Below are 57,671 nucleotides of genomic sequence, written 5' to 3'. Positions count from 1 at the left end.
ATTCAATGGTATTCCCCCAACCCAATACGATGCGGTCTCCCTTTTGTAATCGCAATGTTGAACTCAACCAGCGCATTGTTTGATTTACTTTTTTCAATAATTGGTCATAACGCCAACTTTGATCTTCAAAAACAATCGCAATCGCATCTGGCTGCAATTTTGCTCTATTTAATAAGCTTTGATAAATATTTGAATTTGGCTGTAGCACAGGCACTCTCCAACACTGCTGATACCACTCATATGCTTTCAATGTATAAAATGAAGTCGATGAAATAAGTGCCAACGTTCACAAATCATTCACATTGTTTGTTTATTTGAATTAGCTATATGCACAACTCTATTGTTAAAATTTCCTCGATAAAAACGCTTTTTTTTATTTATATTCATCATGACCTAAATTATTTACCTTTAGTTACTCCCTAATAGCCACATTTGACTTTGTTCTGCACTATAGTACTTGTGCGCATTAACAACCCATCACTTAAATATAAGGGGAATGAAAATCAGTGGCTAATTTATCTCCTCTTGCTAAAGTACCAAGAGCGGTATTATTTACCGAATAAGGTGTTTCATCTCACATTTGCAAATTTAAGGGAATCCTCATGGCAGACTCAACATATGTTCCACCCAAAGTGTGGAAGTGGGATCAAAGCAGTGGTGGTAAATTTGCCAATATTAACCGCCCAATTTCTGGCGCTACCCATGAAAAAGCGTTACCCATTGGTAAGCATCCACTCCAACTTTATTCTCTCGGCACACCGAACGGGCAAAAAGTCACTATCATGCTTGAAGAGCTGCTAGCCCTTGGTATTAAAGAAGCAGAGTACGATGCATGGCTAATTAATATTGGTGAAGGAGACCAGTTTGGTTCTGGATTTGTCGATATTAATCCTAATTCAAAGATACCTGCGCTCGTGGATAGAAGTGGAACGAAACCCATCAGCATATTTGAATCTGGCGCGATCCTCACCTACTTAGCTGAGAAATTTTCGGTTCTTTTACCCACCGCACAACCAGAGCGAGCCGAAACATTATCATGGCTATTTTGGCAAATGGGTTCAGCCCCATTTGTTGGCGGCGGTTTTGGTCATTTTTATGCTTATGCCCCAGAAAAATACGAATATCCCATCAACCGCTTTGCCATGGAAGCCAAGCGCCAGCTAGATGTCCTAGATCGCCGTTTAGCCACACACAAATATATCGCAGGTGAAAATTATACTATTGCCGATATTGCAATTTGGCCATGGTACGGGGCATTAGTAAAAGGTTGGCTATATAATGCTGCTGAATTTTTATCTGTCCATGAATACAAAAATGTTATTCGCTGGGCTGATGAAGTTTATGCTCGTCCTGCGGTACAACGGGGTCGTAAAGTGAATAACTCTGAGTATATTAGAGAACGTCATGATGCTAGTGATATTGTTTAATTGATTATTTCAATAAAATATCTTGTATAGGCTGGGGTTTAGCCTCAGCCTATCAGCTATATTCAAACTATATTATTCGATAATGATGTTTATCTAAGCCGTACTTTTTCATACGTAAATACAATTTCTTACGCGGCATTTGCAAGTACTCTGATACATCATTAATACGTCCTTGATGAATATTCAACGCTTCCGTAATAATTTGCCGCTCATAATTTTCAATCTGCTGATCCAATGCTGTCGGTGTAACAGAAGCTAATAACGGATTTGCAGTTTCTCCCATCGGCATGATCCCGACTGCATAAAGTTCCGCAGCATTCGCCAACTCCCCAACATTTCCTGGCCAATGACGGCGCGTTAGTTTTTTAATAAAAGACTCATCCAATATTGAAAAAGAATGATTTAAGCGCGTACAGGCTAACTCCAGATAATAATGAAAAAGAGGGGAAATATCGGCTTTGCGTTGTGATAGCGGTAAACAAACAACTTGGGTCATTGAAAATAGATAATAAAGCTCTGCGACCAATTTTTGCTGTTTGGTCAACATAATCAGAGGGGTTTCTGAAATACCCACTAAACGAAATGAACGATGTTCCTGCTGAATATGCTGTACTAAATATCGTTGCTGGCTTAATGGCATAAATTCAATATTTTTAAGCACTAATGTACCATCAGCGACTTCACTCAACCATGTATCAAGAGGAACATCTTGCTCATTGATTAATGTTTTGATCACTAATGGTGACTGCTTATTATTACTAATTTGGTGCAAATAACGGGATAAATACGTTCTTCCACTGCCAAACTCACCTTGAAAAAATACCGCAGCATGCGTTTCAGCAAGACTCTGTAATTGCAGGCTCACTTGTTGCGTCCATTCACTTTGCCCGACAAAATTCAACGTAAGCTGCTTTTTCCCCCAATGCCGTTGCTTCACACGTTGCTTACGCGCGGTTAAGGCTTTTTCAACTTGCAATAGAAGATACTCAGGATTAATTGGCTTTTGTAAGAAATCCCATGCGCCCAATTTAACGGCCTCAACAGCCATCGGGACATCACCATGCCCAGTAATCAGCACAACGGGTAAATATTTATCTTTTTCAAGAAATAATGCCATCAAATCAATACCCGAACAGTCGGGCATACACACATCGCTTAAGACAATACCACACCAATCACGATGAACTAATTCTTTAGCAATCAATGGATTATCACAACTAAAAACCCGATACCCTGCTTGTGATAATAATAAGCAGTAAGCTTCAAGTACATCTTTATCGTCATCAATTAACAATATATCGTAGTTGTCATCAAGCATGTTTACTGACCTTCTTAAAGCTTAAAATTGCACATCCGTTTTGAGTGAGCGTCGATGCTATACGCAACTGCCCCCCTAACTGCTGCATAATCGAATGACTAATAGATAAACCAACACCAAGCCCGATTTCTTTACTTGTGGTAAATGGCTTCATCAACGAATCTGCAAGTTCTAGCGGCCAACCACTTCCATTATCAACAATATATAACGTGAGCTCGTCATCTGTTTCAGTGTAATCGACGGAAATCACCGCTTTGGTTGGACTGGCATCTAAGGCATTCGCTAATAAATTCACGAGGACTTGTTGAATTCCGATTTCATCACCAAATACCCGCGGCAAAGCATCAGGGTACAATAAGCTAACGTCACGCGTTTTGTGTTGTAATAGCAAAACATCCCAAGCACTTTGAATACTTTGATTTAAGCAAATAGGTTGAAGCTGTTCATCGCTATCACGTTTGCGCGCAAATTGGCGTAGTGCACGAATGATCCCATCCATACGAGTCACCAGTTTTTCAGATTTATTCAATGCCTGTTGTGCTGTGTCAATTTCTTCAGATATCAACGCTTTTTTAGCCATATAGAGGTGCATTGACAGTGCATTCAGTGGTTGGTTTATTTCATGAGCAAGTGTTGTCATTGTCTGACCCACTACTGCTAATTTAGCGGTTTGAATTAACTCATTTTGTGTCGTTCTTAAATTTTCTTCAATCGCTTTACGGTCTTTAATCTCTTGTTCAAGCTGATTTTTTTGCTGATTAATTTGCTCAATTGTCCGTTGTAACAACATCGCGATACGACCCAATTCGTCTCGCCCACCCACCGGAATTGGCGTCGTCAAATCACCAAAACTAATTTTTGCAACTGCTTGATTTAAAGTATTAAAACGTTTTACTAACCGAGATTGAATAAAAAAGTAATTAAATAGCACCGCTAGAAGTAAAGCAAGAACGGCGGTAATAATAATAATGGTACCACTCAGCGACATAATATCCGTTAAGTGATGATTTAGTGTTTGTAGCTGTGAATGGCTATTTCCTAATTGCAATTCCAGTTGTGAACGGAATCGAGCTAAAATTCGCTCTTTTTCAGTCGTCATCGCAGCAAGCTTGGTTTTCGCTTGTTGATAATTTTGCAGCACACTTAGCATTTTACTATCAGATAAACCAATATCTAACAGCTCATCAATCGTTTGGCGTAACGTAACTGCACTTGGGTAAAGGTCAAATACTGCTTCATTTGCGTCGAAATTAGCCTTTAAGTAGCGTAAATAGCGAACATAGCTCTCATTTTCATCCATATCAGCCAGTTCTGATCCATTTTGTAAATTTTTCAAACGCCCTGAAAGTACGCTACTAATTTGTTCCTCCAATCTCGACAACATATAAATGAGCTGTAACTCCCCTTGAACATTACGCAACCTACCCTGTAGGGCGACCGTTTGATTTGGTTCTTGCTCAATTTTATCCAGTAAAGAGCCTTGCTGAAGACTAATATCTTGGGATAGCGAACTTAATTCCGTATTAAAATCATCATGCAACCAGTTAATTCGCGATGAAAGGGTATTCACCTGCTCATTAGCTAGAAATAATGTATACAAGGCCTTATCTAACCGATGCAATAAATCTTGGCTTTGCGAAACAATATCCGCAATTTGTTGATGATCGCGCCCAGTTAGATTTTGATTAATCGCAGTAACTTGCGTTAAATGAGTGGTTATCTGATTGCGTAATTGCAGCCGAGTCGCCGTATTAGGTGCTTTTAAAAACTCGTTTAATTCATCGACTAAGGTATTTAGTTGTCCTTCAATTAAGAAAGAGGATTGGATACGCGGAAAATAGTCACCAAGGGCATAACGAATTTGCTGGTTTTGCGCTTTCCATGCATACAGGCTGACACAACTCACAATTAGCGTCATTAAAGTCCCTGCAACAAATGCGGCTCGCAAAATTGAGCTAATACTAAACAAACCAATGTAATTAATAATCCGTTGTTTCATTTGATCATTTCCAAGTAAGCGATCGCTTTACGCTGCTGTTCTTGGAAGAAACTTTGCCAACGCATATATTCTTCTTCAGCTTTACGACTGTCTTCAAACCGTGAGTAATATGCAGGATCGATACTTTCTTGAGCACTAACAGGCATAGCGGTTAATAATTGGCGCACTTCCGGTAGCGTTTTTTTTAATTTAGCCTCTGCCATATACACGGCTCGCCATGCATCTTTCGATTCAGTTAAACGAAAAGTAATCGCCATATCAAAAAGTTGTTGTATTAATTTCTGACGCTTCAAGACGAGATGCTCATCTAGCGGTATGGGAGAATTTAATAACTGGCTCTGTTGTGCTTCTCGAGGATGCCCTTTGGGAAGCGGAGTCACCGGATACTTTCCGGTGTTGGTATCCGCTAATACCCGCTGCCCTTGTTCACTGAGTAAAAATGAAATAAATTGCCGTGCTTTTTCTTTATTTAAACTATAACGCGTAATAGCAATAAATGTCGGTGATGTTCCCGAATCCGGCAAATAATGAAACTCTAAATCAGCATTACCTAAAAGCAAATTGGCATAATTATCAATAATAGGTGCAGCGCCCCCTAGACCTGTTTTAATTTTATCCGCAACACCAAAGCTTCGTGATGAAACTGTCGCTAAATTACCTGAAATACTGAGTAAAATTCGCCAACCTTCATCCCATCCGCGCTGCTGTAGCAGCGATTCAATCATAAGATGATACGTATCTGAACGGGATGGGCTGCTCATCAGTAACATGCCTTGATAGCGACTATCAGCAAGTTCATCCCACGTTTTAGGAATAGGTAACTGATTCTCTCGCATCCAATTTCGATTCACTAAAATACCGTAACCAGAAAAAGCAACTGCCGCGACGGTTTCTTTTAATGATGAGGGCACAATACGTTGAGAAAACTCAGGTATCCCCTGCAACGCAGCTAAGCGCTCATGCTGTTGTAAATGCTGCATTAACATAGGAGAAGAGGTGAGAACTAAATCGACATTCTCGAGTGCTTGGGTATCTAATAAACGTTCTAAAGATGCGCTTGTACGATTTATGGTACGAATAGGAACCGCTTCAGGCTGCACCTTCCAACTGTTCATAATATAAGTTGTAGCCTCGGGGGAAAATGTCGTTGCCACTACTAATTCATCATTTTTCGCTATAGTTGCATGGCCCAGTTGGCCAAAACTAACGCCAATAATAACCAGCATGATGGACGTAATAACAGTCTGGAGCCGCTTTATTTTTATCATCGATTTCTCTCTCCTGCTGACAGATGTGATTCACATCAAAAAAGTGACAATCTTTTTATTTTGTCCAAAAGTCTATTTGGGGCAAATCTTACCCTTTTCAGGATAGAGACAAATTTAAGTTAAATAACCAGCCCATAAACAATGGATTATTTATTTTTATTCTTAAGGTCATTAGTGATAAATACCTCCGCTGCGCGACTAAAAGTCTGCCAAACTTTCAACAAAACAAAATCAGCCCACTAATCACCAAACCTTTAATCTCACTCTTCAATCATTAAAGCAACCATTAAATCGTCATAAATAAAAAATCATTTATAGCCTTGATTGTTATGAGTCAATTTGACCGTTACCTTTCCAAAATTGAGTCAAAAGTGACACAAAAACAGGATGTTGAGATATTTTTTAAAGCAGAACATGATGGCCTCGTCAGAAAAAAAAACGACAAAAAACTCAACGATTTTATTTTTATATCTATTTCACAGGTGAATCTATGCTGTCATTTTTAAAACCAGCTGTGGCAAAAAAACAAGTTCCAGCAGGACAAGTTCCAGCAACTTACAAACGTTACCGCGTTCAAGCACTTCTCAGCGTATTTCTCGGCTACCTAGCCTATTATATTGTGCGTAATAACTTCACACTTTCGACTCCTTACTTAAAAGAAAATTTAGATTTAAGTACAACACAAATTGGCTTATTAACTAGTTGCATGCTTATTGCATATGGCATCAGTAAAGGGATCATGAGTACCCTTGCAGATAAAGCCAGCCCGAAAGCTTTCATGGCCTTCGGTTTGATCCTCTGTGCCGTCGTAAACTTTGGTATGGGTTTCAGTAACGCTTTCTGGTTATTTGCCGGATTTGTAGTACTTAATGGTTTATTCCAAGGAATGGGCGTTGGCCCTTCATTTATTACTATCGCCAACTGGTTCCCACGCAGAGAACGTGGCCGTATCGGTGCATTTTGGAATATTTCACATAATGTTGGCGGTGGTATTGTAGCCCCTATCGTTGGCGCTGCTTTTGCCGTACTTGGGACTGCTCATTGGCAAAGTGCCAGCTACATGGTTCCTGCTGTTATTGCAATTTTATTCGCCATCATTGTCTTAGTGCTCGGTAAAGGCTCCCCTGTTCAAGAAGGTTTACCCGCTCTTGACCAAATGATGCCTGAAGAAAAAGTGGTGTTAACCACCGCTCAGCAGGAGCAATCACCCGAGAACATGACCGCATTTCAGATTTTTTGTACTTATGTATTAAAAAATAAAAATGCTTGGTATATCTCATTCGTTGACGTTTTCGTCTATATGGTTCGTTTTGGCGTGATTAGCTGGTTACCCATTTATTTGCTAACAGAAAAGAACTTCTCTAAAGATCAAATGAGTGTGGCATTTTTATTCTTCGAATGGGCCGCTATTCCTTCGACTTTACTTGCAGGTTGGTTAACAGATAAGTTGTTCAAAGGTCGTAGAATGCCATTAGCTATTATGTGTATGGTATTGATCTTCTTCTGCTTAATTGGTTACTGGCAGAGCCAGTCTCTTGCGATGGTTACTTTCTTCGCTGCCGTTGTCGGTTGTCTAATATACGTGCCACAATTCCTAGCATCCGTACAAACAATGGAGATCGTTCCGAGCTTTGCTGTCGGTTCAGCCGTTGGCCTACGTGGTTTCTTAAGTTACATTCTCGGTGCAACACTCGGAACAAGTTTATTCGGATTCATTGTCGACCGTATGGGGTGGCATGCAGGTTTCTATCTGTTACTAGGTGGTATTGTTTGTTGCATTGTCTTCTGCATTTTATCTCACTTCGGGGCATTAGAACTCGAACGTAATCGCCAAGAAAAAATGCCAAGTGAAGCTCAACTTGCCAATGCGTAATAGCAATATAAATTAAATCGATAGTTTATAAATAGCAAAAAACCCGCCTTCTATTCATTGCGGGTTTTATTTTATTTAACAAATAAATTATTCTCGATGATATCGCTGTTGAACCCATTGGGCACATAGCATTAATGTCAGACTTATCAAAACAGCCAGACAAGCCATCGCCATTCCACTGCCAATGGACCCTTGCTCAAATTGTCGCCAAACAAAAATAGACACGGTTTGCATTCCAGCAGGCGCTAATAATAACGAAGACACTAATTCACGGGATGCTACTGCGAAAACAAGCATCATCGCTGCAATTAAACTCGGGAAAACCAATGGAAATAAAATTAATCGTAATGTGGTTATCGCTCCAGCGCCATGAACCCTAGCTGCATCAGCTAAACTACCGCCAATTTGGGTCAACGCAGCACTGCAATAACGAACAGGATAAGGCAATAATAAACAACTATAGGCGAGCACTAAAATACCCCATGTGTGATAAGGCGTCACTGGCCAAAAAGGCTGATTCCATGCCAATATCAAACCCACGGCAATAACAATACCGGGGATAGCAATAGGTAATAAAGAGAGCGCATCAATAATAACAGCGCCACGTATTCGCTGTGAAACTACCAACCATGCAGATAAAAAGCCGAGTAACCCCGTTAAGATTGCCGTTGCTGTTGCCAATGAAATACTGGTAAATAATGCGTCTAATGCTTCCGCTTGAGTATCTATTAGCCCCGAAAAATGCCGCCAGGTTAAGTTATCAAATGAAAGTCCACCCGACACCGTAGAAGAAAAAGCAGTACCAAACATGGCTAATAACGGCATTCCCACTGCAAAAAAAGTGACAAAAGCAAACAACCCCATTACAGGCCAACGCCAAACACCAAGGGAACGAGTCACCAATACCGCCGCCTTACCTGTTGTTGTCGCGACATTGCGCCCTGAAACCAACGTGCGTTGTAGCGTATAAGCAAAAATGGCCACGCTTACCAATAATAGTGACAAAGAAGCTGCGCCCGGTAAATCAATAGGCCAATCAGCTAGTCGCTGTTCGATATCTGTCGTCAGTACCCGTATGCCATTAGGCGAACCAATTGCCGCAGGTATACCATATTCTTCAATAGCTAACGTGAAAATCAATAATAATCCAGCCGCCATTGATGGTAATGATAATGGTATGGTGACTTTAAAGAAGGCTTGCCAAGCCGAAGCGCCATGTACACGTGCTACATCAGCTAGGCGATTACCATTAGCTGCCATGCTGCGAGATACCGCAAAATAAAGCACAGGAAATAAATTTAGCGCCATAATACACATCATGCCGCCCAATGAAAAAATGGCACTCCCGGGGCTGACACCAAATAATTGTTGTGAATAACCATTCGGTTGCAAGGTTAGCATCCATGAAAGCCCTGCAATATAAGGCGGGATCAAAAATGGAATTAAAAATAATAGATCCCAGCCCCGTGCGAATGGAAGATTAAATAAACCTCTTAATGCCCCTAATGGAATAGCAATAGCCCCACTAATCACCGCAACACCAATGCCTAAAAATAAGGTGTTCTGCAATAACAACGGCAGTTCCGGTTCATTAAACAAATCAATAATAGGTTCAAACGGTCGACTAAATACCCCCTGACTTAACAGGGGAAAAAACGCTTGAAGAACAATAAAGCACAGCGGGATCACCACTAAAATAATTAATGCGGTGACCACAACCAAAGGCAAAAAACGAATTTTTCTCATCAATACATATCTTAATAAAAAAGAAACTTAACGAAACAGTGCGCTAAAGCGAGATAAAACATCGCTACGTTCAGCGCTATTTGCAGTAGGTTCCGGTAATAATGTCAGCGCTGAAAAATCAGGTCGTTTGCCTGCTATATCGGTTCTCGCTGGCATTAACCATGCATTCGCAACAATAGTTTGCCCTTCTGGTGATAATACGTAATCAATAAAGGCTTTGGCGTCATCCGGTTGCTTACTGCTTTTTAAAATCATCATTGGACGCGGGGCAATCGCCGTTCCACTAGTTGGAAAAATCACTTCGATAGACTCGCCGTTAGCAATACTGCCATAAGCCACATAATCCACCGCACCGAATACGGCCGCTTTTGCGCCTTGTAGTACAGGTGTCAATGCTTGGGCATTCGGTCCAGAAATCACCATACCATTGGCTTTTAATTCAGAAAAAAGTGCCCATGCGGCATCTTGTTTGGCATTTTGTAGCCCTAAGACTAAATCCAGTGAGGCACCGGAAAGCGCAGGATCGGGCATCGTCACTTTATCTTTAAACGCTGGCTGAGCAAGGTCGCTCCAATCAGTCGGCTTTGGTGTGCCACTTTTGCTATTCCACACAATACCTAATGCTGAAATACCTTGCGCGACATAATAGGGCGTTTTAAAACGTTCAGGCACCTGAGTCGCATTAGCACTTTCATAAGGCAGTAACCAGCCTTTTTGTTGTAGATCGACAGCAGTATCCCAAGAGGCTGAAATCAGCACATCAGCCCGTGGATTAGCTTGTTCCGCTTCTAAACGTGCCATCACCTTACCGGTAGTAGCTTGAAAAATATCGACTTTGGTACCCGTTTGTTTTTCGAAACCTGCGGCAAGTTGTTTCGCCATCGCCCCAGGACCTGCGGTATAAACTGTAATTGCTTGAGAAGATACCGAAAACATCGCACAGGAAAGCCCAATACTCATCGCTACACCTTTTAGTGAAAAACCAGCCAACGAACTATTTTTGAATGTTGAAAATACGTTTTTTTGAGTTAACTTTTGCATCACAGAACCTCTTTTCATAATGTTGTCAGGCTTTCAATTGTTCCATTTTGCATATGCGCAATTTGGTGAGCCAGTGTGGTTGCTTCTTTTGGATCATGGGTGACATAAATCGCGGTAATTTCTAATGTTCTCAATAGCTGAGCCATTTCTTCGCACAGTGATTGGCGTAATGCGATATCGAGATTGGAAAGCGGTTCGTCAAACAACAAAATTTCAGGCTCTGCAATAATGGCACGGGCTAAAGCAACCCGTTGTTGCTGACCACCAGACAAATCTGCGGGTTTTCGTTTTGCAAAATCAATTAACCCTACCCGCTCTAACGCGACATCTACACGTTCCTGTACCACATGACGCGCAACACCTCGCATCCGCAAAGGAAAGGCAACATTTTGGAAAACGGTCATATGAGGCCACAGTGCATAATCTTGGAATACCATACCCAGATTACGTTGTTCAGGGGGCGTCAGATGGTGAGCATTGGCGACAAGCCTATCTGCGAAATAAATTGCACCATCAGTCGGTTGTAATAAACCCGCCAGCAATTTGAGTAATGTACTTTTACCGCAACCCGATGGTCCCAATAACGCTAAAACGGTGCCTTTAGTCACCGTTAAATCGATACCTTTGAGCACATATTGATTGGCGAAAGCTTGAGATAGATTTTGAATTGAAATCATAGAGGTATTGCCCGTTAACGTTGCATTAGGCAAAACATCACGACTCTCATTCGATGAAAAGAGAGTAGATCGCATAATAAATTGTATCCTCTTTGGGATTTAATCGTTATAGACGATGCTACGAAAGAAATACGTCAACTTGATGACAGTTTTATGATTGAAAGATGACAGACTAGTGTAAGTTGACTCGCGAGTGAGTCGATGACGCCATATAAATTCCCCCCTCGGCTCTACTACACTAAGTGACGCTTAATACACTGATAATAAAATGAAAATAAAACTCACCTCTCGCATTTACTGAGATTATTCCCTACGAATAATGTTAGATTTTTTTGTTCTAACTCATTTAAATCATTTATTTGACATTCCTCACATTTCATATTAATTTGGCGGTATAGACGTCTAAACATCCATTTTGTCTTAGTGATGTTTCTAGTTCATCAAAGGTATAAGAAGATTGTGATAACACTGAAAAATGTCAGCAAAATATATAGCCAGAGCAAAAAGCAAACTATTGCTGTTGATAATATTAATCTCAATATTGCAGCAGGTGATATTTTTGGCATTATTGGCTATAGCGGCGCAGGAAAAAGTAGCCTAATACGCTTATTGAATCGCTTAGAAGAAACAACTGATGGTGAAATTATTGTTGGTCAGCATAATATTACACACAGCGATGAAACATCGATTCTAAAAATTCGTCACTCTATTGGCATGATATTTCAGCACTTTAATTTATTATGGTCACGAACCGTCAGAGAAAATATTGAATTCCCATTACAAATTTCAGGGTTCAATAAAAAGAAACGCAAAGCACGGGTCGAAGAGTTGATGGACTTAGTAGGTTTAACGGAAAAAGCCGATGAATATCCATCCAGACTCAGCGGCGGCCAAAAACAACGCGTCGGTATTGCGAGAGCATTGGCAAATAATCCAAGTGTATTACTGTGCGATGAAGCAACATCCGCATTAGATCCAAAAACAACACAAAACATTCTTGCGTTATTGGCACGTATTAATCGTGAACTCAATATAACGATTGTTCTGATTACACATGAAATGCAAGTCGTTCGAAGCATTTGCAATAAAGTTGCCGTAATAGATAAAGGCAAAATTGTGGAGGAAGGATTAGTCACTTCTGTATTTCATAATCCACAACATACGATTACACGCCAATTTCTTTCACAAAGTGAAATAGCGACAGATACTCAGGATGATTTGCAAATTAATTTAAAGCAAGGCGCTATTATCAGAGTCGTATTAGATGACGATAAAAACAGTGATTATTTGCTTTATGACTTAATTTCAAAATTTAATGAACCTATTAAATTAATTAAAGGTGTCTTTAACAAAGGCAGTGGATTTTTATACTTACAATTCAAACTGGATACAGAAATATTATTTGATGCAGTTAAGTATCTTCAAAATGAAAAAAATGTAGTGGTTGAGGTAATTTAAAATGGACGAAATACAGCATTGGACTAGCATTTATTTACCTAATTTAAAAATCAATGTACTTGGCGTAGAAACAGTCAATACATTATATATGACCATAATGTCAGGAGCGCTATCATGTATTTTGGGTATTCTTATTGGTATTTTTCTATTTTTAACAGCCAAAGACGGTGAAAAAGAAAATATTCCCGTTTATCGCATTTTATCATTTGTGGTAAATATCTTTCGGGCCGTTCCCTTTATTATTTTAATTATTTTATTATTTCCATTTACTAAGTGGTTAATTGGCACCATTCTCGGTGTCAATGCTGCTTTACCCGCATTGGTGATCTCAGCAAGCGCATTCTATGCGCGGTTAGTTGAAATCGCATTACGGGAAGTTGATAAAGGCGTGATAGAAGCTAGCCAATCGATGGGCTCAAAACTACACACTTTAATCTTTAATGTCCTGATACCTGAATCATCACCCGCATTAATATCCGGTTTAACTGTAACCTTAATTTCATTAGTCGGGGGGACTGCGATTGCAGGGGCAATAGGTGCAGGTGGTTTAGGCAACTTAGCTTATTTAGAAGGTTTTCAGCGTAGTCATATGGATGTGGTTTGGGCGGCAACTTTAGTTATCCTAGCTATTGTCCTTTGTATTCAAGTGATAGGAGACACCTTAGTCCGGTGCATTGATAAACGTTAATCAGATTAAGTGGCAAGTAAAATAAATAATTTTTAATTCGAATAAAATGGCAATATAGGAAATAATAAAATGAAAAATTTAGCGATATTTAAGCGCCTAGGGGCACTGCTTTTTATCAGTTTAGCGCTAACAGCATGCCAGCCCGATCAAAAAGAAAAAAGTAATAAACTTATTATTGGCGCATCTTCAACGCCTCATGCTGAAATATTAGAATTCATTAAACCTCAATTAGAAAAAGAGGGAATAATATTAGACGTGCGTGTTTTTAATGATTACATCATTCCAAACCAAGCCTTAGCTGAAAAAGAATTAGATGCGAATTTTTTTCAACATGTTCCTTATTTAAATAAAACTTTGGCAGACCATCCAGACTGGAAATTAGTTTCTGCGGGCGCAGTACATATGCATCCCTATCGCTTTTTCTCACAAAAATATAAAAGCCTACAAGATTTACCCAAGGGTGCAAAAGTCATGAGCAGTAATAATATTGCTCAGCATGGCCATATATTAAAACTGTATCAAGATGAAGGTTTAATAAAAATTCGTAGTGGTATAGATCCTGATGATGCGACTATTGACGATATTGTCGAAAACCCGCGTAATTTGCAGTTCTTATTTACCTACGATGCCCCATTGATGCCTCAGATTTATAAAAATGGCGAAGCTGACGTTGCCTCTATTGACGGACACTTTGCTCTCAATGCAGGTCTTGATCTAAGCAAAGATGTTATTTACACCGAGCCAGCAGCAAACAGCAAATTTGCTAACGTTGTGGTGGTTCGTGAAGACAATAAAGATGATCCTCGTATTGCTAAATTAATGGCCGCATTAAAAACAGCAGAAACCAAAAAGTATATTTTAGATAATTTTAAAGGCGAAGCGGTTCCCGTACCTTAATTAAAGAAATACAAACAAGGAAGGCGATCGCAGCCTTCCTTGTTTTTAATCTAAAAATAAATCGTTAAGCCTGCTGCCTTGTTGCCGCCAATACGATTTCACGAATACAAACATTCTGTGGTTGCAAATAAGCAAAACGAATAGTATTAGCAATATCTTCAGCCGAAAGTACAGTACCGCCCATATCCTGTTTCCACGCTTGATATCCTGTTTTTATATTTTCATCCGTTGTATGACTCAACAATTCCGTTTCCACGGCGCCTGGTGCAATAGTGATAACACGAACACCATGTGGTGACAGCTCTTCACGTAAATTCTCAGAAATACCATGCACCGCAAATTTGGTGCCGACATACACCACATGGTTCGGGAATGTCTTACGACCCGCCACAGAACTAATATTAATAATAGTACCCTGCTTACGCGAGATCATGCCCTCAGTCACCGCATGAACACCATTTAAAACACCTTTGATATTCACATTCAACATTTGGTCCCATTCTTCTGGACTCTGGGTTTCAATATTGCCCAACAGCATAACACCCGCATTATTAATTAATGCATCAACGGGGCCAAAACGCTCTTCCGCTTCTTTAACCGCCGAAATAAAAGCAGTACGATCAGTCACATCGACCGATTTACACAGTGTATTTGGTAAATTTAACGCAATCATAGGTTCAGTGCGACGCGCTAACAATAATAATGAATAGCCTTCACTTGAAAGAAGTTTGGCTGTTGCGAGACCGATACCTGAACTCGCCCCCGTGATAACAACTAGCGGTTTATTTGAATTTGGCATTTTGCTCTCCACATAATTAAAATTGATATCAAAATCGATGGATGGACTATATTTCATCCCGACACTGCATTAAAATGGTTTATTTCTCTCACAGGCATAAAAAAAATCTATGGATAATCGTCAACTTCATGCTTTTATTGCTGTTTTTGAAGAAAGAAACATTACTGCCGCAGCCAAACGGCTTTTCCTCACGCAGCCTGCATTATCAACAACCATCAAAATGCTAGAAGACAGCCTTGGAACCCCGCTATTTATACGGCAACCTCGCGGTGTCGAAGTCACTGAAGATGCGAGGATACTCTATCCCCACGCACGTAGAATGGTGGCTGAGATGGAAGCATTAACGCAAAGTTTTAAGCGTGAAAGAAACCGACAACCATTGGAAATCGGTATCGAAAATGATATTGCAAATAGCCAGATAGCCGATTTTCTACGCCATATTCATGATCCAGAATTCAATCTATTAGTTAACCTTGAATCAGGCTGTGAAGGCGATATTCGATTTGGCTGTGAAGAGCTTCGCTGTGAAGATGAATTATTTTTGCCCCTAAATACTGAGCCGTTTATTCTCGCTATGCCCAGTCATCATCCGCTTGCAGAAAAAGCCACTCTCACCCTTTCCGATTTACACGGCTTGTGTTGGATCATGTGCCCTAAACTTTCATCCCATCAACGTCTGCTACCCATTTATGGTGCTACAGCCAATTCTCCTGCGGCAAATGCTGGCACATTTTCTCTCGCTCTTTGCCTCGTCACACAAGGATTAGGCGTTGCCATCGTGCCTGAATCCCTTGCCCAAGAACATCCACAAATTATCACTCGCTCACTCCCCGGACACACATTATCTAGACGAACTGGAGTTTGCTATGCCATTCAATCACTCACCCAGCCTGCTGTGAGCCAATTAATACAACACTTAAGCCAATGAGTTTAGCTACGCAATAATGTAATTAAAGGCACTTAGCCTAGGATCATGATGACTAATCACAAATAAAACAATTATGCTGAGCGAATTTGTTATGCTTTCGTCACATTATTATTACGTAGTGTTAATAAACCTCACGCGATGTGAGTTAAATCACAATTAACCCCTCTTTTTTAGCTTATAAATCGCTCACCTTTATGTTGTTTTCATCAAAAGGAGAGCATCCTGATGATATTTTCTGTTCGAGACACTCTTTTCTCTTTATTAACTTTAGACGCTATTTCAGGTCATGAGTTACCTATCGCGAATATTATGCAAAAACACTTTAAACACACAGCAAAAGAAGTCTGGCAAGACAGATTAGGCAATGTTGTTGCTCGTTATGGTAGCGATGAACCTAACGCATTGCGTTTAATGGTATTTGCTCATATGGACGAAGTGGGTTTCATGGTTCGAAAAATAGAAGCGTCAGGTTTTATTCGTTTCGAGCGTGTTGGTGGGCCTGCACAAGTAACAATGTCAGGTTCAGTGGTACGACTCGCCGGTGAACACGGCTCAGTCCCCGGATGCATTGGCATTAAATCTTACCATTTTGCAAAAGGCGATGAACGCACACAGTCCCCTTCGGTTGATCAACTCTGGATTGATATTGGCGCAAAAGACAAAGCTGACGCGGAAAAAATGGGTATTAAAGTTGGCACACCAATCACGCTATATAATCCACCACAAGAACTCGGTAATGATATGGTTTGCAGTAAAGCCCTCGATGACCGACTTGGCTGTACGGCTTTATTAGGTTTGGCCGATGCCGTCAAAGATAAAAAACTCGATATCGCTTTATTTATTGTCGCATCGGTCCAAGAGGAATTTAATATTCGAGGGATACTGCCTGTATTACGCCGTGTTAAGCCCGATCTTGCCATCGGGATCGACATAACACCATCTTGTGATACACCTGACTTAAAAGATTATTCAGATTTAGTGATCAACGCAGGCGTTGGGATCACCTGCCTAAACTACCATGGCAGAGGCACGCTTGCAGGGCTAGTCACCCCCGTCCGCTTAATTAACATGTTAGAAAAAACAGCAGCAAAAAATCATATTCCTGTGCAAAGAGAAGTCGCACCAGGCGTCATTACAGAAACAGGTTATATCCAAGTTGAACAAGATGGCATTCCTTGCGCCAGCCTATCTATTCCTTGTCGTTATACGCATTCACCGGCTGAAGTTGCCAGCTTACGTGATCTTAGTGACTGCATCCGGTTACTGACTGCATTAGCAACACTTCCTGCTAATCAGTTTCCTATTGAGTCTGACTCAGAAACTTATCAAGAGGTTATATCAAAATGAAAAAAATCCTCGTTGCTTGTGGAACCGGGATGTCGACATCCACAATTATTGCTCAAAAACTACAGAACTACTTAAATGATGAAGGCATTTTTGTTTCTACCTCACAGTGCTGCCTAAATGAAATTCCACTTAATTGCCATGGTGTCGATTTAATCATTACGGCAATGAAAACGGATACCGACTATGGCATACCGGCACTAAATGGAGCGGCTTTACTCACAGGGATTAACGATGAGGTATTGAAACAAAAAATTAAAACGCTGTTATCACAATAAACCTAAAAGGTGGCGTTATGTTTGATTATATACTTTCTCTAGGCGGTACTGTATTTGTCCCAATCGTCATGATAGTGATTGGATTAATATTTCGCATCCCATTGCTACAAGCTATTAAAGCAGGCGTTACAGTGGGGATTGGTTTTGTCGGTATGGGGCTGGTGATTGTCATGGCAATCGATAGCCTAAGCCCCCCTATCAAAATCATGATTGAACGTTTCGGTTTAACATTACACGTCTTAGATGTTGGTGCAGGCCCCGCATCAGGGGTGGGATATGCAACAGCAATTGGCGCGATGATTATTCCAATCATCTTTCTACTGAATATCGGCTTATTGTTCACTCGTCTAACGAAAACAATGAACGTCGATATCTACAACTACTGGCATTACGCAATCACCGGTACAGTAGTACAACTTGCAACAGGAAGCTTGAGCTACGGTATCATTGCAGCAATGTGCCACGCGATGCTGTCCTTAAAAATGGCAGACTGGACAGCAAAACGTGTCCAAGCCATCGTCGGTTTAGAAGGTATTTCGATTCCGCAAGGGTATGGCTCTAGCTCTGTCCCACTCTTTGTTCTACTTGATTCAATCTATGAAAAAATTCCTTTCTTAAAAGGTAGGAACGTCGACGCGCAATCAATCCAAAAACGCTACGGCATGGTAGGCGACCCCGTCATTATTGGGGTGGTACTAGGCTTACTATTTGGACTTGCTGCCGGAGAAGACTTTAAAGGTTGTGCGACTCTCGTGATTACAGTGGCCGCGATTATGGTTCTCTTTCCTCGAATGATCCGCTTAATCGTTGAAGGATTAATCCCTATCTCAGAAGGCGCTCGTAAATTTTTTCAAAAGCACTTTCATGACCGTGAAGTTTATATTGGTTTAGACACCGCCGTCACACTTGGACACCCGACGACCATTGCGGTTGGCCTTATTCTTATTCCTATTATGTTGATATTAGCCAGCATTTTACCGCTGAATAATGTCCTCCCTCTTGCTGATTTACCTGTTGCTCCGTTCTTTATCTGTATGGCAACCGTAATACATCGTGGTGACTTATTACGTACCTTAATCAGTGGTGTGATTGTCATGAGTACCGTTTTACTGATCGCAAGCCAATTTGCCCCTTTCTTCACTGAAATGGCACGTAACGGGGGCTTCAATTTTGCTGAGAATGGCTCTCAGATTAGCGCATTATCCGTCGGAAACATGTTCGGTTGGTCTATCTATGAATTAATGTCATTTGGTCTTATTGGCGTCGTCGTGACAGTGGGAATTGTCGCCTGCGTCGTCATTTTCTTACGTAATCGTGAATTACCTGAATAAGGAGCATCAAAATGAGTTGGTTAAAGGAAGTTATTGGCACTGAAAAAGCCGTGATCGCGATGTGTCACTTACGCGCGCTCCCCGGTGACCCAGATTTTAATACCCAACATAATATGCAATGGGTACTAGACAGAGCTTATGACGACCTAATGGCGTTACAAAATGGAGGAGTAGACGCCATTATGTTTTCGAATGAATTCAGCTTGCCGTATCTCACTAAAGTAAAACCCGAAACAACTGCGGCAATGGCACGAATTATCGGTCAGCTAATGGGGGAAATACGCGTACCTTTTGGTGTTAACGTACTTTGGGATCCCGTGGCTTCCTTTGATTTAGCCATGGCAACAGGCGCCAAATTTATTCGTGAGATTTTTACCGGCGCTTATGCAAGTGATTTTGGCGTATGGAATACCAACGTAGGAGAAACTATTCGTCATCAACATCGTATTGGTGCCAGTGGTGTAAAAACGCTGTTCAATATTGTCCCTGAAGCCGCCGTTTATCTTGGTGGTCGAGACATTTGCTCCATTGCAAAATCTACCGTTTTCAACAATAAACCTGATGCTTTATGTGTTTCAGGATTAACAGCAGGCGCAAAAACAGATAGTGCCATTCTAAAGCAAGTTAAAGATACGGTACCCAATACCGTCGTTTTCGCCAACACCGGGGTTTGTCTTGAAAATGTCGAAGAACAGCTCAGTATCGCTGATGGATGTGTTACCGCAACAACCTTCAAAAAAGACGGTATTTTTGCCAACTTTGTTGATCAATCAAGAGTGGAGAGGTTTATGGAAAAAGTCCATGCCATCAGGCAATAAAAAGGAGATAAGCAAAAAACTTATCTCCTAGAAGAATAATACTAGGGGCCGCAATCTTCGCCAAAAGGTAGGCGGCTCCTCATGAATTAGCATATACCGAACCTTTAAGGAGTCAATAACCAATGATTGACGATGCCAAATGGATCCAAACCAACCAACTTGCTGATAATTGGCAAGAGGCGCTCACCATAGCCTGTGAATCTTTAATCACCTATGGCGCTGCTGAGCCACGATATTTACAAGGCATCATTGATAATACCAAAAGCTGGGGGCCCTATTATCTGATTGCTCCCGGTATTGCAATGCCACATGCAAGGCCAGAACAAGGTGCTATTTATAATCAAGTTACGCTGACCACCCTTCGTCATCCGGTGGTTTTTGGTCATGAAGATTGCGACCCTGTATGGTTATTAATCAGTGTTTGTGCCACACACAGTGATGATCATATTCGATTAATACAACATATTACTCAAATTATTGATAACCCAATCTTGCTAGATGAAATTCGTCTCGCTAAAACGGCCAATGAGGTTTTCATGCTCTTAAATGCACATTGATTTATACATAAGGAAATAATTATGATCCTACACCCGTCTTTAGCTTCAGCTGATCCCCTTTGGCTAGGAGCCGCTGTTGATAAACTTGCCAATGAAAATATCGGCTCACTACACTTAGATATTGAAGATGGCAATTTTATCAGCAATATCACCTTTGGAATCAAAACAATAAAGGCTATCTCTCTCACCACAAAACAAGCGACATCCGTTCATTTAATGGTATCTCAGCCACTAGTTTGGATAAGAGAACTCATTCCATTTCATCCCAAGTGGATTTTTTTTCACCCCGAAAGCGTTCAAAATCCATCAGAAATTATTACTGAAATAAAAAATATGGGCGCGAAAGTAGGATTATCCCTCAATCCAGCCACACCAATTGCACCTTATCAATATCTATATAAAACACTTGATGCAGTGATGATCATGACAAGTGAGCCTGATGGTCAAAACCAACAATTTATTCCCGCTATGGTGGATAAAATTCAACAAGTTGCACAGTTATTACCACAACTGGAATGCTGGGCTGATGGTGGAGTCGGTTTTGATAACATTTCATTATTAAAAGCTGCGGGTGCAAAACACTTAGTGGTAGGAAGAGCGCTGTTTTCATCCGAGAACTTAACACTAACATTAGACCAATTAAGACATTAAATTCGAAAGGAAACAGTCTATGAGCCTGTATAAATCGGATCGGATCCAACAAATGCTGCATTACCTTTGGAAATGTCGCGAACTTTCTACTCAACAAGCTGTTGAGCTATTTGATTGCGCAGAAGCCACTGTTCGTCGAGATTTTCAATATATTGCGGAACACTACCCAGGAATGACGCGAACTCATGGTCGCCTTGATTTCGATGACAGTACCGCAGATAAAGAATCTCAATTCGATGTTAGGCGCTCATTAAACTGTAAAGCTAAACGAGAAATTGCCTTAATTGCCCGAGAGTTAATTCATGAAGGAGATTGTTTTTTCCTTGATTCAGGCTCAACCTGTCTCGAATTAGCCAAAAGCCTTAATGATATTAAGGTAAAAGTGATTTGCAATGATATAAAAATCGCCAATCAATTGGGCGCATTTGCCAATATAGAAAGCTATATTATTGGCGGATTAATCAGACCCGGCTATTTCACTGTGGGAGAAAGTTTAGCATTAGAAATGTTAAATGCGTTTGCAGTTGACCGTGTATTTATGTCCTGCGATGCCCTATCAATCGAAATGGGTATTACCAATGCCACCATGTTTGAAGTCGGTGTAAAACGTCAGCTCATCGCTCGCTCACGAGAGGTTATTTTGCTCGCTGATCACTCTAAATTTGATAAAGTTGAGCCCCATGCCGTCGCAACCTTATCCTGCATTAAAACGATTATTAGCGACAGTGCATTACCCAATGAAATTCAACAACGTTACCAACAAGCCGGATGCGAATTAAAGCGAGGTTATTAATTCAATAATTACAACACAGTTAATTATCTCTATCAGAAAAGTAAATCCATCTTAAGGAAAAACCAACATGCTGAGGAAAAACATAATCATCACGATAACAATACATCCAACTATCACGATTGGTAAAGTGGGTGAAAAAAGAAAACACAAGTAGCATAGTACAGCTGTAATGGCTATATGAATAAGATCGCTAAATTGTTTATACAAAAATACTATCGACTTCTTAAAACTATTAATGATTTTATTATTCATCACCATGTAATCCATCTAAAAGTCATATTTCTTTTCTTCTCTACAACGAGAGTGCAATGCTTATTTTTCAGTCCTAAATTAGCAGATATTTAACTTGTATAATTTTGACGCTACAAAATACTATTTCTTTGCTAAGTGAATAATGAAATGGATCAGATTTAAAACAATATCCGAACTCACACTAACTAGTGTTAAAATAATAGTTAAACCATGCAAGTAACTTATAAAAATGATGTATTTGACAGTTTCATAAGTAGAACCTCCTATCTCAAATGATTCTGCGGAGTAGGAAAGGTACTTATAGAAATACCAAAAAACGAAAGAAATGATGCTCGGTATGAGGAAATACAGCAATACACGGTAAGCCAAGTTTATGCGTGTTTTAAGATAGTAGTAATATACAGGAGCCAATACAATAACATAGAGTACTAAAGCAAGGTTTAATACCTTATGGTAAGCAAAGGTGGTCGGTGCATGATTTGCAGTTTCACCATATATTCTAAAAAAGAGTTGATGTATTGTTTCAAGGTAATAAAAAGCAATCCCCAAGCAAAGGGAGATGTAAGATATAAGAGCCGAATGGTGCTTATAAGGCTGGCGGCGTAGTAATGAAAACATATGATACAACACCTTTGTAATGTGGAGTAAGTCAGCTTTTAGACTCCAAATCATGAAGGAGTCATAATTAAGATTAGTAAATAATCAACCAAAATCTAAGCAATTCTATTTTTTTTCACTGAGTAAATAATTAAACGGATCAGGTTCAGAGTAATATCTGAAGTCACAGAGGCTATTGTCATCAAAATGGATAATCCTTGTAAGTAGCTAATTATCAATATGTATTTAAAAGTTTCATATTCCGAATTTGATATCATAAATGTCGAAGGAGAATATCGAAGATAAATATAGAAATACCAAAAAACGAAAGAAATGATGCTCGGTATAAGGAAATACAGCAATACACGGTAAGCCAAGTTTATGCGTGTTTTAAGATAGTAGTAATATACAGGAGCCAATACGATCACATAAGCCAATAAGCCAAAACTCAATGCATGATGATAGGCAAAAGAAATAGGTGCATTGAATGAACCATCTTTGATTATCGTAAAAAAGAGCTGATGTACACCTTCAAAATAATAAAAAACGACTCCCAAGCAAAGGGATACGTAAGATATACAAGCCGAACAATAATTATTTGATTGGGCTGTGTGCGGGTGTGGTAATGAAAACATGAGGTATTACACCTTTGTGATATTGAATGTTGAGTAAATCAGCCTTTAGCCCCCACGGAGTGAAAAATCCCTCATCAAGTCCAGCAAATACACCACCACTTTCACGTAAAACTCGAGCAACATTTTTGGCACAAGTAAAATCAGTAGCCGTATCCGAGTAGTAAAGAATGTTATCTTTCATCTGTTCCATCTGACTCCGAGGGACAACGAACTCAAAAACAACCACATCCTCACCATCTTCAAATTGGTATTTAAGATAACTATCCCAATCAAAATATGGGTACTCAAAGAAACTACCTGACCCCCTAAAACTCTGTATTGAACCTCGACATTTTTTTTCTTCACATCCTGCATATGTACCCGCAGGATCATATAAAAATGCGTTCTCACCTTCATCAAGAATCAAACCAGAATGTCCGAATCCTTCATTATTGATCATAACGAAAATTCGCACATAGTCGCCTTGCCCATTCGCTATTGCAGCTTGAAGTTTGGAATCATTGTCTCTGATAACAGGCAAATTCCACCGATTGTTAAAAGCATCATTTCTCACTCAAATAACCCCATTTAAATATTATCACTGATGCTATAACCTGAAGTGCTGGCAGCATGGTGGTTAGCTGTAATACTTTCGTACTTTAATGAGATAGTTTCTTTTGGATATGCTTCGTTGTCAGTTAATGAATCAGGATGAACGTTGCTGATTTTAACGATAGATGCCTTAGTCAATTTTACTGTCTTGTAATGTAATAACCCCCCGTTTCTATCAACACGGTGATACTTGAAATCACACTCAAATAACTCATTATCAGTGATACTAGAAAGCAATAACGGGGAGGCTTTATCGTCAGCTTTGACAAAAACAAAGTGAGCATGGGACACATTCTGTCTGCGAGATAACTCATAATCGGTAGAATATACCAGAATTTCATCTGTATGGTTTTGTTGGTATCGATTTCCTATAGAGTCATAAGTCGAACACCCTGCTGAAATAAGGCCTTGCTTGTTTCCTTTGAGAGTAAGATAGATGATATCAGCCATAGTTTCTTTTCCAATGTGTTAATTTAACTTAATTAACACATTTTATTTAGGTTATGGCAATTAAAATTGCTGGAAAAAAATCTGAAATGAGGCACATAACAAACTAAGCACACCATTATAAAATAACAGTGTGCTACTATTTTTATGTCCCTCTTCTTATAAAAAAATTTTCATGCGTTTTTCTGTCATCTCCGCCATTCGATATCACCATCAATCCCATTCACAGAACGAGTTCTGCCGTGATTCATATCAAGCAAAGTTATTTATATCTGTCCATAATCCCTTTATATTTCCATTGAATATTATCAACATTTCTCATAAACTCGACCTAAGCTAAATTTTATAGAGGGAACTAGCATGGCGTACAAGTATGACCCCGTATCAAAAACACTCATTGATGCGGACGCGAAATTTAGCTTCGAAGAAGCACCTAATTATGATGAACTTTACTATCAAGCTAATTTAATAAAAATCAAAGGTATTCTTAACAATGAAGAAGATGATGATAATGTCGCCGCAGTAATTACGATTGAAGAAGCAGATTACATTTTAAAAAACCTATCGACTCCAACACCTTTCAAAAATCCGAAAGAAATGCTATTTGACATTGGCGATATAATATCTTCATTTTCAGGAAATATTTATGAAGCATACAGAGTAGACAGAATTATTAATGAGTTTGGAAATCTCAATATCAGAGCAACTCAATATACAGGACCAAACGGTAACGTTTATATTCGTCTATCAGGTCATGCAGGAATTAGAACGTTCTTGGACGGAACTCGATATTTAGCAAACAACCCTCGAATTTTATACATGGGTGTAGGAACTCAAGGGGTGAATAATGTATCCGTGGGAGCTGCTCGTTTTTCCATTGTATTCTCAGCAGCTTATCGAGTTGTAGAACTAATATTTAGAGATGAATACACACTGGTTAATTTTTTCGTAAACATAACTATGGATATGGCAAAATTGGCTGTTGGTGCACAAATAACAACAGCGGTTACGGGTGGCTTAGTAACCGCTGCACTAACTGGTGGAACAAGTGTTATACTAGTAACCTTAGGTGTCTTTTTTATAGGTTTTGCAATTGTTGGTATTTTGTATTGGCTTGATAGTGAATTAGGAATCAGTGAATCCATAATAAGAGACCTAAAATTTCACCGCCGCGCTAAAGCTGAAACAAGAAGTCCTCAACCTATATTTAATAACTGGAAGGCCCTTAGTCGTGGATAATAATACAAAAAATAAATTTAATTCATTGTTTTTTATAGTAATTTCATTATTAAGTGTGTTTATTTCTTTATCTACATACATCCAATATTTAAGTTTAGAGGACAAAATAACTTTGTCTCTATATTTTACATCCTTAATTTTTCTCTCCCCATTTACCTTATATTTATCGTTTATTTTTTACCGAGCTGCAAAATCATCAAGTGAAATAAAATTAAATAACCAAATATTCAAATATCTTTTATTTATAGCAATAATAGGGTTATTAATAAGCTTGATTATTTTTATAGGCATGAAAAGCAACCTTTTATCTAAAGGTTACATTAGATGTACAGATAAATCGTCAACAATGGTAACCACATACACAATAGATAAAGAATTATGTAAAAAATAAATTTATTAAATGGGGTAGGTCACTCAATGGAACGAAAGTTCACGCTAAGTAAGCATGAAATTCCATTCAGAACTCATATCTTCAAGGATTTTTATTCTGTCGAGAATGCTATTAAACGTATGAAAAGTCATCTATTTTTGCACCAAATGAATACGTTATATCAAAAGAGATGTGTAAGTAATATTGATCTCTTTTACTTAACCATCTCACTATTAATACTGTAGCTTGATGTGTTAGCCATTCAATGACTTCTTAAATTAGCATAACTATCATTAAATATTTACAGACTCGCAAACTAAATAAACCAATAACATATGGTCACGTAAATAATCTTTGGACTAAATTCGGGTGGAGAAGTCGTGGTTTCTAATCAAGCGAAAAAATTAATTTCCAGATCAATTTCTTTACAGTGTGGGAGGCTCAGTCGTGGCTAAAATAGAGCCCACAAAGTTAATCCTATCATCTATAGCGCTTTTACTTTTAGCAATTTTTGGGATCTATCTATCAACAACATATTATATTGATTACTTTCAAATGAAGCCTAGAATTCTATTCTCATTTCAAACAGGATTCCTTTGTTTTGCAGCTCCTTTGGTACTATATTTTTCATATTATAGCTTTGTACTGGGATACAAAAAAGAACTACAAAAAATGAATAATAAGCTAGCGGGATGTTTAGCGATTATATTTATAATTGGTATCATATTTAGCTTTTTCTTTTCCGCCTATGTCAGTATTAATTTAACCTCTAAAGGTTACTATACATGCTATAAATCATCTATTTTTGCACCAAATGAATACGTTATATCAAAAGAGATGTGCAAATAGCTCACATCTCTTTTGATACTAAAAACTACTTAACCATCTCACTATTAATACTGTAACTTGATGTGTTAGCCATTAAATGACTTCTTGATATAGATTCGTATTTCATTTGAATTCGTTGATATGGCATAGATTCATTATCTTTTATTGAATCAGGGAATATATCCGAAATTTCAATCAATGAAACGCCTGTCAACTTGATCTCATAATACTTTTCAAGTTGCCCGTTTTGGCTTGTTCGGTAGAAAATAAATTTTGCTTCTAGAACTTCGTTACTATCCAAAGCTACTGAAAGTAAAGGAGATGATTTATCAATAGGCTTAGTAAATACAACGGGCTTATATGAAGCGTTCTGCTCACGAAAAGAACCACTATTTAGGCCGATTACTTGAATTTCATCTTCGTGACCAATTTGATAGCGATTACCGATTGAGTCCTGAGATGAGCACCCCGCCGAAATCAAACCTTGGCTTTTACCTTTTAAAACTAAATACGTCGGATATGCCATACCCTCTCCTAAAAATAGTTGGCCCTTAATATTAGTTACCTACATTACCAAAATTTAGGTTAAGCACACTAGTTTATTTTTTAGCATTAGAATATAAGCGACTAAGCCAAAAGCCCCATGACCTTAATAGCAGGGGCGGGAATATCTAAGAACTTCGATATTTTGAAGCAATGTGGAGTGCCGGATGATATTTAGTTCCCTTTGTAAAAAATGCCCTACCATATCTAACATCACATGACATATCGCATAATATTTTCGTTTGGGTCAATACCATTAACTAAACATTTTATTGCTTCATCAAGCATTTTCCTTACTTCGGTTAATGACACACTAGACTGACTCAAAAGAAAGTTTGCTTAAGCAAATAACAGAGGTTTCATTAATTTGCTACCCCTTAATTTACCAACCGATGTAATAAACTTCTACTTAAGCTAACTTTCATAATTACCTCTATTGAAAACATTCATACATCTTTTCTGTCATCACCCACAGCGCCTTATTCAATTTAATATCCCCATCAATGCCATATTCTTTATCCTCTCACCTCAGAGCAAATACATACTCTAAATAATTCGGATTACATGTAGGCGGCAAGTGAAAATAGCCGAGGAGCATAGATAACTATGTGACTCGGATAGCTGAGCGAAGCTAACATCCATGTAATTCGAAGTATGACGAGTATATAAATATTATCGAAGCGACGTATATACTCAGTTGTATACTCACTCGGAGGTTGATGTGGGTTGAGTTAGATTGACGTGCATTGACTGAAAACGCGGGGAAAGCCTTGCAAACACTGGATTTCAGATGCAAAAAAAGACGTCCGTTGACGTCTCTTGATGTTCTTTTGGTGCGAAGGCCGGACTCGCACATAATACTTAACCTCATAATTTAAATTAAAATATAAAAGTATAAATTTATTTATACCAACACATGTACCAACAGATGAAATTCTTACTTTTTCTGATGGTTATCCAATTCAGGTAATTGTGATTCTAGTAAGCTGACCAACATCACTAACTTTAACATGGTATTATTGCATTGTACCCTGTAAGAGACCTTATTTAAGTAAAGTATTTTACTTTACTCTTTCTCGGAATCATTAAACCACTTAGGCATGGAGCTCCCATCTATAGGTAATCTTATATATCTATCATCACCAAGTTCATCCTTGATGCATCTCAACTCTTCAAAACCCCACTCTCCATCTCTATCAGAAAAATATACGGTGTATTTATCAACATGGAAGCCAAAGTATCTTTCTTGAGGTTCTGAAATTTCCAATTGACCGCAATGTGCTGAGACTCTCCACTCATAATCAGTAGAAATATCTAGAGCTAACACCATGAAATTTGGAATCCACCGTAAAACTAATGATAATACGATGGTAGCCGCAGCCAAAAGAAGTACTGTAGTTATGAAGCGACTTCCCTTCAATTTACCAGCCATTTTCAAAAAGAATATATACAAAAGCGGCTGAAGAACTAAAAAGAAAATAAATACCATAGATGAGAATGTCCATATTAACTCAAGAAATGGTGAATTAGTTATATCCATATTACTTATTTTCATGAAAAAACTAGCTGCTATAGCGCTTACAACAAAATATACTATAGATATTACTGATAAAAGAAAAAACCAAAATCTCGAAATGAATTTATTCCCTTTTCTTTCAAGATCATAAAAGAAAAAAATGCCATTAAACAACACTAAAATGATAAATACGAGAAGAACATATCTAGCAATTTCCACTTCATTCAAATTAATAAGCACCGATAGTAATAAAAATGAAAAACAAGAAAGTAACGTTAAGAACTTAGAGTAATCAATTTTTATTTCATCTTCATCTATAACTAAAAACCTTAGAAATGAATACCCCATTTTAAAACACAGGATACAGAAAAGTATAATTATTATAAAAAATGAAAGAATAACAATTTCGTATTTAAGTGGGAAGTTAAAATTAACGATAAGAAAATTAAAGGTCAATAATAATAAAAATACAATTAGATAAACATTTTCTTTTATTTCTTTAAATATTTTCATGTGATCCTTTTATCTTCAATATGTTAAATTAATAAACCTTATAGTTTGAGAGTAATGCTGACGAAACCATCAACATTACTAACATATCACTTTCCTGCTACCGAAACCTTAGCCAACTCTGGGTTATTCGCCTCAAAGATCGATAGCGGTAACTCAACTTTATGCCCGTTCTGCTCTTCCACCGCTTTAACCACTTCAAACTCAGCAACATCTTCACAAGGTATTTCTAATCCAGTAAACGTGGCACGCGTGGCGCTAGAATCGCCAAAAGGTTCCACTTCCAGCACCGTATCCCCTAATACTTTTCCTTGCCGATCTTTCATGCGCAGCGTTAGTTCAAGAGCGCCAAACTCCGCATGGTCTAAAACCATATGGCTACCGCCATTATCGAGGGTAAATGAATAACCACAGTAGCCTTGGTTAATAAAATTTGAGCTGGTATGTGTGATGCTCGCATAACGCTGTTGTTCTTCAGCCAAGCTAAATGTGCTAACAGCCAATAGTCCTATCGCAAATACACTTTTTATCTTATTCATTACGTTACCTTTAGTTATCTTTTATCATCCTCGCTACCACAAGCGATGGTAGCGAGCATCTAGATTTATTGCTGGTTGGTTTGCAATCCGCCTTTAGTACGGTCTTTTTCTTTCCAACGTGGACGTTTTTTACCTGATAATTCTTTTTGCTGGTTCCAATAACCTATCGGATAGCGTTTGACGATAGTCCCGTTGACACCAATATCAACTGACGAATATTGCCCGTTATTAATGTATCCTTTTTGAACATAAGCGTTAGGGCTACAAGTGCCCGTATCGCGTTGTTGCCAGTTTCCGTCAGTTCTTGCCACGATGTAGAAATCACCAAATGCGCAACCTGACGCAGATTTATGATTCAATATAGCAACATAGTGCTTGGTTGAACCAACAATCCTACAAGTACTATTTTGGCTTCCACACACTTGCCATAAGGTTTTACCGCCATCGCCTTTATATTCCCAAATGGTATTTTTAGGGGGCTGGCTGGTGGCAGAGGCGGATGATGTCATCAACCACAGTGAGGCCAATACAGTTACAACTACATATCTTTTCATTATAAATTCCTATCAACATAAATAGAAACGTCAGATTGACGCTTGTTGAACACCGTCTAATGGGTGCTTGGCTTTCCCTGATATGGCGTATTCGATGGTTATCTGGTGAGTTGTGAATAAGGTATCCACAATAAAATTACAGACCATGTTTAATGTTATGGCTGATGGTTTAACCGCACTGAAATCCAGTGACGAAATCGTCGATGAAGATAAAAGGCAATGCCGCTGGCGATAAGCAAATCAACCAGTAATATCGTGGTGGCGATACCTTCAGTAAAACCGTATAGCCAACCGGATGACATGATAATCAGTAGGCTAGAGAGGGCTAATCCGATAATGATGGCAGAGATAATAGCAATTAATTTGGGGTTGAAATGGATTTTATAATCAATCCCCTTAAAGGCACTTAAAACCCATAAGCCCAATTGCGCCAAGAGTTGTGGGGTAACCAAAGCTAAGAGATATAAAACGAAGTACATCAATGTGATCCCATACGGGTTCATGATTAGAGCGATAAGCTGGAAGTGTGTTAACAATACGCCAGTGATCCAAAGGCATAACAAAATACTGATAACAATAGCGATGCGTTCTAAACCCCGTTGTAAGTGTGAAATGGTGTTCATATTTTTAAGGTTCCTTATGTGATGATGAATTCACAGTGTGATGGTGACTTTGAATGGGCATGGCCCATTCGTGACCGCAATCGCGGCACATCCAGCCGGAGCCCCATGCAATGATGTCTTGCTCAGAAGAACAGTGGGGACAATGTGTGGGATGCGATGCTGGTGGGGCTAATAATGTCATGGTCGGCTCCTTTCTTTGTGTGATGGAAGAGCGGTAAGTAATTGTGATATCAATCGAAAATGTGGTAAGGCTGCGATAAAACTGTTTTGTTGTGACAGTTGCATCACTGCGTGTTTCGGTGTGAAGGGGGTATTGAGCGGTTGAACCTGTTGAATATCATCCAACAACAAGACATGCACTTGCTGGTGATATTCCGCTAGTAAATACCATTGGCCTTCACGGTAAATCAGTTGATAAGGTTGTAGAGGATTAAAACGACGCTCAAGCGTGAGTAAGCTAATGGATTGTTTACTGGTAATGGCATACACCAATTGATAGAAATGGTCGGCATGCAAAGCCGAAATCTTATGGGCGTGGTGCCAAATCAAACAAGGTGCATGGGGCTGTTGGGTTAACAGTAATCCTAACAAGCGGCTGTCTAGCCCCGGAAACAATCGAGTCATCCCAATCTGTTTCACAAAAGTTAGAATATCTTTGTCTCGATAAGCTTTTAGCGTATTGATGGGCAAGCGATAACAACCTTGCCGACTTTCTACACCCAGATAAGCCAAGCGTTCACGTAAATCCCGTTGTAACGTGCGTTCAGAAACGTTGAACTCTTGAGCTAAACATGAGAGCACAAGGCTTTCTCCTGCCATTAAACGGGCAATCAGCGCAGAGAGTCGCACAGCCATGCGGTCATATTTTCGGTTAATCTGAAACATAACGTATTGCTCTCAATAACAGACGTTAGGAAATTAAGAAGTAAGGGAGTTTAACTTAGGGGATTGACAGGTTATGTCTGTTGGGAAAAATTCTCATTGGGCTTTTTAGTGAAAAATAGCTATAAGTAATTCATTGATAAATAAAGCCATGCTGTTTATTTAAACAAAGTGAAAGTGAAGCATAGCGACACAACCTGTCAGGGCGGGAAAATTAGTTGGGCTGGCGAGGGGCAAGTTGGTTAAATAAGGTATCCGCCATCACCCACAGAGCTTTATTGAGTTTGATATCGCCATCAATCCCATTCACTGAACGAGTGCGAGCACGTTTACCTTTTGCAGTGCGACCTGATAATCCCCCTTTAATCAGGTTTTCTTGTAGACGTTGGTACACCGTCCAAAGGTCTTCTTTTTTATCTTCAACGCGTCGAGGCTGTAGAACTTGCTCTCGCGTGACGGGCTGGAACTCTTCACCAAAGCGGTAGGTCAAAGCCGCTTCAGCAAAGGCTTGCTGGGCGGGTGGAGGTAACAATAACGACTGCATACTTTCGCGTTTTTCAGCCACTTGCTCAAACGTATCGAGTACCTCATACGCCCCTTCAATCACTTTCCCCACCACATCCCCTTTATGGGGTACACGTACTTCACCCAATACATCACCGCACACCAAACCGTTAGAGCACACGGCTCTAAATAGACCCGGCAACATCTGATAGCTACTCGAACCGTCATGGCTATTAAGTAAGATGATTTCAGGTACTTGTATACCCGTAATTTGGTCATGTCGTCTAAGCCGTAACATGTGCTTCGTGTGCTCTCGACGACTGATATCACGTACCCGAGTCTGGCAGGCAAAGAACGGATAGAAGCCTTCTTTTTGCAGGCTATCTAACAAGGTAATGGTCGGGATGTAGGTATAACGTTCACTGCGAGAATCGTGTTTTTCTTCAGAAAAGACACTCGGTACAGTACGGAATAACTCTTCGATGGTCAGTGGACGCTCACGACGAATACTGTTAGCAGAGCCAAAACGCGAAGCTAATAAACTCATGATAGACTCCTGATTAATCAATTAAGTGGAAAATGGCAGCGGATTCGGGGTGTTGTAACGCGTAGTCACGCAACTGATAAAAGCGGTCGCACATCACTTCGCTTTCTGTTTGGAATGACCAGATGCTGTACAGGATCAGACACACCGCAATCCCTGCCGCTTCTAGGCTCACGGTGGCTTCATTGCCGTTGTGCATGTTGAATAGGGTTAAGGTGTCTGCGTTGATATCGGGGTAGATAAAGGCACCGCCATTATTAAGCGAGCCGTACTCCCAGTAACCGCCATGATACTCATCGCAGAATTGGCCCATCGTGGTAAAGATCACTACTTCAAAGGTGGCCCAGCCTTTCACTGTACCAAAATGGTTGAACCAAAAATCAAGGCGTTGTTCATCAGGGACTAATTCCATTGTGATAGTAGATTCAGTTGTGTTACTCATAAGTTGATACTCCAATAAAAAGAAATAAAAAAGCGCCAATCCCGTTAAGGACTCGCGCTTGATGTCATCAATGTTGTGTTAATTTAAGAAGTTAAAAGAAAAAACTCCACAGGGATTTAGCGACGGAGGCGATGCTGTTTTTGACTGTACCAATCGTGCTTTTTATCAAGACAGGCAGGGGAAGGATGTCTATCAGCGTATCGACGATATCACTGACACATTGCCCAAAATCGTTACGTGCAGAGTTCTCTACGAAATGTGTTCGGTAAGTGCTGCTTAGTTGCCTAGCTACTCCGCTACTGGCTTTTGCCGGTAACGACTGAATTAATTGCTCTGCTAATTCAGTGAGTTGATAGTTTTCGACCGCAGAAACTGTCATCACAGGATGATGTGGCTTAAATGCAGTTATCACGGCTTGCTGCTTTAATTTTAAGTTAGCTGATTGCTCTGGGGATGGTTGGTGGTACAGTTCATCCCACTGGCGACAGGGTTCTATTTTGTCAGCTTGGTTCAGCACAAATAGAAAGCGGTTTGGTTGATAACCGCATTGCTCAGTGAGAAAGCGATAACACTGTTCATCAGAAGACCATGCTCTGTCATCAGCTTTGAGTACCCAGATGATTAAATCCAGTTCTGGCAATAAGTTATGATAGAGCTGGTGATACTCTTTATCACGCTCAAGACTTTCACCTACACCGGGTAAATCTATAAAGGTAAGCGTGTGATTGTTCATAGTTATACTGAAGCGCTGAGCCTGCCGTGTACAGCCTGAAACATCACTCACTGGCGATAAGGGCGATTGGAATAATGCGTTGATAAGACTGGATTTTCCTGCACCCGTTTTACCCATTAGACCAATGGTGGGGGAATAGTTGATTAGGTGATTGAGTTGGTTGAAAAACAGATTTTTAAATGAAGCAGGAAAGGCGGATATCACCCTTCCTAATTCGGGTTGTAGGTTCATATTACATCCTTGAAAAATCATTGTGGCTATTCAAGTTAATAATATATATCTGTAGTTTTTTTAATTTTCCTTTTTAGCTGTCAATATTAGCTTTTTTAATGGTTCCTCTGGTAAGTCAATTTGATCAATCATAGCTTCAATAATTTCATTAATATTTTTATTATGATGCTTTGCTATTTTTTTTAATTTTAACTTTGACTCTTTAGATATATAGGTATTCAATACCTCTTTACCTTTAACGCCATCACGGAATTTCTTTTGACTCCATGCTTTTCTTGTTCGCAATAAAAAAAGCTTAACATCAGATACTTTTGAATCAGTTACGCAGAGAAATAAAAAAACATCAAAACATGAAAGAACACATTTCCACCCATCATTTTTAATTAAAACATTAACATCATTATCACGCCAAATATTTATTTGCCTATCTTTCATTCTAGACACTATCCACTCTAGTGAACCTATACTTTTAGGTAAAAAAGAAAAAGGATTTTGATATTCCTGATAATATGAAAGATATGTTTTTTTCATCTCATTTATATCTGTAATAGTTTTCCTATAATCAATGACAACTGTAATAAAATCAAGTAATGCTATCATGTAATGAAAAGGCATATCCTCACCATTTAATGAGTATAGATCTATAGGCGAGAAATTTTCGGTGGCAATAATAGAAGGAGGGAAAGCCCCATTTTTTAAATTATAGTTATATATTTTCATTAGACAATTAACAACCAAAAATGAAAAGCGTTTATCTTTAAAAAAACTTTCCCCGTTAACTAAATTTCTAAGTAAAAGAAGATTAACCTCATCAAAAAAGCCTTCACTATTAACCCCACTCTTCTCTAAAAATTCTTTCATTAAAAAAATAATTTCGGAATCATTTTTTTCAAATTGCTCCTTGGAAAAAAAGCCAAGAGGGAAATCTTTATTATTCTTGTAGAGAAGATACTCACCAATATAAATTTTTCTATATTTTAGATAATTATCATTAATTTCAATTTTTATACTCGCTTCCATTTTCATCACCTTACCTCACTAAATCTAGTCAGCAATCATAGCACAGAATAACGCTGTATTTTACGTAGCAATGATGGTGCCATCATAGGTCATTTATAGCTTGTATATCGTGATATGAAGCAAGAAAACAATGTTAAGTATAGCTAAAAACCAAAAAAACTAATATCAGAGTAGATAAAATGAGCGAGACTGTGCGTATAGCCATTAATGACGGCTACACAGAGTGTGTGAGTAAAGATTTGAGTGTTGGTATAGTATTATTATTAATATAGTCACTCATTGATTATTAGAAATCATCATGTCACTTATCACGTAATTTAGATAAGCCACCATTTATGAATGATGAACCATATTTTTAACAAGACCGATTCTAGATATGAATTAAAAACCAACCAAAGGTATCAATCATGTCTAGTTACACCTACAATAAGCATTACATTCAGAAAATAAACCACACGATCCGTAAATCCCTCCTAACACACAATCGTGTTTCTGCTATTCGAGTGGACTTGCGATTTCCTTCATCAAATATATTTAACTTTAATGATTCCAGCGTTATTACTCGATTTTTTGAATCATTAAAAGCTAAAATAGAAGCTGACCTAAAACGTAAAAATAAAGCATGGAAGCGAAACCATTCATGCTCATTGTTTTATGTATGGGTTAGAGAATTCGGTGAGATAAAGAATAGAAAGCACTACCATGTGCTTTTACTATTGAACAAAGACGTTTATAAAGGTTTAGGGGATTTTAAGAAAACGGAAGGAACGTTATACGCATTAATACAGCAAGCATGGTGCTGCGCTATTGGTATTGATTACCCTACTGATCGTTATTCAGTTCAAATTCCAGATAAAGCTGTTACTTGGCTAGATAATAGTAATACCTACAATGAAAACTCTATTTTTGAATTAAACCAGCGCTGTAGTTACTTAGCTAAAGAACATACAAAATATTATGGTGATGGCGAGCGTTCTTTTGGATGCAGCCGTTAATCTACCAATAAAAAACATGAGGGGGATATCTTTTGGAAGAGAGATATCCCTAAACATTTATCGATATCCCTTCTGCCTTTTAACTTTAAAGACAGGAGTTCAATAATGAGCACTCAAGCGATTCTCTTATTAGATGACCAATGCGTTGATATGAAATTTATAACCCGTTTAACCGGACTAACAGATAAATGGTTTTATAAATTGATCCAAGATGGGGAGTTTCCTAAACCAATAAAACTAGGGCGTAGCTCTCGCTGGTTAAAGAGCGAGGTTGAAAATTGGCTACAGGCACGTATTACCGAGTCCAGAGCATAACCATCGTACCGCTACCCTTTCTGCGCTGATAGCACCAACATTTAAATCGCACCGAAAATTCAACTATGAAAAAGTATCATAACTTTCATGAGACATAGCTACGCCACGACTAGAGCTGGCTGAGCTGAATGGCTTTACCAAAATCGCCGTTTATCGAGGAATGTTATCATCCCTTCATCAAGAAGAGCCACTTACTGTCATTCCTGTAAGTCTATATTCCTTAATACACAGGAAGACGCTTTCTGAGCTTTTAGCTGTCTAAATTGATTAGAATCAGCTTAATATCTGTTATGCTACCACCCGATGATCAGGAACATTTTACTTAGCGAGTGGACAAAGGTTGCTTGGATAATGTTCGTTTGGTAACAAACTGACTAATCCCCCTCGGATCTACACCTCAAACTGATATGACTGTGTTAGTATGATTTGATACCAAGCTACCTATTAACCAATTGATGGACAAATAAAAATTAAGTTCTAGTGAGGATCATAGGTGGTGATGAATTGCTTGGTTAATAGTCCGACTAATTACGCTAGGAATAATAGTAGATATATTAAATTATTCCTTAAATTCATTCTCTTGATAAAAAACCATTATATCCTTCTATATACTGAGTAGTACTCTCAGCGATACACACCACACATAAAAATATTTTTTGATGCCTCAACTTAAAAGTCTATTTTTTCAGAATTAAATGCCGTAAATAAATCAAAAGATTATAATTAAATTTAATTATAATAAAATTTCAGCTATTACCTCCGTTTTTAGAAATACTGGTTATATGTACATTGAAAATTCAAAAATCAGACATATGTAATATTTATATATTTCTAAGGAAAGCTACCAATGTCTGATACAAGTACAATGAATAATTACAAAGTACGAATACTTAGCTTAAATGGTGGTGGTGCCAGAGGATTATTTACTATCAGTGTCCTCGCTGAGATTGAGAAAATTCTCGCTGAGAAATATTCTGACCAAGAGGTAAAAATTGGTGACTATTTTGACCTTATTACAGGAACATCAATAGGAGGGATATTGGCTCTCGGCCTTGCTACAGGCAAAAGTGCTCGTGAACTGGAACATGTATTTGCAAATAAAGCGATTAACATTTTTCCAACAAGACCTCCATTGATTAATTTACTTAAGTCACTTTGGGCTCCTATTTATAGTAGTTCCCCACTAAGGGAAACTATTGAAATGATGATTGGTGCTGAAACCACGTTTAATGAACTGACTCGACGAGTTATGATTCCAGCGGTTAACCTATCAACTGGGAGACCACATTTTTTCAAAACTCCTCATAACCCTAATTTCACGCGCGATGGTTCTCTAAAATTGATTGATGCCGCACTCGCGACTTCCGCAGCACCAACGTATTTTGCACCACACTATTGTGAAAGTCTTAGTGCATATTTTGCAGATGGAGGCTTGGTTGCTAACAATCCTAGCTATATTGGTCTACTAGAAGTATTCAAGGATATGAAACCTGACTTTAATGTAACACACAGAGACATACACATTCTCAACGTCGGCACTGTTGGTGAAGAGTACTCACTTAGCCCTAAATTACTTAGCAAAAAAAAGCAGAATGGATACTACCATCTGTGGGGTGTAGGTAAAAGGCTAGTACTTACCACCATGACAGCTAACCAGCATCTTCATAAAAATATGCTTCAGCGTGAACTTATGCTCAATGATGCCTTGGATAATTATATTTACCTGGATGAAGTTATCCCCAATGAAGCAGCCAACGATATCACTTTGGATAATGCTAGTGAAAGCTCTCTGCAAAATTTAAGTGCTAGAGGAAAACAACTCGCTAATATTCAGTTCGCTCAGAATCAGAGATTAAGAAATTTTTTCATTACTGCAGCAAAACCTTTTAAGCAAGCAAATACGCAGGAGACACTATGATTCGTTGGGATTTTAACAATTACTACACTCACAATAAGGATGGTTTAATCAGTAAATTAAAACTGAGTAAAACTGAATCCTCAGAATTAAGAACACTTAGACAGATCGTTCGAGAACGAACAAGAGATGTTTTTAAAGAAGCACGAGAATTAGCAGCTAACGTCAAAAAAGATATGCTCTCTCTTGAAAATATTAGACTAAAGCTGACAAAAACTAATGTTCGCTATCTCTCTGCCTCTGAACAAACAGAAGTCGCACGACTTATTTTTGAAATGGATGATGAAGCACGTGATGATTTCATTAATCTACAGCCAAGATTTTGGACTCAAGGGAGTTTTCAATACGATACATTGAACAGGCCTTTTCACCCAGGACAAGAAATGGATATTGATGATGGTACTTATCTGCCCATGACAGTATTCGAATCTGAACCACGTATTGGCTACACCCTATTACTTCTACTTGTAGATACCTCACTAAAATCCTTACAAGCCGAAAACGATGGGTGGGTGTTTGAAGATAAACAAACCTGTGGTCGCATAAAGATTCCTAGTGAGAAAACACATATTGATGTACCAATGTATGCTATCCCTAAAAAACAATTCCAAACTAAACAAACAGCTGCTGACTCTGCACACAACATTGTAGAGCTATCAGCTATGTTCGAGTCAGTTTCAACAGAAGACTCTCGAGAGGCATATCAAGTCGAGTCGGATAAAGTCAATTTAGCACTCCGTGGTGGAGAAAAAAGATGGACGATTAGTGATCCTAAAATTGTTGAAGACTGGTTCAATGATAGCTGCGAACGAATAGGGGGACACCTTCGTTTAATTTGCCGTTTCATGAAAGCTTGGCGAGATGCTCAATGGGAGGTTGGTGGCCCTTCATCTATCAGTTTGATGACTGCAGTAGTAAATATTCTTAATAAAGAAATTCATGATGGCTCAAATTTAACTGAAACAATGAAGCTTGTAGCCAAACTACTCCCCGATGAATTTTCGAGAGGTCTACAGAGCCCAGATGATACTGATGAAAAATTACTATTCCCTGCAGAACAGGATCAAAATGTTCACCAAAGAAGTATAGTTAATACTATGAAAAACTTACATGGCATTTTACTGGATGCCGAATGTACAAACACTAGGGATGAAGCTTTACTCAAAATAAACAAAGGATTTGGTCAGCGAGTAACTAACGCTTCGCTAATTACATCAATAGTGGCGGCTCCAGCTTTTCAAGTATCACCATCTAAAGAACCTGAACCTGTCAAGATTAACAAAACGATGGTAAGCGGCTAATGGAAGAGGGACAGCTCCATAAAGTAATGATACGCTGCGGGTATCACTTTGTGTATGCCCGTAATCTTCCTGAAGAAGCCATTCTATACAGTAAGAATCAGCGCTTAGGTTTTTATACAAAAGAATATGAGACTACAGCTGGAAAGTTTAATGTAGCCCTTGTGCACCATTCAGATCCATTTACTAAACTACCAACCGCTTTCATTATAGGAATTCCTGAGCAATTTAAAAATCGTCTTATGCCCCATATTAGCCTTGAAGGGTTTCTATGTTATGTTGACCAAATGGAGGCAGATTGGGATTCAAACAACTTGGAGGCAACATATAAGGATATTGATAAACAGATATATCTAACTCTTGTTAATTCTGTATCAGCAGCAACAGAAGGTCTAAATGATAGGCGAGAGCTGGAAGGTGAGTTTGCTGCATATTGGCGACCTAGTGATAATTTGTTCGTTTTATCAAATGCTACCCGAAGCACCAAACTTAAAACATATTTATCAAAATTATGCTTATCTAATAATACCATAAGACAGGAATATATAACCGTAGAGAAATCATCAGCAGAGGACTCGAAAACTGTTATAAAGAAATGGCTCAAGCAAAGGAATCTTCCTAAGAGTTCATTAAAAGGAGAGCCAATTAATACACATTATATTTCTGTAAATCCCAGCCGTCTTGCAGGCATGAAATGGCCTCCGGCTTCATTTCGAGATCTATTGGATTGGCTTGAAAAAGCAGATCACAATGCCAGAGACAGAGTTATTGAGCACATCAAAGCTGAAGGCAAAAAAAAATATATTTTTCTCTTTGATGTATTCAATCAGGATATATTTGCCATTCATGTCGAATTCGACACTAAATACATTGATTTTAAAAGACACAAAAAGTCAGGAAAAAAATTAACGACCAAATTAGCGACTTTATTGAGTGGTAAAAAAAGTTGCACTGCGTATCAACGACTAGGTGTTATTCGGGCTGATATTAAAACTTTACTGAGTCGAAATTCACAACGGCAAGGAACAAAAAGTCTATCAGAAAAACGAATAGCTCTTGTCGGTTGTGGTACTATCGGTGGATATCTTGCTGAGTTATTACTCAGAAATGGGGCTGGATGTAATAAGGGTTTTCTACACCTTTATGATGATGACTTATATAATCCCAGTAATTTTGGTCGCCATACTTTATCATCACATGACTTCGGGCGATCTAAATCTATTTCACTTGCGAAAAAACTCCAAGATTCAGTGCATTTACAGACGAAAATTTTCGGATTTGAAAAACAATTTCACATCAGTGCCGATGTAATGCAGAAATACGACATTATTATTGATGCTACAGGTCGTCCTCCGGTATCCAAACGTATAGCAGCCATCGTAAGAAATATTCCAGCAGAGCAAAGACCAATTATTATTCATGCATTTAATGATGGCAACGGACGGGTATCAAAGGTTTTCATTGATGATGGTCGTAGTTGCTATGGATGTATGGTTTCTAATCCTGAAAAATACCGGAACGGAATCGATTCGAGATTTTACCATCTCGATATATCAAGTGAGAAAAACAAAAGCTGCGGTAGTACTTATACGCCTTATGATGCTGCGGTGAGTAGCATAACCGCATCTTTAGCCCAAATGGCAGTGTTGAGTACTCTTGGTTCGGAGCTAAAATGGACATATAGTGAACATGTACTTGAAGGTGGGCGTTCGCTCAAACCCCAATTCTTAACACGTCAACCTAACTGCCCAATTTGTAATGAACATAAATGAATTAGTGTTTATAGATGATTTTGATAACCATGTTGTGATCATGAGTGAGATAGTGCAACAACTCAACTCATATCGCCAAATTCATTATTCTAGTACTGAAGCTGGAGGAACCTTAATAGGAGAACGACGAGGGCATCATATCGTTGTCACTCACATTTCAGAGCCCGGACCAAATGACGTAAGGAGCCGCACTAGAATAGAAAGAAAAAGCGTTCACCATCAACAAAAGGTAAATGACTTATTTCAACTGTCTGATGGTTTTCTCGTTTATTTAGGTGAATGGCATACACACCCAGAAGATTTTCCTCAACCATCATATATTGACATAAAATCATGGCTGACTGGCTTGTCTGCAACAGAACCAATGCTCATGCTAATCGTGGGGAAAAAAGGGGTATGGCTTGGAAAAAAAATAGATAATGATATAAAACCATTAAATAAAAAAATATAATAATAAACAATACGATTTATGTGAAATTAGGTAATACCTGTTTTTTATTTATAAGAAAATCACCAACACTTAGGGATGGTGATTTCATAAAAGGCATAAAATACATATAGTTATATTTTATTAAGCAATCTAATCAATGCCCTACCTAACGCAGCAGCCATATTTACGGGAACAGCATTACCTATCTGCTTATACACTGCACCTAGAGAGCCCTTAAATTCCCAATCATCCGGAAAGGTTTGAATTCTCGCATATTCGCGAACCTGAAGAGGTCTAGTTTCAATAGGGTGGCAACGCTCCGTCTGCTTTTGTGCTGGGGAAGTTGTCAAGGTTAAACTCGGTTCATCTAATGACAAACGCCTTGCCATGCCTGTTTTTCCTCCACCTAAAAAATAACTACCTTGCATATATTCTCTTTGTAAATCATCACTTAAATCTCTCCAATATCCGCCAGGAGGAACATGACTCATAATCCATTTTTTTCTTTCCGGGTAAGTTTGACCAAGAGAAGGAGGAACATTAGATTGATATAACTCTCCAGCAAAAAAAGCATCTTTCAGAGTAAAAATTTTTTTATATGGTGAAGGCCATTCAAAAAGAGCCTCATCAAATAAATCTTTCCTAATTCCGATTAAAATTAGCCTTTCTCTTTTCTGTGGTACTTTATAAAAAAGAGCCTTTAAAACTTTAGGTTCAATTAATTTATACCCCAAATCATCAATTATTTTTTTTATTGTTTCTAGGGTCCTACCTTCATCATGACTTATTAAACCTCTCACATTTTCAGCCATAAACACTTTAGGGCGCAATGTTTTTACCGCTCGAGCAAATTCAAAAAACAATGTCCCTCTTGTATCTTCGAACCCTAATTTTTTACCTGCATAAGAAAATGCTTGGCAGGGAAATCCACCTGTTAATACATCAATCTCCTCATCGATCTTGGTAAAATCAATGGTAGATATATCCCCCTGCACAACATTCCAATTAGGCCTATTATGCTTTAATGTATCGCAAGCTGACTTATCTAATTCGTTGAGAAAAACACTATGAAAGCCCGCTTGTTCTAAACCAATAGCCAATCCACCTCCACCTGCAAATAATTCAACCAGGTTGTACTGACGATTCGGTTTAGTTTTTAATTCTTCATCCCATTTACTTTCATCTAAAAGTTGAACCTCAGGAAAATGTTTCACCTGAGAATGATGAATAAAAAGCCGATTATCAATAGATTCAGGTTTAATTATGCCTTTTGATACCCAGCTTTCGATGGTTTTCTTGGATTCTGATAAAATATCTGCTAATACTTCTAAAGTAAAATATTCGTTAGTATAGAAATTAATTAGTTGATTTTTTTGGACATCACTCATCTGACGCTTCCAATTTAATTGATTAATACTGTCCTATTATACAGTAGTATCGCGTTAATGTTGAGTAAACTTCTATACATTATCAGATTGATTAGCATGGTGAAATTATGAGCAGCAAAGAGGTTATCCTAGCAAAGGTCAAAGAATGGTTCTCAGAATCAATTGCAAAAAATCATATCAAAAACACAGAAAAGTTAGTAAACCCTAATGAGTTTAACATTAATCCTTTTTTAGCCGTTTACCTAGCGAAATACCTCACTGGAAATGCATCTCCTGAAAGCATAGCAAAAGCATTGGTATTACCGCGTGTACTAAGTACCTCAATTACAACGTCATTTGGTCAACATATGCAAAGTTTCTTAAGTATCATCAAAGAAACATATGGTAGCACAACCGCAGGGGTTGATATTGAATTCATTGACTGTATTGATGGTAATAAGAAGTATTGCCAGCTAAAGGCTGGTCCTAATACCATAAATAAAGACGATGTTGAATCTATCGCGGGTCACTTTACTGGTGTTAGGAACTTAGCTAGAACGAACAATGTCAGAATACATCGAGACGATATGATCGTCGGTGTTCTCTATGGTGATAGTAGCGAGCTAAGTTCACACTATAAAAGAATCACTTCTCAATATGAATATCCAGTCATCATAGGGCAAGATTTTTGGCTACGGCTAACTGGAGATGAAGATTTTTATGCCGACCTAATTAAAGCTATCACTTCTGTCGCTATTGAAGCCGATTATAGCCAGGAACTGAATAAAGTAATAACTGAGTTAGCTAAAACAGATAAAATTCAACAACTTTCATCACTATAGCTGAGTTAGCTCAGACTAGTTATTATATGCCTACGGTACAAAACTCTACATACTCTGGAGATAAGCTCTATACTGAGACTATCTAAAACTGAGCCTGGAACAGGTATTGTTATATCTGACAGGCTTCTACCTGTCAGATAAGGGGACAGTTACGAGTGTAATTATTTATGTCATCAAATAATTTGTATTCTCTTCGGTTTCACTATGTATCGGCTTCTTCCGTGAATGGTCGATTACGAAAATAATCCTCAGCAATTTTTAATGCAGATAAATGCCGACCGTGCGCAAAAGTGTCACCACAGGGACATTCATCGGGATGTGTCACTCTATACCATAATCCGATTTCATCTTTTCGATAATACCAGCCTTGTGCTATCCCCGCAGCTACCATTTTTTGCCCTGGATGTTCAACTATGAATTCTGATACCTGAATGAGGTTCTCTTCCATCATTATTATACCGACACCTTTTTGGTAGAAAGTGCGATCCAGCATACTCACATGCTGGATAAGTTCATCCAGTTCAAGAATAATAGTACCAAACTGAAGCAATAACGCTTCAAGTTCAGGAAAACAAGGAGGGATGGTTTCAGGAGCAGTCCCAAAAAAAACAACGTCTGGAACGGAAATAATTTTCCCGTCAAAAGTATTTCCATCACTAGAAGTAAATAGTTCAGACAGACGTGTTCCCCGGAAAAAAGCGGTACTAGGCCATGCAATTTTTACAAAACTATTCTGATATTCAGGAATACTGAGGGTTCGCGTGAAGCAAGGAATAGGGAAATTTGGATCCCATACTTCCTTGATTTCCTTCCAAGGTAAACTCAGTAAAGCTTTTAAAATGGGATCCTTGTCTATGGGCGGAAAAACATCATCAATAGAAGTAAAACCTGAAGTAAATGCATAATCCCGTAAAACTGAACGTGGGGCAGTGATCTGAGCACGGAAACATTTTTTAGGGACGGGACTTCCTGATAATGGCCCCAGCAACCAGGCTTCTTGTGCAACTGTACGAGGGCGAAAACCAGAAAGTGTTACAGAAGATAGATCGATTAAACCAATTTGTAAGGCTTCTTCTTTCTCGATAATATAGATGTGACCATCCCCATCCTCAAAATCATACGACGCATGGCGTTTGAGTAGTAAAACCGGATCTTCATCACAGTCTTCACTGAGCTCAATATGTTTACTTTCTCGATATTTATGGCTTGCGAACCATGCGCTAACTGCAGGATTTGCGGAGCAATCGATGTAAAATGAGCGCCAACCATAATGCTGGAGAAGAGCCTGAACAAAATGCTGCTTATTTTGATGTCTCCCCAGAAAAGTCTCGAGGACATTACTAGAATAAGTAGACCATCTTAACATTGTACTGGGATGGCAGATTTGACGATCGGAAGACGCTACAATAGAGGGAACACCGAGCTGGCCGTAATGGGTGATTTGTCCACGAAATAGAGCATTTTTACCATATACTGCGATTAAATGACGTAAATCATCGATAGTGTCAACCTGAAAATGTTTCATACGTATTCCTTCCATTGTAGAAGACTAACTAAGCTAATTCTGTTCTTTGCTCAAAGTAGACTGATAGGCTTAATTATATGCTAGTCAGGTTAAGTTTGAATTAGTACAACTAAGTACTGGTTAAACCAGCCCTTTTAGGTATATACCTAAAAGGGCTATATTTTACATAACCATATACTCTATATTTCAATTATTACTAAGGTTCATCCAAAAATTACATAATTTAGCTGTACCTACACTCTAGTATCACTTCCCAAACCCAAACGCCCCCACATGCCCTTCCCTATTTGCATCCAGATAATCAGCCCACCATTGCACCATCAGCCGCCTTTCTTCAATATGCTCTGCTTTGTGAATATAAGCAGCCCTTACCGAGTTACGTTCTTGGTGGCTCATTTGCCTTTCTACTGCATCCTTCGACCATAGCCCCGATTCAATCAACGAGCTACACGCCATCGTTCTGAAACCATGTCCACAAACTTCCGTCTTAGTGTCATAGCCCATCACACGTAATGCATTATTAACCGTGTTTTCACTCATTGGCTTTCTTGGATTATGATCGCCGATAAAGATTAGTTCGTGGTTACCGCTGAATTGATAAATCTGTTTTAAGATCTCAATGGCTTGTCGGCTTAAAGGGACTAAATGAGGAGTACGCATTTTTGATCCACGATGGGAGTGTTTAACCCCTTCTATCGCTTCGCGTTCAGCGGGGATCGTCCACATGGCATTTTCAAAATCGATTTCATCCCAACGAGCAAAACGCAGTTCACTGGAACGAATGAAGACTAACAAAGTAAGTTTGACGGCAAGTTTAGTTAAAGGTCTTCCCTTATAATCATCGATGCGTTGTAAGAACTCAGGTAGACGTTTGAGTTCTAAAGCGGCTCTATGGACTCGTTTACCTGTGGCAACAGCACCCGCCATATCTTGCGCGGGGTTATAGTCGATTAAACCGCTTTGTACGGCATAGCGCATAATGGCAGTCACACGTTGCTGTAAACGTGCCGCGACCTCAAGACGTCTAGACATCTCCACGGCTTTAATCGGCTCGAGTAGATCACGAGTTTTTAGTTCAGCAATATTACGTTTACCAATAGCGGTAAAGATATTGTCCTCAAGGCTTTTGAGGACTCGATGGCTATGCCCTTCCGACCACTTCTTATTGGTCCCATGCCAATCACGAGCAACTTTCTCAAAGGTATTAAATTCCTTTTGTTGCTCTTCTTTCACTTCTTTGCGTTTTTCACTGGGATCAAAACCATTCGCTATTAACTTTCTGGCCGCATCTCTTTTCTCTCTGGCTTCTGCAAGCGAGATGTCAGGATAAACACCCAGCGCTAACATTTTTTGCTTACCGCCAAAACGATACTGTAAACGCCAATATTTTGAGCCGTTGGTATGTACCATCAAGTGCATACCATCACCATCGGTCAATTTATACGATTTATCCAGAGGCTTGGCAGCCCTGACTTTAGCATCAGTAAGAGCCATGATTTATCTCCTTCTGTTGGTACAAACTATTATCGAATCGAGAGATACCAACACATATACCAACAGTAGGTACTTGATGTGGGTTGACCTTAGTATACTTGGGAAGACTGAAAAGTGGGGAAAAGCCTTGTAAAACTGGGATTTCAGATACAAAAAAAGACGTCCGTTGACGTCTCTTGATGTTCTTATGGTGCCGAAGGCCGGAATCGAACCGGCACACCCGAAGGCGGTTGATTTTGAATCAACTGCGTCTACCAATTCCGCCACTCCGGCACTGAAGTGATGTGTTTCTTGGGAAACGCCGTCATTATACTTGCCTCACGCGCTCTGGCAACATTTATCTTGAAGATTCAGATTGTTCGATTAAAAAAAAAGCATATTCCATAAATAAAGATGAAAAGAGTGCAATATCCCTAAAATAATTCAAGCGACTTATCGATTTGCAGTGAAACTATGTCCAAAAAAATATGTCCTAGTCCTATATTTTCTGAAACTACAGTAACTAAATAATTTTCAACACTAAACATCAAAAACACTCATGCCACATGAAACATATCGGGTATGACTTTTTTGTTTATTTATGAATAGATAATTATTGTGAGTTTTGTACTAACTATTTTAATCACCGCAGGACACTGATGGCTGGCAGCAAAGCGTAAATTTTGTTAGTTTATCCGCAATCTTGCACAAATATTTAAGGCATCATCATGGGTTTTGTTGGGTGGATAGCAATAGGTATCGTTATTGGCATCTTAATTGGCGTCATAATGAAAATTTTCGCTAAGAAAAAATAATATTGGCTGAAAAGTCATTTGCAAACAATCATATCGGCTGGCTTCTAACATGAAGAAATCGTTTTTAAAAATATTGTCAGTATCAGCACTGTCTCTCGCCTTGATGGCCTGTTCTACCCCGACAGAAAAACAACCAAAGTTTCTGCAAGGTAATGATGTTACATCCCCTGACTGGCAAGTTTTTGAGGGAGATAGACGGACGTATGAACGTGTCGCTAAGATTGTCGACCTTTACGCAAATCGTATTTTTAATGAAAGCGATGCGCGCGGCATGGCTATTGTGGTTATTGATAATAACCAAGTCCTGACTCGTTATTATGGCGAAACAGCGCCCGGTAATGGCAAAAAACCAGGGCCGAATTCATTGATTCGCATTGCTTCTGTTTCTAAATTAATGACAAGCGAAATATTAATTAAACTAGAACAAGATAAAAAACTGTTAATTACTGACCCTCTTCAGCAATATAGCTACAACGGCGTTACTGTACCGGACAACAATAGTGGACAACCTATTCGTCTTTACCATTTAGCGAGCCACACCAGTGGGCTTCCTCGGGAGCAGCCTGGGGGGAAATGGGGGCGCCCTGTGTTTATTTGGCCGACCCAAGATAATCGTTGGACATGGCTAAGAACGGGAAAACTCGATGCGACGCCGGGTACTGAAGCGTCTTATTCAAACCTAGCCTATGACCTGCTTGCAGATGCGATGATCAAAGCATCTGGACAATCCTATCCACAATTATTTAGTCGCTATGTCACTTCACCTGCCAAAATGACGGAAACCACTTATACGCCAAGTAATGCGCAATGTGCCCGATTAATGGAAGGCACCAAGCCAAGCCCTTGTCACAATACCCTCGCAGCGGCAGGCAGTGGTGGTGTGTATTCAACACCTGCAGATATGCAAAAGTGGATGCAACAATTTTTATCCACAGATAGCAGCTTAAGAAAATCAACGGCCGCGCGTGAACAAGGTATTTATTTCCCTCGAAATAAATTAATAGACATAAAAGGGATGGATGTTGCTGGCCAAGCCGATGGATTAGGGCTCGGCTGGGTTTATATGAAGCCTAAAAACGGTATCCCGGGTATATATCAAAAAACCGGCGGTGGCGGTGGTTTTAACTCTTATATGGCGATGATCCCACAACAGAATATTGGTATTTTTGTCGTGATGACCCGCAAAGAAAGCAGCAAATTCAGTAAACTAACGATTGGTGTTAACGAACTAGTTGCTTCGTTATCATCGAACCATGCGTATGGAAAACATTGAAAGGGTACCGCCGACGCAGTTAACGCACTGGCGAGTTATACCCCAATCTTAAAACGCGGCTTTGTTCGTGTTCTCACACTGATCGCAACAACTGCCTGATAAATTCAGGCAGTTTCTCGAGCAGAAACTGCTTTTTTGCAATTATTTAATCATATCAACCGCTATTCTTAGACCCAACCGTTTGTAATCATAAGCAGGGACTAAGATGAAATTACCACCATTATTTTCTTTTCACATATTGCGCTTATATCCAGCTAAAAGTGGAGTTATCTCTGCATTTAGTCAGCAATTAACAGCGGTACGCGGTCACCATAAAATGTACCCATATCCTGAAAAATCTGAATATGTCAGCATTGATCTTTCAAGACTAACTAATGAAACCTACAAGAACCCGAACTATAAAGAGACCGATGAATATAAAGAATTGGTTGCTATCACTCGACAAGAAGCGAACAAACAGTTTGCCGAAAAAATAAGAAAGAACGCCTATTATCTTAATAACTCATACAGCGCAAATGGGAAATTGTTTTCTTACGCACAAAGGATGGCGAATAAAACTAAAAGCTGTGTGATAGGAATTAAAGGTGAAAGAAGCGGCAAAGACAAAGAGGAAAACACAACCCAACAAGTATTTTTTCAGCCACAAGGAAAAATTAAAGCCGTACTCTGTAGTATGGGTAATTTTATCTTCGGCAAATAATATACATGTAGATAAAAAAGGCGGTGAGTTCATTCGACTCCACCGCCCTTTTTATCGAGATTAATACTGTTTTATTTTCGTTTCACCAACAAGACAATACTCACCGCTAGGAATAATAGACTCGGCAATGCCGCAGCAATAATCGGAGGCACGGAATAGACTAAACTCCAGTTACCAAACCCTTCATTGAGCACATAAAACAAGAAGCCCCCCACAATACCTGAAATGACGCGAACGCCCATTGGCACGGTACGTAATGGCCCAAAGATGAACGAAACCGCCATCAACATCATGACCGCCGCAGACAGTGGCGCTAATATTTTTTTCCACATACTGAGCTGATATACCGCAGCTACCTGACCACTCTCTTTTAAATAAGAGACGTATTGATACAGGCCACGAATAGAAAGCGAATCCGCATTAAGTGAAACTATTCCTAATTTCTCAGGCGTTAAATTGGTTTTCCAATCAACGGTTAAACGTTGGGAACCATTGATTTTCTTTTCACTGCTTAATATTGATTCATCGACTTGCGATAAAACCCAAAATTGATTTGCAGTATCGTAAGTGCCACTCGAGGCAAACATCACAGATTGCAGTTTTTGTTGCTCATTAAAGCGATAAATAGAAACATCTTGAATTGAAGTGGAATTATTGATGCGCTGAATGTGAATGAAATCACGACCATCCTTCGCCCACATACCTTCGTCCGTCACCACCAATGAATTACCCACAATCTTTTCAGCGCGATAATTTCTAGCCCATTGCTCGCCTGCTGGCGCTATCCATTCACCAATAAACATTGCAATAATAACTAGTGGAACAGCGGTTTTCATCACGGAAAGCGCTATCTGTAAACGGGTAAAGCCAGAAGCTTGCATCACCACCAGTTCACTACGCGAAGCGAGAGCACCAAGCCCCATTAATGCACCAAGCAGCGCCGCCATAGGAAAAAAGATATCGATATCTTTCGGTACCGTTAGTAAGGTAAAAACCCCTGCGCTAAGCGCGGTATAATCACCATCACCGACTTTACGTAATTGTTCGACAAACTTGATGATCCCCGCAAGGGAAACCAATAAAAATAGCGTCATCAGAATAGAATTTAGGATGGTTCGACCGATATATCTATCTAAAACACCAAACATCAGGCTACCCCTTTACTAAATTTGACGCGTATACGGCGCATTGGCAATGTATTCCACATATTTAAGACTATCGCTAAGGCTAAATAGCCAAAATTGACTATCCACATCGCATATTTAGGGTCAATGTCATCTTTACTTGCGCTATTGCGGAGCGTACTTTGCAACAAGAAGAATATTAGGTACAAAAGCATTGCCGGTAGCATGCTCAATACACGGCCTTGGCGAGGATTCACTTCACTTAACGGCACCACCATCAAGGCCATTACCACCACGGAGAAAACAATGGTTAAGCGCCAGTGGAACTCAGCATTGACGTCAGGCGTGTTCTCTTTCCACAGCTGCAACATATTTTTTTGTTCAACTCTATCCTGACGGGCTTCGGTGGATTTATGGTCAACAACCGCCTGATAGTTCACAAAATCAGTAATTCGAAAATCGCGTAATAATGCAGTGCCCTCGTAACGAGTGCCTTCATTGAGAACGACGACTTGACGACCTTCTTGGTCTTCTTTCATATAGCCGCTATCTGCCACAACGACAGATGGTCGCTGTTCATTGGCAGCACGTAATTGGGCTAAGAAAACATGTTGAAAATTATTTCCTTTAACATCCCCAATATACAACACAAAATTACCATCTTTGGTGGTTTTAAATTGCCCTTCCACCATCGCCGCGAGGCCTGGGTTAGCTTTTGCATCCGCTAATACCTGTTCTTGATATTGAGATGACCAAGGCAACATCCAGGTAATATTACCGATAGCAACGAGTGCCGTGAGGGTTGCGAGTACTAGTGCTGCTTTCACCAATACATCTTTACCAAGACCACAGGCATGCATCACCGTGATTTCGCTTTCAGTGTAAAGTCGACTGTATGTCATTAATAGCCCAAGAAATAGGCTCAAGGGCAGGATCAATTGCGCCATTTCAGGCACACCTAACCCTAGCAAAGGAAGTACTAAGTTTGATGGAATATTACCCTGTACCGCCGCACCGAGAATATCGATGGACTTTTGACTAAAAAAGATCAACATCAGCACAAAAAGTATCGCTAATTGACTTTTCAGGGTTTCTCGTACCAAATATCTAATAATTATCACGCTTATTACGCCTGTGAAAACTTGTCTTTTGGGTAGAAAATGGCTAAGTTCGTTTCATGTCTGCCATTTACTAACATATACTCTGGTTTATTGTAAGGCTAGAATGATATAAAAGCATTCTCTATACTGATAGACAAATCAGAACATGCTTAATTTTAGTAAAAAACCAGATGTTCACGCAGTTTAACATAAAGAGTTCACTCTCTATGAGGTAGATCATGCGAAACGTTAATTCTAACGAGCGCATTGGCCTTTGTCTTTAAGATTCAGGAGAACGCATGGAGTTTAGTGTAAAAAGTGGTAGCCCGGAAAAACAACGCAGCGCATGTATTGTTGTCGGAGTCTTTGAACCACGCCGTCTGTCCCCTATAGCTGAACAGCTGGACAAAATTAGTGACGGATATATCAGCGCCCTGCTGCGCCGCGGGGAACTTGAAGGTAAAGTAGGGCAATCCCTGCTACTCCATCATGTACCTAATGTTCTATCTGAACGCATTCTCCTTATCGGTTGCGGTAAAGAGCGTGAATTAGATGAGCGTCAATTTAAACAAATTATTCAGAAAACAATTAGTACTCTGAATGAAACCGGCTCAATGGAAGCAGTTTGTTTCTTAACTGAGCTGCATGTTAAAGGTCGCAACAATTACTGGAAAGTTCGCCAAGCGGTAGAAACGGCAAAAGAGTCACTCTACGTCTTTGATCAACTGAAAAGTAACAAAACAGAACATCGCCGTCCACTGCGTAAATTGGTCTTCAATGTACCAACGCGTCGTGAATTGACTAGCGGTGAACGTGCAATTTCTCATGGCCTCGCTATCGCCTCTGGCGTTAAAGCAGCAAAAGACTTGAGTAATATGCCGCCAAATATCTGTAACGCTGGTTATTTAGCATCACAAGCTCGCCAATTAGCTGATATTTCAGATAACAAGCTCACCACCCGTGTTATCGGTGAAGAGCAAATGAAAGATTTAGGTATGAATGCCTATCTTGCCGTCGGTCAGGGTTCACAAAACGAATCACTGATGTCGATTATGGAATATAAAGGCAATCCAGACCCAGATACTAAGCCTATTGTGTTATTGGGCAAAGGTTTGACCTTTGACTCAGGTGGTATTTCAATCAAACCTGCCGATGGCATGGATGAAATGAAATATGACATGTGTGGCGCGGCATCGGTTTATGGCGTGATGCGTTTTATCACCGAATTACAGTTACCTATCAATGTCGTTGGTATCTTAGCAGGTTGTGAAAACATGCCTGGCGGTAAAGCATATCGTCCGGGTGATATTTTAACGACGATGTCAGGTCAAACGGTTGAAGTACTAAATACCGATGCCGAAGGTCGTTTAGTGTTATGTGATGCCCTCACTTACGTTGAACGTTTCGAACCTGAGCTAGTTATTGATATCGCGACCTTAACAGGTGCTTGTGTTATCGCGTTAGGTAGCCACTATACGGGATTGATGTCGAACCATAATCCACTCGCGCATGAATTGCTTAATGCATCAGAGCAAGCGGGTGACCGTGCTTGGCGTTTACCATTAGCGGATGAGTATTTTGATCAGATAACGCCTAACTTTGCTGATTTAGCGAACACCGGTGGCCGTCCAGCGGGTGCAATTACCGCAGGCTGTTTCCTTTCTCGCTTTGCAACGAAGTATAATTGGGCTCACTTGGATATCGCCGGTACTGCTTGGCGTTCAGGTAAAGCAAAAGGCGCGACAGGCCGTCCTGTATCTATGCTGGCACAGTTTCTACTGAACCGCGCAGGCCTAAATGGTGATGATTAGTCTGAGCTAATTTTCTTCCTTTAAATTAGGTAGAAACTAAATCAATCCCGAATCACCTATCTCTGTGATTCGGGATATTATTTTTTAGCGATATCAAATCAAGTTCAATATAATTTGAGCAACCATCAACCGATTTTGCGGCTGCTGCAAAACAGGTTATAATTCACCAATCTTACGGTAATAGCCGCTCTTGCAAATTGATGCACAGCAAATCACCAATTAAACTTGTCGTGTTTAAAAATGAGACGCTCATCAGTATGTGACTAGTGCAAATGAACGTAGTCAACAATTCTGCGGCACGAAGTATGACGGGTATATGATGAAGAACGGCACTTTTTATTTACTAGAACAACCGTCTCCACAGGCCGAGTTAGAAGCCCATGAATGGCTGACTTGTCAACTTGCGGCGCAAATGTGGCGCAATGGGAAACGTGTTTTAATTGCGTGTGAAACTGCGCAACAGGCCGAAAAAATAGATGAAGCACTCTGGCAAAGAGAGCCGAATCAATTTGTGCCTCATAATCTTGCAGGTGAAGGGCCCCGCTATGGCGCACCCGTTGAGATTTGTTGGCCCGCTAAAAGGGGCAATACACCTCGAGATATACTGATTAATTTACAAAATCAGTTTGCAGATTTTGCCACCGCATTCCATGAAGTGATAGACTTCGTCCCTATCGAAGAAACTTTAAAACAGTTGGCGCGTGAGCGGTATAAAATCTACCGTAGCGTCGGCTTCAATTTGACTATGGCCGCACCGCCAACTTACTGAATACGAAATGATGGAAAATAAACCAGAAAACACAATAAACGAGCCTTCCCTCGATAAAACCTATAATCCTACCGAGATTGAGCAGTCACTTTACGCTCAGTGGGAGAAAAATGGCTATTTTAAACCTCATGGTGATACTAGCCAAGAGAGCTTCTGTGTCGTTATTCCGCCACCGAACGTCACCGGTAGCCTGCACATGGGCCATGCCTTCCAGCAAACTATCATGGATACCATGATCCGTTACCAACGTATGCAAGGTAAAAATACCTTATGGCAAACAGGAACAGACCATGCGGGTATCGCGACTCAAATGGTAGTTGAGCGTAAAATTGCAGCTGAAGAAGGCAAAACGCGTTATGACTACGGCCGCGATCAGTTCATTGATAAAATTTGGCAATGGAAAGCAGAATCAGGCGGTACTATTTCTCAACAAATGCGTCGCCTAGGCGATTCAGTTGACTGGGATCGCGAACGTTTTACGATGGATGAGGGCTTATCTAAAGCAGTTAAAGAAGCTTTCGTTCGTATGTACAAAGAAAATTTAATTTATCGTGGTAAGCGCCTCGTTAACTGGGATCCAAAACTGCACACTGCAATTTCAGATCTCGAAGTTGAGAACCGCGATATCAAAGGTTCAATCTGGCATTTACGCTACCCACTAGCAGATGGTGAAAAAACGGCTGAAGGCAATGACTACTTAGTCGTCGCGACCACGCGCCCAGAAACCATGCTCGGTGATACTGCTGTTGCCGTAAACCCAGAAGATCCTCGCTACAAAGATTTAATTGGCAAAGATATTATTCTGCCAATCGTTAATCGTCGTATCCCAATTATTGGTGATGAACACGCTGATATGGAAAAAGGAACAGGTTGTGTGAAAATCACACCTGCTCACGACTTTAATGACTATGAAGTCGGTAAACGCCACCAGTTAACCATGATTAACATCATGGATCTCGATGGCAACATTCGCAGTGAAGCGGAAGTGTTCGATACCAATGGTAACCCATCAACGGCCTTCAGTTGTGAAATCCCAGAAGCTTACCGTGGTGTAGAGCGTTTTGCTGCCCGTAAAGCGATTGTCGCTGCGTTTGAGCAATCTGGTCTACTGATTGAAGTTAAACCACACGATTTAACTGTGCCTTATGGTGACCGTGGTGGCGTGGTTATTGAGCCGATGCTAACTGACCAATGGTATGTTCGCACTGCACCTTTAGCTAAAGATGCAATCAAAGCGGTTGAAGATGGTCGCATTCAGTTTGTCCCTCGCCAATATGAAAATATGTATTTTTCATGGATGCGTGATATCCAAGATTGGTGTATTTCTCGCCAATTGTGGTGGGGTCACCGTATCCCTGCTTGGTATGATGAGAAAGGCAACGTCTACGTTGGTCGCGATGAAGCTAAAGTGCGTCGTGAAAACAATCTCAGCGATGATATTGCCCTGCGTCAAGATGACGATGTATTGGATACTTGGTTCTCCTCTGGTCTTTGGACGTTCTCAACTCAAGGCTGGCCAGAAAATACCGAAGCACTAAAAACTTTCCATCCAACTGATGTATTAGTCAGCGGCTTTGATATTATTTTCTTCTGGATTGCCCGCATGATCATGATGACCATGCATTTCGTCAAAGATGAAAACGGTGAGCCACAAGTTCCATTCAAAACTGTCTATATGACAGGTCTGATTCGCGATGAAGAAGGCCAAAAAATGTCTAAATCCAAAGGGAACGTTATTGACCCGCTGGATATGATTGACGGTATTTCGCTAGAAGCGTTACTCGAAAAGCGTACAGGCAATATGATGCAGCCACAATTGGCTGAAAAAATTGCTAAACGTACTCAAAAAGAGTACCCAGAAGGTATTGAGGCTCATGGTACTGATGCCCTACGCTTCACTTTAGCTGCCCTTGCATCAACCGGACGTGATATCAATTGGGATATGAAACGTCTATCAGGCTACCGCAATTTCTGTAATAAATTATGGAATGCGAGCCGTTTTGTGTTGATGAATACAGAAAATCAAGATTGCGGCCAAAATGGCGGCGAAATGAGTTTCTCATTGGCCGATCGTTGGATCATGGCGCAGTTTAATCAAACCATAAAATCTTATCGTGAAGCGCTTGATACTTATCGTTATGATATCGCAGCAAATATTCTGTATGATTTCACATGGAATGAGTTCTGTGACTGGTATTTAGAGCTATCAAAACCTGCGGTTCATAAAGGTAATGATGCTCAAGTTCGCGCAGCACGCTTTACCCTGATTGAAGTGCTTGAAGGTCTATTGCGTCTTGCTCACCCTATCATTCCATTTATCACCGAAACCATTTGGCAGCGTGTTAAAGTGGTTAAAGGGATTGATGCCGATACCATTATGTTGCAGCCTTTCCCTGAATTTGATGCAGCAAAAGTTGATGAACTGGCATTAAGTGATTTAGAGTGGATTAAAGAAGCCATTATTGCGGTACGTAATATTCGTGCTGAAATGAATATTTCGCCGGGTAAACCACTTGAATTAATACTACGTGGTGCATCTGAAGATGCTAAACGTCGTATCGCTGAAAACCAAAACTTTATTCAATCTATGGCTCGGTTAGCCAGTATCCGCATATTATCTGAAGGTGAAGAAGCGCCAGTTTCTGTCACTAAATTG

General features: G+C 39.5%; 53 protein-coding genes and 1 tRNA gene (2 of these 54 running past the window's edge). 28 read left to right on the top strand and 26 right to left on the bottom strand.

What is annotated here, in order from left to right:
- On the bottom strand, positions 1–208 hold the beginning of the coding sequence (locus AAZR93_RS10265) for a class I adenylate-forming enzyme family protein (RefSeq protein WP_294104021.1). The gene continues 1,310 nt to the left of window position 1, outside the view; the window shows 208 of its 1,518 coding nt (coding positions 1–208); it begins with the start codon at positions 206–208; the stop codon falls past the left edge of the window.
- Between the two features lie 394 nt (positions 209–602).
- On the opposite strand from AAZR93_RS10265, the gene yghU reads away from it, so the two are divergent.
- Complete coding sequence (yghU, locus tag AAZR93_RS10260; protein WP_294104022.1) at positions 603–1,427, top strand: glutathione-dependent disulfide-bond oxidoreductase; 825 nt, start codon at positions 603–605, stop codon at positions 1,425–1,427.
- A 67-nt stretch (positions 1,428–1,494) separates the two neighbouring features.
- On the opposite strand, the gene pgtA is transcribed toward yghU, so the two are convergent.
- Genes pgtA through AAZR93_RS10245 form a run of 3 tightly spaced genes read right to left on the bottom strand, consistent with a single transcriptional unit; the run spans position 1,495 to position 5,970 of the window.
- Complete coding sequence (gene pgtA / locus AAZR93_RS10255) at positions 1,495–2,745, bottom strand: two-component system response regulator PgtA (RefSeq protein WP_434719763.1); 1,251 nt, start codon at positions 2,743–2,745, stop codon at positions 1,495–1,497.
- Entirely contained in the window at positions 2,738–4,744 is a 2,007-nt protein-coding gene (gene pgtB, locus AAZR93_RS10250) for a two-component system sensor histidine kinase PgtB (RefSeq protein ID WP_434719762.1), read from the bottom strand. The genes pgtA and pgtB overlap by 8 nt, the downstream gene beginning before the upstream one ends.
- A complete protein-coding gene (locus AAZR93_RS10245) occupies positions 4,741–5,970 on the bottom strand; it encodes an ABC transporter substrate-binding protein (RefSeq protein WP_434719985.1) in 1,230 nt (409 codons plus the stop codon). Before AAZR93_RS10245 ends, pgtB begins: the two co-directional genes overlap by 4 nt.
- 532 nt (positions 5,971–6,502) lie before the next feature.
- Between AAZR93_RS10245 and pgtP the strand changes: the two genes are divergently transcribed.
- On the top strand, positions 6,503–7,885 hold the full coding sequence (gene pgtP / locus AAZR93_RS10240; protein WP_294104027.1) for a phosphoglycerate transporter PgtP: 1,383 nt from the start codon (positions 6,503–6,505) through the stop codon (positions 7,883–7,885).
- Positions 7,886–7,972: 87 nt separating this feature from the next.
- Here the strand turns inward: pgtP and AAZR93_RS10235 are convergent, their stop codons facing one another.
- From AAZR93_RS10235 to AAZR93_RS10225, 3 genes are all read right to left on the bottom strand, one after another.
- On the bottom strand, positions 7,973–9,631 hold the full coding sequence (locus tag AAZR93_RS10235; RefSeq protein WP_434719761.1) for an ABC transporter permease: 1,659 nt from the start codon (positions 9,629–9,631) through the stop codon (positions 7,973–7,975).
- A 27-nt stretch (positions 9,632–9,658) separates the two neighbouring features.
- Complete coding sequence (locus AAZR93_RS10230) at positions 9,659–10,591, bottom strand: ABC transporter substrate-binding protein (protein ID WP_434719984.1); 933 nt, start codon at positions 10,589–10,591, stop codon at positions 9,659–9,661.
- Positions 10,592–10,686: 95 nt separating this feature from the next.
- Positions 10,687–11,424 (bottom strand): ABC transporter ATP-binding protein, encoded by a 738-nt coding sequence (locus AAZR93_RS10225; RefSeq protein WP_434719760.1) that lies wholly within the window; start codon positions 11,422–11,424, stop codon positions 10,687–10,689.
- A 384-nt stretch (positions 11,425–11,808) separates the two neighbouring features.
- Here AAZR93_RS10225 and AAZR93_RS10220 point away from each other — a divergent pair, with 384 nt between their 5' ends.
- From AAZR93_RS10220 to AAZR93_RS10210, 3 genes are all read left to right on the top strand, one after another.
- Positions 11,809–12,807, top strand: a complete 999-nt coding sequence (locus tag AAZR93_RS10220) for a methionine ABC transporter ATP-binding protein (protein WP_434719759.1) — start codon at positions 11,809–11,811, stop codon at positions 12,805–12,807.
- A gap of 1 nt (position 12,808) precedes the next feature.
- Positions 12,809–13,495, top strand: coding sequence for a methionine ABC transporter permease (locus AAZR93_RS10215; RefSeq protein ID WP_434719758.1), 687 nt, complete (start codon positions 12,809–12,811; stop codon positions 13,493–13,495).
- Between the two features lie 69 nt (positions 13,496–13,564).
- On the top strand, positions 13,565–14,392 hold the full coding sequence (locus tag AAZR93_RS10210; RefSeq protein WP_294104038.1) for a MetQ/NlpA family ABC transporter substrate-binding protein: 828 nt from the start codon (positions 13,565–13,567) through the stop codon (positions 14,390–14,392).
- A 64-nt stretch (positions 14,393–14,456) separates the two neighbouring features.
- Here the strand turns inward: AAZR93_RS10210 and AAZR93_RS10205 are convergent, their stop codons facing one another.
- Positions 14,457–15,191: an SDR family oxidoreductase gene (locus AAZR93_RS10205; protein ID WP_294104040.1), complete on the bottom strand. Its 735-nt coding sequence runs from the start codon at positions 15,189–15,191 to the stop codon at positions 14,457–14,459.
- A gap of 109 nt (positions 15,192–15,300) precedes the next feature.
- Here AAZR93_RS10205 and AAZR93_RS10200 point away from each other — a divergent pair, with 109 nt between their 5' ends.
- The 8 genes from AAZR93_RS10200 to AAZR93_RS10165 all read left to right on the top strand — a co-directional run bounded on the left by AAZR93_RS10200 (position 15,301) and on the right by AAZR93_RS10165 (position 21,891).
- Positions 15,301–16,119, top strand: a complete 819-nt coding sequence (locus AAZR93_RS10200) for a LysR family transcriptional regulator (protein ID WP_434719757.1) — start codon at positions 15,301–15,303, stop codon at positions 16,117–16,119.
- A gap of 225 nt (positions 16,120–16,344) precedes the next feature.
- Positions 16,345–17,466 carry a M42 family metallopeptidase gene (locus AAZR93_RS10195; RefSeq protein WP_434719756.1) on the top strand — a complete coding sequence of 374 codons (1,122 nt, stop codon included), beginning with the start codon at positions 16,345–16,347 and terminating at the stop codon, positions 17,464–17,466.
- Entirely contained in the window at positions 17,463–17,741 is a 279-nt protein-coding gene (sgcB, locus tag AAZR93_RS10190) for a PTS sugar transporter subunit IIB SgcB (protein ID WP_434719755.1), read from the top strand. The genes AAZR93_RS10195 and sgcB overlap by 4 nt, the downstream gene beginning before the upstream one ends.
- 17 nt (positions 17,742–17,758) lie before the next feature.
- Positions 17,759–19,072, top strand: coding sequence for a PTS sugar transporter subunit IIC SgcC (sgcC, locus tag AAZR93_RS10185; protein ID WP_294104045.1), 1,314 nt, complete (start codon positions 17,759–17,761; stop codon positions 19,070–19,072).
- 11 nt (positions 19,073–19,083) lie between these two features.
- A complete protein-coding gene (locus tag AAZR93_RS10180; protein WP_434719754.1) occupies positions 19,084–19,890 on the top strand; it encodes a BtpA/SgcQ family protein in 807 nt (268 codons plus the stop codon).
- Between the two features lie 122 nt (positions 19,891–20,012).
- Positions 20,013–20,447 (top strand): PTS sugar transporter subunit IIA, encoded by a 435-nt coding sequence (locus AAZR93_RS10175; RefSeq protein WP_434719753.1) that lies wholly within the window; start codon positions 20,013–20,015, stop codon positions 20,445–20,447.
- A 21-nt stretch (positions 20,448–20,468) separates the two neighbouring features.
- Positions 20,469–21,098 (top strand): epimerase, encoded by a 630-nt coding sequence (locus tag AAZR93_RS10170; protein WP_434719752.1) that lies wholly within the window; start codon positions 20,469–20,471, stop codon positions 21,096–21,098.
- Between the two features lie 19 nt (positions 21,099–21,117).
- A complete protein-coding gene (locus tag AAZR93_RS10165; RefSeq protein ID WP_434719751.1) occupies positions 21,118–21,891 on the top strand; it encodes a DeoR/GlpR family DNA-binding transcription regulator in 774 nt (257 codons plus the stop codon).
- Between the two features lie 1,443 nt (positions 21,892–23,334).
- Here the strand turns inward: AAZR93_RS10165 and AAZR93_RS10160 are convergent.
- Both AAZR93_RS10160 and AAZR93_RS10155 read right to left on the bottom strand, forming a co-directional pair.
- On the bottom strand, positions 23,335–23,928 hold the full coding sequence (locus AAZR93_RS10160) for a hypothetical protein (protein WP_434719750.1): 594 nt from the start codon (positions 23,926–23,928) through the stop codon (positions 23,335–23,337).
- Positions 23,929–23,942: 14 nt separating this feature from the next.
- The gene (locus AAZR93_RS10155) at positions 23,943–24,416 is read right to left on the bottom strand and encodes an Hcp family type VI secretion system effector (protein ID WP_434719749.1); all 474 of its coding nucleotides are present in this window, start codon (positions 24,414–24,416) and stop codon (positions 23,943–23,945) included.
- A gap of 357 nt (positions 24,417–24,773) precedes the next feature.
- Here AAZR93_RS10155 and AAZR93_RS10150 point away from each other — a divergent pair, with 357 nt between their 5' ends.
- The 3 genes from AAZR93_RS10150 (at position 24,774) to AAZR93_RS10140 (ending at position 26,871) form a co-directional block, all read left to right on the top strand.
- Positions 24,774–25,652: a hypothetical protein gene (locus AAZR93_RS10150; protein ID WP_434719748.1), complete on the top strand. Its 879-nt coding sequence runs from the start codon at positions 24,774–24,776 to the stop codon at positions 25,650–25,652.
- On the top strand, positions 25,645–26,043 hold the full coding sequence (locus AAZR93_RS10145; protein ID WP_434719747.1) for a DUF1240 domain-containing protein: 399 nt from the start codon (positions 25,645–25,647) through the stop codon (positions 26,041–26,043). Before AAZR93_RS10150 ends, AAZR93_RS10145 begins: the two co-directional genes overlap by 8 nt.
- 426 nt (positions 26,044–26,469) lie before the next feature.
- Positions 26,470–26,871, top strand: a complete 402-nt coding sequence (locus AAZR93_RS10140) for a DUF1240 domain-containing protein (protein ID WP_434719746.1) — start codon at positions 26,470–26,472, stop codon at positions 26,869–26,871.
- Positions 26,872–26,896: 25 nt separating this feature from the next.
- Here AAZR93_RS10140 and AAZR93_RS10135 read toward each other — a convergent pair whose 3' ends face one another.
- From AAZR93_RS10135 to AAZR93_RS10090, 10 genes are all read right to left on the bottom strand, one after another.
- Positions 26,897–27,376, bottom strand: a complete 480-nt coding sequence (locus tag AAZR93_RS10135) for an Hcp family type VI secretion system effector (RefSeq protein WP_434719745.1) — start codon at positions 27,374–27,376, stop codon at positions 26,897–26,899.
- A 1,083-nt stretch (positions 27,377–28,459) separates the two neighbouring features.
- On the bottom strand, positions 28,460–29,422 hold the full coding sequence (locus AAZR93_RS10130; RefSeq protein WP_434719744.1) for a hypothetical protein: 963 nt from the start codon (positions 29,420–29,422) through the stop codon (positions 28,460–28,462).
- Between the two features lie 86 nt (positions 29,423–29,508).
- Positions 29,509–29,958: an IrmA family protein gene (locus AAZR93_RS10125; RefSeq protein ID WP_434719743.1), complete on the bottom strand. Its 450-nt coding sequence runs from the start codon at positions 29,956–29,958 to the stop codon at positions 29,509–29,511.
- Positions 29,959–30,023: 65 nt separating this feature from the next.
- Positions 30,024–30,512: a hypothetical protein gene (locus tag AAZR93_RS10120; protein WP_434719742.1), complete on the bottom strand. Its 489-nt coding sequence runs from the start codon at positions 30,510–30,512 to the stop codon at positions 30,024–30,026.
- Positions 30,513–30,667: 155 nt separating this feature from the next.
- Positions 30,668–31,135 (bottom strand): hypothetical protein, encoded by a 468-nt coding sequence (locus AAZR93_RS10115; RefSeq protein WP_434719741.1) that lies wholly within the window; start codon positions 31,133–31,135, stop codon positions 30,668–30,670.
- A gap of 177 nt (positions 31,136–31,312) precedes the next feature.
- The gene (locus AAZR93_RS10110; protein ID WP_434719740.1) at positions 31,313–32,020 is read right to left on the bottom strand and encodes a helix-turn-helix transcriptional regulator; all 708 of its coding nucleotides are present in this window, start codon (positions 32,018–32,020) and stop codon (positions 31,313–31,315) included.
- A gap of 211 nt (positions 32,021–32,231) precedes the next feature.
- A complete protein-coding gene (locus AAZR93_RS10105) occupies positions 32,232–33,068 on the bottom strand; it encodes a DUF932 domain-containing protein (protein ID WP_434719739.1) in 837 nt (278 codons plus the stop codon).
- Between the two features lie 13 nt (positions 33,069–33,081).
- On the bottom strand, positions 33,082–33,507 hold the full coding sequence (locus tag AAZR93_RS10100) for an antirestriction protein (protein ID WP_434719738.1): 426 nt from the start codon (positions 33,505–33,507) through the stop codon (positions 33,082–33,084).
- 91 nt (positions 33,508–33,598) lie between these two features.
- Positions 33,599–34,471: a GTPase family protein gene (locus AAZR93_RS10095; protein ID WP_434719737.1), complete on the bottom strand. Its 873-nt coding sequence runs from the start codon at positions 34,469–34,471 to the stop codon at positions 33,599–33,601.
- Between the two features lie 60 nt (positions 34,472–34,531).
- Positions 34,532–35,497, bottom strand: a complete 966-nt coding sequence (locus tag AAZR93_RS10090) for a hypothetical protein (RefSeq protein WP_434719736.1) — start codon at positions 35,495–35,497, stop codon at positions 34,532–34,534.
- A gap of 401 nt (positions 35,498–35,898) precedes the next feature.
- Between AAZR93_RS10090 and AAZR93_RS10085 the strand changes: the two genes are divergently transcribed.
- The 6 genes from AAZR93_RS10085 (at position 35,899) to cap3 (ending at position 42,237) form a co-directional block, all read left to right on the top strand.
- Positions 35,899–36,486: an inovirus Gp2 family protein gene (locus AAZR93_RS10085; RefSeq protein ID WP_434719735.1), complete on the top strand. Its 588-nt coding sequence runs from the start codon at positions 35,899–35,901 to the stop codon at positions 36,484–36,486.
- 105 nt (positions 36,487–36,591) lie between these two features.
- Positions 36,592–36,801: an AlpA family phage regulatory protein gene (locus AAZR93_RS10080; protein WP_196735848.1), complete on the top strand. Its 210-nt coding sequence runs from the start codon at positions 36,592–36,594 to the stop codon at positions 36,799–36,801.
- A gap of 847 nt (positions 36,802–37,648) precedes the next feature.
- Positions 37,649–38,719, top strand: coding sequence for a CBASS cGAMP-activated phospholipase (locus tag AAZR93_RS10075; protein WP_434719734.1), 1,071 nt, complete (start codon positions 37,649–37,651; stop codon positions 38,717–38,719).
- Positions 38,716–40,017: a CBASS cGAMP synthase gene (locus tag AAZR93_RS10070; RefSeq protein ID WP_434719733.1), complete on the top strand. Its 1,302-nt coding sequence runs from the start codon at positions 38,716–38,718 to the stop codon at positions 40,015–40,017. Before AAZR93_RS10075 ends, AAZR93_RS10070 begins: the two co-directional genes overlap by 4 nt.
- On the top strand, positions 40,017–41,786 hold the full coding sequence (locus AAZR93_RS10065) for an E2/UBC family protein (RefSeq protein ID WP_434719732.1): 1,770 nt from the start codon (positions 40,017–40,019) through the stop codon (positions 41,784–41,786). The genes AAZR93_RS10070 and AAZR93_RS10065 overlap by 1 nt, the downstream gene beginning before the upstream one ends.
- A gap of 40 nt (positions 41,787–41,826) precedes the next feature.
- On the top strand, positions 41,827–42,237 hold the full coding sequence (gene cap3, locus AAZR93_RS10060; protein ID WP_434719731.1) for a CBASS system CD-NTase/cGAS isopeptidase Cap3: 411 nt from the start codon (positions 41,827–41,829) through the stop codon (positions 42,235–42,237).
- A 110-nt stretch (positions 42,238–42,347) separates the two neighbouring features.
- Here cap3 and AAZR93_RS10055 read toward each other — a convergent pair whose 3' ends face one another.
- Positions 42,348–43,604: a DNA cytosine methyltransferase gene (locus AAZR93_RS10055; protein WP_434719730.1), complete on the bottom strand. Its 1,257-nt coding sequence runs from the start codon at positions 43,602–43,604 to the stop codon at positions 42,348–42,350.
- A gap of 107 nt (positions 43,605–43,711) precedes the next feature.
- Between AAZR93_RS10055 and AAZR93_RS10050 the strand changes: the two genes are divergently transcribed.
- Positions 43,712–44,425, top strand: coding sequence for a PmeII family type II restriction endonuclease (locus AAZR93_RS10050; RefSeq protein WP_140185940.1), 714 nt, complete (start codon positions 43,712–43,714; stop codon positions 44,423–44,425).
- A 202-nt stretch (positions 44,426–44,627) separates the two neighbouring features.
- Here the strand turns inward: AAZR93_RS10050 and AAZR93_RS10045 are convergent, their stop codons facing one another.
- From AAZR93_RS10045 to AAZR93_RS10035, 3 genes are all read right to left on the bottom strand, one after another.
- A complete protein-coding gene (locus AAZR93_RS10045; protein WP_434719729.1) occupies positions 44,628–45,950 on the bottom strand; it encodes an FRG domain-containing protein in 1,323 nt (440 codons plus the stop codon).
- A 246-nt stretch (positions 45,951–46,196) separates the two neighbouring features.
- Positions 46,197–47,444, bottom strand: coding sequence for a tyrosine-type recombinase/integrase (locus AAZR93_RS10040; protein WP_434719728.1), 1,248 nt, complete (start codon positions 47,442–47,444; stop codon positions 46,197–46,199).
- A gap of 188 nt (positions 47,445–47,632) precedes the next feature.
- Positions 47,633–47,717 (bottom strand) — tRNA-Leu (locus AAZR93_RS10035).
- Positions 47,718–48,287: 570 nt separating this feature from the next.
- Here AAZR93_RS10035 and ampH point away from each other — a divergent pair.
- Together ampH and AAZR93_RS10025 are read left to right on the top strand one after the other, a co-directional pair.
- Positions 48,288–49,511, top strand: coding sequence for a D-alanyl-D-alanine-carboxypeptidase/endopeptidase AmpH (gene ampH, locus AAZR93_RS10030; RefSeq protein WP_434719727.1), 1,224 nt, complete (start codon positions 48,288–48,290; stop codon positions 49,509–49,511).
- Positions 49,512–49,716: 205 nt separating this feature from the next.
- Complete coding sequence (locus AAZR93_RS10025) at positions 49,717–50,211, top strand: hypothetical protein (RefSeq protein ID WP_294104095.1); 495 nt, start codon at positions 49,717–49,719, stop codon at positions 50,209–50,211.
- A gap of 71 nt (positions 50,212–50,282) precedes the next feature.
- On the opposite strand, the gene lptG is transcribed toward AAZR93_RS10025, so the two are convergent.
- Entirely contained in the window at positions 50,283–51,359 is a 1,077-nt protein-coding gene (gene lptG / locus AAZR93_RS10020; protein WP_294104097.1) for an LPS export ABC transporter permease LptG, read from the bottom strand.
- Positions 51,359–52,456 carry an LPS export ABC transporter permease LptF gene (gene lptF / locus AAZR93_RS10015; RefSeq protein WP_336429297.1) on the bottom strand — a complete coding sequence of 366 codons (1,098 nt, stop codon included), beginning with the start codon at positions 52,454–52,456 and terminating at the stop codon, positions 51,359–51,361. The genes lptG and lptF overlap by 1 nt, the downstream gene beginning before the upstream one ends.
- 278 nt (positions 52,457–52,734) lie before the next feature.
- On the opposite strand from lptF, the gene pepA reads away from it, so the two are divergent.
- The 3 genes from pepA to AAZR93_RS10000 form a co-directional block, all read left to right on the top strand.
- Positions 52,735–54,246 carry a leucyl aminopeptidase gene (gene pepA, locus AAZR93_RS10010; protein WP_294104102.1) on the top strand — a complete coding sequence of 504 codons (1,512 nt, stop codon included), beginning with the start codon at positions 52,735–52,737 and terminating at the stop codon, positions 54,244–54,246.
- Positions 54,247–54,565: 319 nt separating this feature from the next.
- Positions 54,566–55,015 carry a DNA polymerase III subunit chi gene (locus AAZR93_RS10005; RefSeq protein WP_336429301.1) on the top strand — a complete coding sequence of 150 codons (450 nt, stop codon included), beginning with the start codon at positions 54,566–54,568 and terminating at the stop codon, positions 55,013–55,015.
- Positions 55,016–55,025: 10 nt separating this feature from the next.
- Positions 55,026–57,671, top strand: the 5' portion of a protein-coding gene (locus AAZR93_RS10000) for a valine--tRNA ligase (protein ID WP_434719983.1). It continues 249 nt past the right edge of the window; the window shows 2,646 of its 2,895 coding nt (coding positions 1–2,646); it begins with the start codon at positions 55,026–55,028; its stop codon lies off the right edge, out of view.

The organism is Providencia sp. Je.9.19 (assembly GCF_051129765.1).
In the GTDB taxonomy this organism is placed as follows: domain Bacteria; phylum Pseudomonadota; class Gammaproteobacteria; order Enterobacterales; family Enterobacteriaceae; genus Providencia.
This window is presented reverse-complemented; position numbering and strand designations above follow the sequence as displayed.

What these genes read in the sequence shown, in the direction of transcription:
- yghU (WP_294104022.1), top strand. Translation starts at nt 603, where the DNA reads ATGGCAGACTCAACATATGTTCCACCCAAAGTGTGGAAGTGGGATCAA.
- pgtA (WP_434719763.1), bottom strand. Translation starts at nt 2,745, where the DNA reads ATGCTTGATGACAACTACGATATATTGTTAATTGATGACGATAAAGAT.
- pgtB (WP_434719762.1), bottom strand. Translation starts at nt 4,744, where the DNA reads ATGAAACAACGGATTATTAATTACATTGGTTTGTTTAGTATTAGCTCA.
- AAZR93_RS10245 (WP_434719985.1), bottom strand. Translation starts at nt 5,970, where the DNA reads ATGCTGGTTATTATTGGCGTTAGTTTTGGCCAACTGGGCCATGCAACT.
- pgtP (WP_294104027.1), top strand. Translation starts at nt 6,503, where the DNA reads ATGCTGTCATTTTTAAAACCAGCTGTGGCAAAAAAACAAGTTCCAGCA.
- AAZR93_RS10235 (WP_434719761.1), bottom strand. Translation starts at nt 9,631, where the DNA reads ATGAGAAAAATTCGTTTTTTGCCTTTGGTTGTGGTCACCGCATTAATT.
- AAZR93_RS10230 (WP_434719984.1), bottom strand. Translation starts at nt 10,591, where the DNA reads ATGAGTATTGGGCTTTCCTGTGCGATGTTTTCGGTATCTTCTCAAGCA.
- AAZR93_RS10225 (WP_434719760.1), bottom strand. Translation starts at nt 11,424, where the DNA reads ATGCGATCTACTCTCTTTTCATCGAATGAGAGTCGTGATGTTTTGCCT.
- AAZR93_RS10215 (WP_434719758.1), top strand. Translation starts at nt 12,809, where the DNA reads ATGGACGAAATACAGCATTGGACTAGCATTTATTTACCTAATTTAAAA.
- AAZR93_RS10210 (WP_294104038.1), top strand. Translation starts at nt 13,565, where the DNA reads ATGAAAAATTTAGCGATATTTAAGCGCCTAGGGGCACTGCTTTTTATC.
- AAZR93_RS10205 (WP_294104040.1), bottom strand. Translation starts at nt 15,191, where the DNA reads ATGCCAAATTCAAATAAACCGCTAGTTGTTATCACGGGGGCGAGTTCA.
- AAZR93_RS10200 (WP_434719757.1), top strand. Translation starts at nt 15,301, where the DNA reads ATGGATAATCGTCAACTTCATGCTTTTATTGCTGTTTTTGAAGAAAGA.
- AAZR93_RS10195 (WP_434719756.1), top strand. Translation starts at nt 16,345, where the DNA reads ATGATATTTTCTGTTCGAGACACTCTTTTCTCTTTATTAACTTTAGAC.
- sgcB (WP_434719755.1), top strand. Translation starts at nt 17,463, where the DNA reads ATGAAAAAAATCCTCGTTGCTTGTGGAACCGGGATGTCGACATCCACA.
- sgcC (WP_294104045.1), top strand. Translation starts at nt 17,759, where the DNA reads ATGTTTGATTATATACTTTCTCTAGGCGGTACTGTATTTGTCCCAATC.
- AAZR93_RS10180 (WP_434719754.1), top strand. Translation starts at nt 19,084, where the DNA reads ATGAGTTGGTTAAAGGAAGTTATTGGCACTGAAAAAGCCGTGATCGCG.
- AAZR93_RS10175 (WP_434719753.1), top strand. Translation starts at nt 20,013, where the DNA reads ATGATTGACGATGCCAAATGGATCCAAACCAACCAACTTGCTGATAAT.
- AAZR93_RS10170 (WP_434719752.1), top strand. Translation starts at nt 20,469, where the DNA reads ATGATCCTACACCCGTCTTTAGCTTCAGCTGATCCCCTTTGGCTAGGA.
- AAZR93_RS10165 (WP_434719751.1), top strand. Translation starts at nt 21,118, where the DNA reads ATGAGCCTGTATAAATCGGATCGGATCCAACAAATGCTGCATTACCTT.
- AAZR93_RS10155 (WP_434719749.1), bottom strand. Translation starts at nt 24,416, where the DNA reads ATGGCTGATATCATCTATCTTACTCTCAAAGGAAACAAGCAAGGCCTT.
- AAZR93_RS10150 (WP_434719748.1), top strand. Translation starts at nt 24,774, where the DNA reads ATGGCGTACAAGTATGACCCCGTATCAAAAACACTCATTGATGCGGAC.
- AAZR93_RS10135 (WP_434719745.1), bottom strand. Translation starts at nt 27,376, where the DNA reads ATGGCATATCCGACGTATTTAGTTTTAAAAGGTAAAAGCCAAGGTTTG.
- AAZR93_RS10130 (WP_434719744.1), bottom strand. Translation starts at nt 29,422, where the DNA reads ATGAAAATATTTAAAGAAATAAAAGAAAATGTTTATCTAATTGTATTT.
- AAZR93_RS10125 (WP_434719743.1), bottom strand. Translation starts at nt 29,958, where the DNA reads ATGAATAAGATAAAAAGTGTATTTGCGATAGGACTATTGGCTGTTAGC.
- AAZR93_RS10120 (WP_434719742.1), bottom strand. Translation starts at nt 30,512, where the DNA reads ATGAAAAGATATGTAGTTGTAACTGTATTGGCCTCACTGTGGTTGATG.
- AAZR93_RS10115 (WP_434719741.1), bottom strand. Translation starts at nt 31,135, where the DNA reads ATGAACACCATTTCACACTTACAACGGGGTTTAGAACGCATCGCTATT.
- AAZR93_RS10110 (WP_434719740.1), bottom strand. Translation starts at nt 32,020, where the DNA reads ATGTTTCAGATTAACCGAAAATATGACCGCATGGCTGTGCGACTCTCT.
- AAZR93_RS10105 (WP_434719739.1), bottom strand. Translation starts at nt 33,068, where the DNA reads ATGAGTTTATTAGCTTCGCGTTTTGGCTCTGCTAACAGTATTCGTCGT.
- AAZR93_RS10100 (WP_434719738.1), bottom strand. Translation starts at nt 33,507, where the DNA reads ATGAGTAACACAACTGAATCTACTATCACAATGGAATTAGTCCCTGAT.
- AAZR93_RS10095 (WP_434719737.1), bottom strand. Translation starts at nt 34,471, where the DNA reads ATGAACCTACAACCCGAATTAGGAAGGGTGATATCCGCCTTTCCTGCT.
- AAZR93_RS10090 (WP_434719736.1), bottom strand. Translation starts at nt 35,497, where the DNA reads ATGAAAATGGAAGCGAGTATAAAAATTGAAATTAATGATAATTATCTA.
- AAZR93_RS10085 (WP_434719735.1), top strand. Translation starts at nt 35,899, where the DNA reads ATGTCTAGTTACACCTACAATAAGCATTACATTCAGAAAATAAACCAC.
- AAZR93_RS10080 (WP_196735848.1), top strand. Translation starts at nt 36,592, where the DNA reads ATGAGCACTCAAGCGATTCTCTTATTAGATGACCAATGCGTTGATATG.
- AAZR93_RS10075 (WP_434719734.1), top strand. Translation starts at nt 37,649, where the DNA reads ATGTCTGATACAAGTACAATGAATAATTACAAAGTACGAATACTTAGC.
- AAZR93_RS10070 (WP_434719733.1), top strand. Translation starts at nt 38,716, where the DNA reads ATGATTCGTTGGGATTTTAACAATTACTACACTCACAATAAGGATGGT.
- AAZR93_RS10065 (WP_434719732.1), top strand. Translation starts at nt 40,017, where the DNA reads ATGGAAGAGGGACAGCTCCATAAAGTAATGATACGCTGCGGGTATCAC.
- cap3 (WP_434719731.1), top strand. Translation starts at nt 41,827, where the DNA reads ATGAGTGAGATAGTGCAACAACTCAACTCATATCGCCAAATTCATTAT.
- AAZR93_RS10055 (WP_434719730.1), bottom strand. Translation starts at nt 43,604, where the DNA reads ATGAGTGATGTCCAAAAAAATCAACTAATTAATTTCTATACTAACGAA.
- AAZR93_RS10050 (WP_140185940.1), top strand. Translation starts at nt 43,712, where the DNA reads ATGAGCAGCAAAGAGGTTATCCTAGCAAAGGTCAAAGAATGGTTCTCA.
- AAZR93_RS10045 (WP_434719729.1), bottom strand. Translation starts at nt 45,950, where the DNA reads ATGAAACATTTTCAGGTTGACACTATCGATGATTTACGTCATTTAATC.
- AAZR93_RS10040 (WP_434719728.1), bottom strand. Translation starts at nt 47,444, where the DNA reads ATGGCTCTTACTGATGCTAAAGTCAGGGCTGCCAAGCCTCTGGATAAA.
- ampH (WP_434719727.1), top strand. Translation starts at nt 48,288, where the DNA reads ATGAAGAAATCGTTTTTAAAAATATTGTCAGTATCAGCACTGTCTCTC.
- AAZR93_RS10025 (WP_294104095.1), top strand. Translation starts at nt 49,717, where the DNA reads ATGAAATTACCACCATTATTTTCTTTTCACATATTGCGCTTATATCCA.
- lptG (WP_294104097.1), bottom strand. Translation starts at nt 51,359, where the DNA reads ATGTTTGGTGTTTTAGATAGATATATCGGTCGAACCATCCTAAATTCT.
- pepA (WP_294104102.1), top strand. Translation starts at nt 52,735, where the DNA reads ATGGAGTTTAGTGTAAAAAGTGGTAGCCCGGAAAAACAACGCAGCGCA.
- AAZR93_RS10005 (WP_336429301.1), top strand. Translation starts at nt 54,566, where the DNA reads ATGAAGAACGGCACTTTTTATTTACTAGAACAACCGTCTCCACAGGCC.